44 protein-coding genes (2 of these 44 running past the window's edge) are annotated in these 57,671 nt (G+C 65.5%); 15 read left to right on the forward strand and 29 right to left on the reverse strand.

Annotated features, from left to right (window positions below):
- The 10 genes from ACL58G_RS18330 to ACL58G_RS18375 form a co-directional block, all read right to left on the reverse strand.
- Window positions 1-13, reverse strand: the 5' portion of a protein-coding gene (locus ACL58G_RS18330; RefSeq protein WP_413385909.1) for a hypothetical protein. The gene continues 134 nt to the left of window position 1, outside the view; the window shows 13 of its 147 coding nt (coding positions 1-13); the start codon lies at window positions 11-13; its stop codon lies off the left edge, out of view.
- Window positions 14-426: 413 nt separating this feature from the next.
- Window positions 427-1,773: an MFS transporter gene (locus ACL58G_RS18335; RefSeq protein WP_440962714.1), complete on the reverse strand. Its 1,347-nt coding sequence runs from the start codon at window positions 1,771-1,773 to the stop codon at window positions 427-429.
- A 58-nt stretch (window positions 1,774-1,831) separates the two neighbouring features.
- Window positions 1,832-3,559, reverse strand: coding sequence for a hypothetical protein (locus ACL58G_RS18340; protein ID WP_440962715.1), 1,728 nt, complete (start codon window positions 3,557-3,559; stop codon window positions 1,832-1,834).
- Window positions 3,560-3,606: 47 nt separating this feature from the next.
- Complete coding sequence (locus tag ACL58G_RS18345; protein ID WP_440962716.1) at window positions 3,607-4,098, reverse strand: toxin-activating lysine-acyltransferase; 492 nt, start codon at window positions 4,096-4,098, stop codon at window positions 3,607-3,609.
- 23 nt (window positions 4,099-4,121) lie between these two features.
- Entirely contained in the window at window positions 4,122-4,706 is a 585-nt protein-coding gene (locus ACL58G_RS18350) for a DUF6624 domain-containing protein (protein ID WP_413341249.1), read from the reverse strand.
- 24 nt (window positions 4,707-4,730) lie between these two features.
- Window positions 4,731-6,890, reverse strand: a complete 2,160-nt coding sequence (locus ACL58G_RS18355) for a peptidase domain-containing ABC transporter (RefSeq protein WP_413341247.1) — start codon at window positions 6,888-6,890, stop codon at window positions 4,731-4,733.
- A 9-nt stretch (window positions 6,891-6,899) separates the two neighbouring features.
- Complete coding sequence (locus tag ACL58G_RS18360; protein ID WP_440962717.1) at window positions 6,900-8,159, reverse strand: HlyD family secretion protein; 1,260 nt, start codon at window positions 8,157-8,159, stop codon at window positions 6,900-6,902.
- Between the two features lie 64 nt (window positions 8,160-8,223).
- Window positions 8,224-9,357: a hypothetical protein gene (locus ACL58G_RS18365; RefSeq protein WP_440962718.1), complete on the reverse strand. Its 1,134-nt coding sequence runs from the start codon at window positions 9,355-9,357 to the stop codon at window positions 8,224-8,226.
- Window positions 9,358-9,497: 140 nt separating this feature from the next.
- Window positions 9,498-9,671: a hypothetical protein gene (locus ACL58G_RS18370; RefSeq protein ID WP_413341242.1), complete on the reverse strand. Its 174-nt coding sequence runs from the start codon at window positions 9,669-9,671 to the stop codon at window positions 9,498-9,500.
- 601 nt (window positions 9,672-10,272) lie between these two features.
- Window positions 10,273-11,316, reverse strand: coding sequence for a LacI family DNA-binding transcriptional regulator (locus ACL58G_RS18375; protein WP_413385916.1), 1,044 nt, complete (start codon window positions 11,314-11,316; stop codon window positions 10,273-10,275).
- 944 nt (window positions 11,317-12,260) lie between these two features.
- On the opposite strand from ACL58G_RS18375, the gene ACL58G_RS18380 reads away from it, so the two are divergent.
- Window positions 12,261-15,221, forward strand: coding sequence for a TonB-dependent receptor (locus ACL58G_RS18380; RefSeq protein ID WP_413385917.1), 2,961 nt, complete (start codon window positions 12,261-12,263; stop codon window positions 15,219-15,221).
- Between the two features lie 98 nt (window positions 15,222-15,319).
- Here the strand turns inward: ACL58G_RS18380 and ACL58G_RS18385 are convergent, their stop codons facing one another.
- From ACL58G_RS18385 to kdgD, 8 genes are all read right to left on the reverse strand, one after another.
- Window positions 15,320-16,360 (reverse strand): DUF4380 domain-containing protein, encoded by a 1,041-nt coding sequence (locus ACL58G_RS18385; protein WP_413385918.1) that lies wholly within the window; start codon window positions 16,358-16,360, stop codon window positions 15,320-15,322.
- Between the two features lie 53 nt (window positions 16,361-16,413).
- Window positions 16,414-17,121: an ABC transporter substrate-binding protein gene (locus tag ACL58G_RS18390; RefSeq protein WP_440962719.1), complete on the reverse strand. Its 708-nt coding sequence runs from the start codon at window positions 17,119-17,121 to the stop codon at window positions 16,414-16,416.
- Between the two features lie 4 nt (window positions 17,122-17,125).
- On the reverse strand, window positions 17,126-19,324 hold the full coding sequence (locus tag ACL58G_RS18395; protein ID WP_440962720.1) for an NADP-dependent malic enzyme: 2,199 nt from the start codon (window positions 19,322-19,324) through the stop codon (window positions 17,126-17,128).
- 272 nt (window positions 19,325-19,596) lie between these two features.
- On the reverse strand, window positions 19,597-20,214 hold the full coding sequence (locus tag ACL58G_RS18400; protein ID WP_413385921.1) for a flavin reductase family protein: 618 nt from the start codon (window positions 20,212-20,214) through the stop codon (window positions 19,597-19,599).
- Window positions 20,215-20,439: 225 nt separating this feature from the next.
- Complete coding sequence (locus ACL58G_RS18405) at window positions 20,440-21,324, reverse strand: SMP-30/gluconolactonase/LRE family protein (protein ID WP_413385922.1); 885 nt, start codon at window positions 21,322-21,324, stop codon at window positions 20,440-20,442.
- A complete protein-coding gene (locus ACL58G_RS18410; RefSeq protein WP_413385923.1) occupies window positions 21,317-22,726 on the reverse strand; it encodes an MFS transporter in 1,410 nt (469 codons plus the stop codon). The genes ACL58G_RS18405 and ACL58G_RS18410 overlap by 8 nt, the downstream gene beginning before the upstream one ends.
- A gap of 127 nt (window positions 22,727-22,853) precedes the next feature.
- On the reverse strand, window positions 22,854-24,434 hold the full coding sequence (locus ACL58G_RS18415; protein WP_440962721.1) for an aldehyde dehydrogenase (NADP(+)): 1,581 nt from the start codon (window positions 24,432-24,434) through the stop codon (window positions 22,854-22,856).
- Between the two features lie 162 nt (window positions 24,435-24,596).
- Entirely contained in the window at window positions 24,597-25,508 is a 912-nt protein-coding gene (kdgD, locus tag ACL58G_RS18420; protein ID WP_413343899.1) for a 5-dehydro-4-deoxyglucarate dehydratase, read from the reverse strand.
- 325 nt (window positions 25,509-25,833) lie between these two features.
- On the opposite strand from kdgD, the gene ACL58G_RS18425 reads away from it, so the two are divergent.
- Both ACL58G_RS18425 and ACL58G_RS18430 read left to right on the forward strand, forming a co-directional pair.
- Window positions 25,834-28,770 carry a TonB-dependent receptor plug domain-containing protein gene (locus ACL58G_RS18425; RefSeq protein WP_440962722.1) on the forward strand — a complete coding sequence of 979 codons (2,937 nt, stop codon included), beginning with the start codon at window positions 25,834-25,836 and terminating at the stop codon, window positions 28,768-28,770.
- Between the two features lie 148 nt (window positions 28,771-28,918).
- Window positions 28,919-30,664, forward strand: coding sequence for a methyl-accepting chemotaxis protein (locus ACL58G_RS18430; protein WP_440962723.1), 1,746 nt, complete (start codon window positions 28,919-28,921; stop codon window positions 30,662-30,664).
- Here ACL58G_RS18430 and ACL58G_RS18435 read toward each other — a convergent pair whose 3' ends face one another.
- Window positions 30,665-31,414: a FadR/GntR family transcriptional regulator gene (locus tag ACL58G_RS18435; protein WP_413343741.1), complete on the reverse strand. Its 750-nt coding sequence runs from the start codon at window positions 31,412-31,414 to the stop codon at window positions 30,665-30,667.
- A 132-nt stretch (window positions 31,415-31,546) separates the two neighbouring features.
- A complete protein-coding gene (locus ACL58G_RS18440; RefSeq protein ID WP_413343743.1) occupies window positions 31,547-32,356 on the reverse strand; it encodes an NAD-dependent epimerase/dehydratase family protein in 810 nt (269 codons plus the stop codon).
- 188 nt (window positions 32,357-32,544) lie between these two features.
- Here ACL58G_RS18440 and ACL58G_RS18445 point away from each other — a divergent pair, with 188 nt between their 5' ends.
- A complete protein-coding gene (locus ACL58G_RS18445; RefSeq protein WP_440962724.1) occupies window positions 32,545-35,469 on the forward strand; it encodes a glycoside hydrolase family 2 protein in 2,925 nt (974 codons plus the stop codon).
- An 82-nt stretch (window positions 35,470-35,551) separates the two neighbouring features.
- On the opposite strand, the gene ACL58G_RS18450 is transcribed toward ACL58G_RS18445, so the two are convergent.
- The gene (locus ACL58G_RS18450) at window positions 35,552-36,823 is read right to left on the reverse strand and encodes a tetratricopeptide repeat protein (RefSeq protein WP_440962725.1); all 1,272 of its coding nucleotides are present in this window, start codon (window positions 36,821-36,823) and stop codon (window positions 35,552-35,554) included.
- Window positions 36,824-37,140: 317 nt separating this feature from the next.
- Here ACL58G_RS18450 and ACL58G_RS18455 point away from each other — a divergent pair, with 317 nt between their 5' ends.
- The 4 genes from ACL58G_RS18455 to ACL58G_RS18470 all read left to right on the forward strand — a co-directional run bounded on the left by ACL58G_RS18455 (window position 37,141) and on the right by ACL58G_RS18470 (window position 45,849).
- Window positions 37,141-40,851 (forward strand): TonB-dependent receptor, encoded by a 3,711-nt coding sequence (locus tag ACL58G_RS18455; RefSeq protein WP_440962726.1) that lies wholly within the window; start codon window positions 37,141-37,143, stop codon window positions 40,849-40,851.
- A gap of 3 nt (window positions 40,852-40,854) precedes the next feature.
- On the forward strand, window positions 40,855-44,136 hold the full coding sequence (locus ACL58G_RS18460; protein ID WP_440962727.1) for a discoidin domain-containing protein: 3,282 nt from the start codon (window positions 40,855-40,857) through the stop codon (window positions 44,134-44,136).
- Window positions 44,137-44,296: 160 nt separating this feature from the next.
- Entirely contained in the window at window positions 44,297-45,319 is a 1,023-nt protein-coding gene (locus ACL58G_RS18465; RefSeq protein WP_413389044.1) for a glycoside hydrolase family 43 protein, read from the forward strand.
- Window positions 45,320-45,414: 95 nt separating this feature from the next.
- Window positions 45,415-45,849, forward strand: a complete 435-nt coding sequence (locus ACL58G_RS18470; RefSeq protein WP_413389043.1) for a hypothetical protein — start codon at window positions 45,415-45,417, stop codon at window positions 45,847-45,849.
- On the opposite strand, the gene ACL58G_RS18475 is transcribed toward ACL58G_RS18470, so the two are convergent.
- Window positions 45,850-46,341 (reverse strand): phage regulatory CII family protein, encoded by a 492-nt coding sequence (locus ACL58G_RS18475; protein ID WP_413338951.1) that lies wholly within the window; start codon window positions 46,339-46,341, stop codon window positions 45,850-45,852. It abuts the gene before it with no gap.
- Window positions 46,342-46,417: 76 nt separating this feature from the next.
- Between ACL58G_RS18475 and ACL58G_RS18480 the strand changes: the two genes are divergently transcribed.
- Genes ACL58G_RS18480 through ACL58G_RS18490 form a run of 3 tightly spaced genes read left to right on the forward strand, consistent with a single transcriptional unit; the run spans window position 46,418 to window position 48,753 of the window.
- Window positions 46,418-47,158 (forward strand): hypothetical protein, encoded by a 741-nt coding sequence (locus tag ACL58G_RS18480; protein WP_440962728.1) that lies wholly within the window; start codon window positions 46,418-46,420, stop codon window positions 47,156-47,158.
- A gap of 5 nt (window positions 47,159-47,163) precedes the next feature.
- Window positions 47,164-47,949, forward strand: coding sequence for a DUF2491 family protein (locus ACL58G_RS18485; protein ID WP_440962729.1), 786 nt, complete (start codon window positions 47,164-47,166; stop codon window positions 47,947-47,949).
- 39 nt (window positions 47,950-47,988) lie between these two features.
- Window positions 47,989-48,753: a hypothetical protein gene (locus ACL58G_RS18490; protein ID WP_413389040.1), complete on the forward strand. Its 765-nt coding sequence runs from the start codon at window positions 47,989-47,991 to the stop codon at window positions 48,751-48,753.
- 15 nt (window positions 48,754-48,768) lie between these two features.
- On the opposite strand, the gene ACL58G_RS18495 is transcribed toward ACL58G_RS18490, so the two are convergent.
- The 3 genes from ACL58G_RS18495 to ACL58G_RS18505 all read right to left on the reverse strand — a co-directional run bounded on the left by ACL58G_RS18495 (window position 48,769) and on the right by ACL58G_RS18505 (window position 51,495).
- A complete protein-coding gene (locus ACL58G_RS18495) occupies window positions 48,769-49,740 on the reverse strand; it encodes a family 43 glycosylhydrolase (RefSeq protein ID WP_440962730.1) in 972 nt (323 codons plus the stop codon).
- Between the two features lie 70 nt (window positions 49,741-49,810).
- Window positions 49,811-50,296, reverse strand: a complete 486-nt coding sequence (gene lspA, locus ACL58G_RS18500; RefSeq protein WP_413389038.1) for a signal peptidase II — start codon at window positions 50,294-50,296, stop codon at window positions 49,811-49,813.
- A 191-nt stretch (window positions 50,297-50,487) separates the two neighbouring features.
- Window positions 50,488-51,495, reverse strand: coding sequence for a S41 family peptidase (locus ACL58G_RS18505; protein ID WP_440962731.1), 1,008 nt, complete (start codon window positions 51,493-51,495; stop codon window positions 50,488-50,490).
- Between the two features lie 111 nt (window positions 51,496-51,606).
- On the opposite strand from ACL58G_RS18505, the gene ACL58G_RS18510 reads away from it, so the two are divergent.
- Window positions 51,607-53,217, forward strand: a complete 1,611-nt coding sequence (locus ACL58G_RS18510) for a hypothetical protein (RefSeq protein WP_413389036.1) — start codon at window positions 51,607-51,609, stop codon at window positions 53,215-53,217.
- Between the two features lie 21 nt (window positions 53,218-53,238).
- Here the strand turns inward: ACL58G_RS18510 and ACL58G_RS18515 are convergent, their stop codons facing one another.
- A complete protein-coding gene (locus ACL58G_RS18515; RefSeq protein ID WP_440962732.1) occupies window positions 53,239-54,009 on the reverse strand; it encodes a hypothetical protein in 771 nt (256 codons plus the stop codon).
- A gap of 178 nt (window positions 54,010-54,187) precedes the next feature.
- On the opposite strand from ACL58G_RS18515, the gene ACL58G_RS18520 reads away from it, so the two are divergent.
- Window positions 54,188-54,382, forward strand: a complete 195-nt coding sequence (locus tag ACL58G_RS18520; RefSeq protein WP_413389034.1) for a DUF3079 domain-containing protein — start codon at window positions 54,188-54,190, stop codon at window positions 54,380-54,382.
- 102 nt (window positions 54,383-54,484) lie between these two features.
- Complete coding sequence (locus tag ACL58G_RS18525; RefSeq protein ID WP_413389033.1) at window positions 54,485-54,769, forward strand: hypothetical protein; 285 nt, start codon at window positions 54,485-54,487, stop codon at window positions 54,767-54,769.
- Here the strand turns inward: ACL58G_RS18525 and ACL58G_RS18530 are convergent.
- The 3 genes from ACL58G_RS18530 to ACL58G_RS18540 form a co-directional block, all read right to left on the reverse strand.
- Window positions 54,766-55,326, reverse strand: a complete 561-nt coding sequence (locus ACL58G_RS18530) for a hypothetical protein (RefSeq protein ID WP_413389032.1) — start codon at window positions 55,324-55,326, stop codon at window positions 54,766-54,768. The genes ACL58G_RS18525 and ACL58G_RS18530 overlap by 4 nt on opposite strands.
- Before the next feature lie 116 nt (window positions 55,327-55,442).
- A complete protein-coding gene (locus tag ACL58G_RS18535; RefSeq protein ID WP_413389031.1) occupies window positions 55,443-55,793 on the reverse strand; it encodes a TfoX/Sxy family protein in 351 nt (116 codons plus the stop codon).
- A 64-nt stretch (window positions 55,794-55,857) separates the two neighbouring features.
- Window positions 55,858-56,736: a PhzF family phenazine biosynthesis protein gene (locus ACL58G_RS18540; RefSeq protein ID WP_440962733.1), complete on the reverse strand. Its 879-nt coding sequence runs from the start codon at window positions 56,734-56,736 to the stop codon at window positions 55,858-55,860.
- Between the two features lie 414 nt (window positions 56,737-57,150).
- On the opposite strand from ACL58G_RS18540, the gene ACL58G_RS18545 reads away from it, so the two are divergent.
- On the forward strand, window positions 57,151-57,671 hold the 5' portion of the coding sequence (locus ACL58G_RS18545; RefSeq protein WP_413389029.1) for a glycosyltransferase family 9 protein. It continues 679 nt past the right edge of the window; 521 of the gene's 1,200 nt are visible here — the first part of the coding sequence; it begins with the start codon at window positions 57,151-57,153; the stop codon falls past the right edge of the window.

The raw sequence follows: 57,671 nt of genomic DNA on the forward strand, positions 1-57,671 counted from the left end.
GGGATGGCGTCAACGGGGGCGCGCCAAAGGCCGTCCGCGCGCGTCGGGCGCTGCGGTCGCGGTCCGCGTGGCGGCGTAGTGGTGTCCCGGTGGTGGCCATGTCAGCTCATAGTCGATGCACGATCGGTATCCGGAACCCGGCAGTGGCGCGGATTGCGGCCATGCAGGTGTTCCTGGAACAAAGGATTGTACACCGGGCCGGCGCCGGTGCCGGCAACGGGTCACGACAGCCCCGCCGGGGCCGCGGCGCCTATATCAAAAACCGATAGCAAATGGCGAATAAATGATGGGCGCGGCATGCTGCGGCGCGTTACGATAATGACTCGTGCGGTGGCGTGGTGGCCATCAGCACGGCCTCGACTTACTTACTCTCGATATCACTTCAGGGCGCCCGCGTGGCGCCCATTTTTTTCGGCCCGCGTGCGGTCAATGCGGGACCGATACGTTCTCGCAATGCGCGGCCTCCTTCGGCACCGCTGCCGCCGCGTTATCGTTGCGCGGAAAGGGGGCAAAGTACGCTATCACCACCGGCAAGACGGAGACGACCTGCACGAACAGGAAAAACAACCGGTAACTATGGTCGCATGCCACGAAGAGGAAGCCGCTCGCCCATCCGGTGGCCCATTTACACAGTGCCATGACGCTCGTCGCGAAGGCGTAATGGGACATCTGGAAGCGCCCCGGAGAGACTTGCTGCACCATATAGAGCATGTGGCCGACGGATCCGAATCCGTATCCGAATTTTTCGACCAGGACCGCGCCGGAGATGATCAGGAGATTCGACGGCAAGTCGGCGCTGAGCCAGTAATAGGCGAGATGGGGCACGTTCAGCGCAAGTGCCAGGACGACGAAAGACCGGCGCAACGTCATCCTGGAGACGACGAAACCCGCCAGGATCGTGCCGGCGATGAATGCGATGGTACCCAGCGTGCCGTTGATCGCGCCAAGCGTCTGGTTGTCGAGGCCCAATCCTCCGGCATCCCTGCCGTCCAGCAGGAAGATCGGCCCGATCTTCTCCACGAAGCCCTCGGCGAGCCGATAGGCGAACACGACGACGAGCATCGTCCAGATCTTCGGCTTCGCGACAAACGTACGCCAGGATGCGAGGAATGACCCGAAGCCCGCCGGCAGGCCGTTGCGGGCCCCCGCGGCGTTGGGGACGTCCGGCAGATTCCTGAGATGCCAGAATGCCGACATCCCCATCAGGACGGCGCAGATCGCCAGAACGGCCACCCAGCACTGCGCCCAGCTCAAGTCATGACCCGTCTTCAAAACCCCGCTCAGCGAAACGACGATGCCGGACGCGGCGACCGCCCCGATATTCCAGCAAAGATTCTGGAGTCCGGCGTAGCGGGCCTGTTCCGCCGGCGTGGTCGATCCCATGAAAATGCCGTCGATGGCGATGTCCTGCGTTGCCGAGGCAAACCCGATCATCCAGAAGGTCGCAAGCGTGAGAGAAAGCGCGTAGGGCGTGCGCAACAAGAGGGCCGTGGCGGCGAATAACACCATCAATAGGAACTGCATGCTGACCACCCAGCCTTTCTTCGTGCCGAAGGCCTCGAGGAGGGGTGCCCAGAGCGGCTTCAAGACCCAGGGAAGGTATAACTGGCTCGTGCTTGTCACGACCTCGGCCGTGCTCATGCCCAGGTTGCGGTACATGATGGCCGCGGCCGATGCGACGAAGATATTCGGAAATCCCATCGTCGCGTACAGGGTCGGTACCCAGTGCAGTAGCCTGGGACGGGGAATGGAAGACAAGGTAAATGTCAACATGGCGCTCCATCTCGATCTGGCCGGGCGATGTGTCGATTGCAGCGGCGCCCGGAACGCTTCATTGCTGCGCGTGTCGCTCGACACATTGCTGGAACAAGGTGGCGGCGCGGCCGGCCATGGCCGACTGTTCGAGCCACCCGACTATCCGCTCGGCGGGCACTGCGCGTCCGTCTTCGGTGAAGCCGGTCGCGCGGGAGAGTACGACAGGGCGGTTGCACCAATAAGAGAGATCGAGTCCCGCGTCCGACTCATCGGACAGCACCGCCGACGCCTTCCGTACGATGGACCCGATATAGGCCGGAATGTCCCCGCGGGACTTCACCAGGGCGGAAATCGATTGCTCCAGGACGGTCCGGTACAATTCGTCGATGTCGATGTTCTTGCGCATGCAGTTCAGGGCCACGAAGGCCGTGTCCCAGGCGCTGCCCGGCGGGGACATCCGCACGAACCGGTCTCTCAGGTCGAAATACACGTCGACGAGGTCCTGCACATGTTGCGCCGGCGCGTTTTCCGTCACGACCGCTTCCAGCGCTTGCGCCTTGTCGGCGCAACAGGCGATCGTGCGCAGCAGGACACACAAATTATGCTCGCCCATGACTTCGGGCATGCGCCAGTCGGGCGGATCGAGCATGAACGGCTGGTTGTTCCCGGCCCTCATGATGCGTCGAAACACGTCGAACGCCCGGTCGACGAGCGGCCTGGGCATGTCGTTCAGCGCCGGTTCCGGGATGCCCGTGAGCTTCACCATTTCCATTCGCAGGCGTGTGTCGTAAGTCCGCGCCAGATGGTTTTCCAGCTCGCCGAGACCGACGAGTTTCGATGCGATGTGGCCCGGCGCATACTTTTTTACGTAGAATAAAAGGTCGCGGAGCGCCGAACCCAGGCTTCCGTATTGCGTGGTCACCTCGGAGTACGGGGCAGAGGCGAACCTGAGCCGGCCGTAGTCCGAGACCGTGGATATTGTCCCGAAATCGATCCAGCGCCCGTCGACACAGCAGTTCGACGCGTTCAGGGTGCCGTGCACGATGCGTTTTGCCGTCGCCGCCGCCACCTGCACGGCGAACCTGCGCACCATTTCCATGAGGTGTGCGTTGAGCGCATGATGGTCGGCCAGTCCGGCAATCGCCTGGTCGTCCGGGAACAGGCACTGCGCGAGCCCGGACGGCAGCGCGGCAATCGCCCGCTTCGTCCGCTCGACGTCGCTCAGGCGCGGACCCGGCGCGTGCGGATCCTGGTCGAAGAAAATCGCGCGCATGTAGTGCGCGGGACGAAGCGCCTGGTCGCGCACGATGAGCGCCCGGGAAGATGTCCCGTGGCGTGTGAACGAACGGTCCGGCGCCATCGTGCCGGTCGTGATGATCGCGTTCACCCGGGCTGCGCCGTACGGCAGGGCAAGTTGGCACACCTCACCCCAGATCGCTTCCTGTATCGCCTCCTCCAGCGATGCGGCGCCATGGCTGTGCCAAAAGTCGGTCGATTTTCCGGCAAGCTGATTCTTGCCGATGCCTTTGATCTGGAAATCGCCGACGATTCCGCAGCGAACGCCGCCCCCGTTCGCTTCCAGCGCTTCGCCGCCATACCGCTCTCCGGCCGCCAAGGTCGCCTCGTCCAGATAGCAGGACGGATCTTCCGACTCCAGCGGCTTGCACCAGGCATAATCCAGTGGATCGAAGCTTGCCGACACGTCCGGGCCGACCCATTCGATCCGCGGGCGGGCCAACCGGCGCACTTCGAAATTCACGAACGACGAATCGGGCAGGAGTTGTTTGAGCGGAACTGGCAGCATGACGGTTTGATGTCGGAGATTTGTCGAAAAGTCGTGCGGTAGGCTGGTCAGGAGGCGTTCCTGCGGTTCCTGAAAAAGTAGGAAAATGGGCTGGCCTGGATCTGCTTCGTCACGACCGCACCTTTCCTGCGCCGCGAGTAAATCACGCCGTCGTGGGCGGCGAATACCGTGTCGCGCAGATCGCGGAGGATATGCTTGAGATTTCCGTACGGCGCGACGAAGTCGATGATCCACGGGCTATCCCCTTCGTTCCACTCGCTCAAGTGGAGCTGCGGATCGTCGCCCGAGAGAAACCGGTCTTCCACGTCGGGCGCAAGGAAGGCCCACGTCACCATCCCGACGGGCATGCCGCGCGCGTCGAAATAGAATTTGAATTGCTTGTGCGCGAACGCGGCGCCAAGGTGCCACAACGATTTCGCGAGTGTCCTGTTCAACAGCGCCGGAGCCGTTCCCATCAGTAACGCCGCGTATCCGTAATACTCGGCCGTGGTCTTGTGCGGTTCCTTTGCTTCATCGAATACTTCGAGTACGTATCTCATTCGTCGTGGCCGGTGTGACTGAATCAATGACGGTTTGCCATGAACTCTGCGCATACCTTGTTCATGACGTCGTTATATTCCCGCATCGGGGGAAGGCCGATCGCAACCCGGCGCCGGTCGACGTCCGCACCGGATTCGATGGCACGCGGATGCCATACCGCACTGGCATCGCACTCGCCCTGCGTACCATAGCGTTGCGGTTTGTGCGTGCGGTCGTAGAGATACGCGTAATCCTTGGGTGAGATGTCGCCCGTGCGGACGAGCGGTTCCAGCGTCGTCAGCATCTGCAACTGGAACGCCGGATCGCTGTCCGCGTGCTGGACGAGCAGCCACGCGGCTTCGCTGCCATCGGCGCCCACCATCGATGTCGTCGGCCAGCCCACTGCGGCGACGATCTCCTTCAGCCTTTTCAGATTCTCCTGATCGATACGGAATAGATCCCGGGATCCGCCGTGGAGCCCTTCCTCCCTCGCGTCCTGATCCTTCTTTTTCATTTCCAGCAGTTCGCGTCTCAGGTCGGGACGGGCGATGGCGGCGGATTGCGCCGTGAAATGAAGCGCAAGCATGCCGATGGCAACGATCGTCAAGAGAGTGCTGCGGCGATTCATGTCATTCCTCCTGTCGTACTTGAATTAGTTTTGTAAATCCGGTTCGAGCGATTCGGCTTGCACGTGCGGCCGGGTATCGTGAAGAATGGCCCCATCGGCGAGCGTCACGATCCGGTCGGCGGACAAGATCGTTTCGTGCCGGTGCGCGACGATAATGCGCGTGATGTTCATGTCGCTGATCGCCTTGTTGACGCGCTTTTCGTTCTCCACGTCGAGGTGACTCGTCGCTTCGTCGAGAATCAGGATCCTCGGCTTCTTGTAGAGGGCACGTGCGATGATGACCCGCTGTTTCTGGCCGCCGGACAGCACGGAGCCCATGTCGCCAACCAGTGTGTTGTAGGCCATCGGCATGGCCTCGATATCGGTCGAGATCTGCGCCAGCCGCGCGCATTCCTTCGCCCACTCATAATCGGGGTTCTCGTCGAAGAAACAGATGTTGTCGATGATCGTTCCCGAAAACAACTGGTCATCCTGCATGACGACGCTGATGTTTTCGCGCAGGAACCCGTGGCCGAGCTTGCGTACGTCGATGCCATCGATGTTGACCGACCCATAAGTCGGCGGGTACACGCCGCAGATCAGTTGAAGAAGTGTGCTTTTCCCGCATCCGGACGCGCCGGTGATGGCGATCGATTCGCCCGGCGCGATCGTGAGGTTCAGGTTACGGAGCACGGCGAATGTATTTTTCGCATATTGAAACGTCACATTCCTGAGTTCGATCGTGGACGCGTGCTGGGGCGTCGGCAGCAAGGCTTCTTCCGTTGGGACGCTTTCCTTCTCCGTCAGCGCGATGTCCGCGAGCCGCTCGCATTGCAGGGAGAGGAGTTTTAGATCAAACATTTTTTCCGTCAAACCAAGCATGCGCCCGGAGAACTGTCCTCGGAAGCCCAGGAAAGCGATCAGGGCGCCGGCCGTGAACCGCAGATCCATGACCATCAGCGCGCCAACGACGGTCACCACCAGGACTTCGGTGCCGAACAGCAGGCCATTCACCAAACGAAATCCGAGCGTGATCTGCTGCACTTTCACGTCCGCGTTGACCTGGTCGGTAAAGTATTTGATCCATTGGGCACGCCGGTTCGCTTCGCGTTGAAAGAGCTTCAAGGCGCGGATCCCGCGCAGCGATTCGATCAGGTGGCCATCCTGTTTTGACGCCGCCACGATGAAGTCATGCGTCGATTGTTCCAGATAGGAAAACAGGAAGAGACGCATCACGACATACAGCAGGACGGCTGCGGCACTGATTGCCGCCAGCATGGGGCTGTATAACAGCATGATGACGAATGTGATGAGGCCGAACGTGCCGTCGATGAAGGCTTCGATGAAGGACGTACTCACCACACGCTGGATCTGATCGACCGAGCTGAATCTCGAGATGACGTCGCCCAGTGCCCGGCGTTCGAAATAGCTGATCGGGAGCCTGAGCAGGTGCGAGAAGATATTCGATCGCCATTGCAGGGAGACGTTGGCGTTGAAATAGACCAGCGCCCATCCCCGCAATGCGGTAACGACGTTTTGCAGGAGCATGAGGATGCCGGAACCGGCCGCCAATGCCACGAGCAATGTATAGTCCTGGCCGATCAGTACGGAATCCATGATCCATTGCATCAGCAGCGGCGATCCCAGATTCCCGACTTCGATCAGCAGCGCCAGAAACAGGATCTGGCCCGCGGCCGGAACGATCCCGCGCACGGTTCCGATCAGGCGCCGCAATGAAAGCTTCGGGCCGGGCTCGGCCAGGGTAAAGTCGTTGTTCGGCCAGAATTCCAGCGCCACCCCGGTAAATGACCGGTCGACTTCCGCCATCGTCACCTTGCGCCGACCGTAGGCCGGGTCGATCATTTCGATCCCTTTTTTGGTGATCCTGGTCAGCACGACGAAATGCTTGAAATTCCAGTGCAGGACGCACGGTAGTCTCAGGCTGTCGAAATCGCAGAGGTCCAGCGTCAGTGCGCGGGAGTTGAGGCCGAGGTCACCGGAGATTCTGATCAGGTCACCGACGGTTGCGCCCTGCAGCGACAGCGGAAATTTCTTGCGCAGTCCGAACATGTCGCAATGATTCCCATAGTGACCCAGAATCATCGCGAGACACGCGAGTCCGCACTCGGCCGATTCGGTCTGCCTGATGACGGGCGTCCGCTTCGCAAGTCCAAAATTAATCTCGGGATTTTCAGTCACGCTCATTATCGCCAATTACCTGTTCTTGTTCTGGATGCCGAATATCGGAGAGAGCAGCCATTTATAGATCTTTTGCGTGTCCATGGTCACGTCGGCCTCGAACTGCATGCCCGGCCGAATGTTCTCAAGCGGGATCCTGTCGGACTCCGCGGCGATGTCGGCGACGACGCGGTACACCGCCTTGCCATTCGATAGCTCAGCCGGCATGCCCAGTTCCGTCATCTCGTCGGGAAGAATGGTCGCCATGCTGACCGTCTCGACTCTGGACCTGAGTGTCCCGAATCTCTGGTAGGGGAATGCATCCAGCCGCAGGTAGGTCAAGGCATCCCGCCGGATGAATGCGGCCGACTTCGACGGCACAAACAGATGTGCCTGGTACTTCGATCCGACGGGCACGATGCTCAGTAAGACTTTCCCCATGCCGACCGACTGGCCCTCCGGGAAATTAATGCCAGTTACCTTGCCGGTTTCAGGCGCCCAGATCTTGATGACGCGTTTTCTTTCGCTTTCCAGCAGCGATTGTTTTTCCTGGAGCTCGGTTCGGATCGCATCGCTGAGCTCGGTCGCGTCGCGCATGGGAAGCGCCGCGAGATCATGGCGTGCCGCCGTGAGATCGCGCAGCAACCTGATGCGCTCGCGCGTCAGGGATTCCAGCCGCGCTGCCGCTTCCTGGTATTGCGTGCGCTTGTTGCTCGTTCCTTCGAAGGAGATGAAGCCTTTCTGATGTAACTCGTCAAAGCGGCGCAAGCCGCCTTTTGCCAGCTCGACATTCTCCTTCTGGATGGCGATTTCCTTGTCGAGGGTGGCGAGTTCCTGTTCGATGCCTGCGATCTTGTCCGACAGTCCGGCGCGCGCGGCGTCCTGCGTCAGCTTGCGCCTGCCGATCTCGTCCTTGGCGAGCGCCAGCCGTTCTTCGATAGCCCGGCTGATGCCTGCCTGCGCAACGTCCGTGCTTTTGCCCGAAGGGTCGATCAGTATCTCGCCCAGCAGTTCATCCTTCTGGACGAGCTGGCCCTCCTTCACGTAGAGGCGGGTTACGGTGCCGGGGGAGGGGGCGGTAATCCTTGCCACGCCCTTGCTGGGCAATATCAGCCCCTTTACGGTTTCCTTGGATGTGTAGGACGCCGTGTACACGAAGACCAGGAAGCCCACGAAGAATGCGAAGAGCACCCCGCACATGACGTCGAGCCGCAGCGGCCGTGCGATGAAGATCGTGCCCAGGGACGACGCCGACTGGTATTCGATGGCTTCGAGTCTGAATATGTCTCGCTTCATTGATGTCGTCCGCTTCGGCAGCGGTACTGCTTTCTTAAGGGAGAGTCCGATCCACGGAACGCCGTCACGCCGCCTCGGCGTGGGCAGGCGCTTTCACTTCGTTGGTGATCACGTTGTGGGTCACGTTTTGCGCGCGCAGGCGCTGCAATATGCCTTCCTGGTCCACGTTGAATTCAGGAGAAGCCAGGTAATCGCTGTAGCGCAATCCCCTTCCGTGTCCCGAATCGTTGAAATGCGGATCCCTCGAGATCAGGAAGTTCGCGAATGCTTCCAGCATGTCGAAACCGGCAATATCTCGCTCATAAGCGAGCCACTGGCCCATTTCGTTTACTTCCAGAAATATCGGTTCATTTCCGTCTTTGGGCTGGATCATGTCGAAACAGCCGAAACAAATTCCGAGCCGTTTCATGAGTTGACGGCATCGGTTCAATACGGATTCGGAAACCATGCCGGTGCCGTCATATGCCGTGCTGCTCGTGCGGCTGTCCACCAGCGACGGATCAAAACTGCGGTTGACTGCGATAAAGGCGCGGTTCCCCATGAACGTGATGCGGTATTCGTGGCGTTTTTCGATTTTCTCCTGATAAATACCGGGCGTGATCGAGATGGCTTCGGAATCGTTTATCTGGATTTCGTCCAGTGCCGTGGTCAGGCTCGAGACTTCGCCATTTTCGGTAACCCAGATATGGGGCGAAAACGATTTGAAAATAATGTTTCCGTTGTGTTTCTTGAAGAAACGGGCGACCTGGTTCGGAGAATTGCTTATCAGGGTGTCGGGAATGCGCAGGCCGACTTTTCCCGCCTCGACCAGTTGCACGGGTTTCAGCAGGGCGATTCTCCGGGCACGGCCGGGATTTACCTCGAAAATGGTGCTGTGTTCGAACGAATACATCGACTGCACGAAGTCCGCAGCCTCGCGTTCCGCGAATTTTCGATCGGCCTGGTGGACGTCCGGGGCAATGACCGGCTGCGAGATCCGGCGATTCCAGAGGGTGCCGAACTCTGCAATGCGGAGCGTGTCCTGGGCCCGCAGCACAACGTCGAGGTGGGTGGTTTGCCCGATATGGAACGACGCTTCCGTACGCGCGGGAAAATTGTCCGTGAACCAGATAGCGGTTTCGACCCCCTTTTGCTCCAGAGCCCACTTGACCGCGAAAGCATGCATGTCGTCGGCAATGGTCTTGATAAGAACTTTCACCAATTCTCCACAATGCAGATATTTTTGCGTAAAGACAGCGAGCAATATCGACCCGCCAAATCCCGGTCCGAAGGAGGTTCACGCGATGACTCGCGTGAACTTCTACGCTTAATTAACTGGCGTGTTCGATCGCGCGATAATCAGACGCGAGTGTCGTACGGAACAGCGTCGTAAACGATGGTCCAGGTGCGCATTTGTTCGTCGTATTGCTGGTAGCTCACGATCGTCGTATAGCTGGCATCGCCACCGGACACGTGTTCGATTTCGTTGCTGGTCAGTTCGCGTGCCGTGTTACGGGCCATTACTCGTGCCATTTTTTCTCCTTCTGAAAAATAAAGAAAGATATCAACAGGATTGAGCCGCAACGTAATGTGTTACTTCGAAGCGGCAAATATTTATACATCAGCCAGAATATGCGAGTCAACAGGCTGGATTGTTATCCGACGGCATTGGAAAGCGAATGCCGACTTATCCAGAAAGCGATACGCCGCATTATGTGAAAATCTGTGATGTTATTCTATGTTATCGATTTCACAGTGTCGCATCCGGCTTATCGGAGCACGCCCGCTCGATAACCGACGGATTGAATCTGCAAGGAATCGAAAACCAGTCGTTATCGCATCCCTGTTACCCGGTGCGGATCGAGCGGCCGGCAGCCTTTCGATCATATTTTTGATTAATTGCGACACTTTTTTTTACCAGGCCGCGGCTCGGCAGGTCGTCCGGCCGGGCGCGCGCCGGACCGGGTGCTGGCTCGGCAATAAGAAAATTGTGCAGTGGAAAGATCACAATGCCGGGGAAGCCCGGACTTTGCGGGTTGACCGGGGACCGGCGCGTCAGGCGCGGTCGACGCGGGCGCGGGGGGGGGGGCGGTGCGCCAGTCGACGCGCCGCCCGGGCGGCTACGCGCCGCGCCTCAAGCGCTCTCGCGCTCGACGATGGTGAAGCCGATGTCGCGCACGACTTCGGGAATGGGCGTGCCCGCGATGCGGTCGATGATGAATTGCGCGGCGAGCTGGCCCATCTTGCGGCCGTCCAGGTGGACCGTCGTGAGGGCCGGGTACGTCTCGGCCGCGAACGGTTGGTCGCCGAGGCCGACGACGGCCAGCTGGCCGGGGATGTCGATGCCGAGCTTGTGCGCTTCCGTGAGCACGCCCAGCGCGACCATGTCCGAGCTGCAGAACACGGCGTCGATGTCGGGATGATCCGCCAGCAGCGCGCGCAGGCCCGCGCGGCCGCCCGCCGCCGTGCCCGGCGCGGAGATCGTGTGGAAGGGGACCGAACCGTCCGGTCCCTGCATGTCCAGCCGCACGGCCGCCTGCACGTACGCGCGGTTGCGGCGCTGGGCCCGCTCGTCGGACGCACTGATCACGGCGACGCGGCGCCGTCCGCGCTGGTACAGGAATTCGGCCACCGCCTGGCCGATGTCCTCGTGCGAAAAACCGACCAGCATGTCGGCCGGCGTGGGCGTCAGGTCCCATGTTTCGACGAGCGGAATGGCGCTCGCCTGCAGCCGGCGCCGGCCCTGCGCGGAGCGCATGATGCCGGCGAGGACGATGCCGTCCGGCCGGCGCCCGATGATCGCTTCCAGCAGCTCGTCCTCGCGCGAATTCTCGTAGCCCGACTGGCCCAGGATGAGCTGGTAGCCGGCCGCGGCGAGGTTTTCCGTCAGCGCCTGGACCGTATCGATGAACACGGAGCCCGCGATGGTCGGCAGGATCGCGGCGACCATGCGGCTCTTCGTCGACGCCAGGCTGCCCGCCAGCAGGTTCGGCACATAGCCCGTCCGCTCGATCGCGGCGCGCACTTTCTGCACGAGGTCGGGCGACACCTTCTCCGGGGAGTTCAGCACGCGCGAGACCGTGATCGGCGCCACGCCGGCCACGCGCGCCACGTCGACGAGCGTGAGACCGCCTTTCGTGCGCCGGGTCCGCTTGGGTGGTTCGACCGGCGCGTTCATGCGGTCTCCGGCCAGCCCGATCGGGCGCTAGGGCGAATACGGTTCGGGAACTTCTGAAAATCGATCATGTCTTTAATTGCGATCTTCTAGTGGAATTGGATCGCGTATCGAAATAAATAGCAGCGACTCTAAATGCTCGGCCGGATAGCGACAAGATACCACTGCATTCCCATACTGATGCGAAATGGGATGGATAATTGTTTTCATCAACGATTCAAAAATTTAATTGATTGCGCTACCAAATGGTATCGCTGGTTGGCGCCATTGCAATAAGCCGATGTACGGGAGGAACGCGGCATTTCATAGGCAAGCTCGACTTCGCTGATTGCGCTACCTTGGTTACCCGCGGATCATACGGCTGATTTCATGTGGTGAACGTCATGAAACTTGTTCCCATCTACGTGCATCAGCGTTACGTCGGCTGGGGGCGGTTGTGGCCTGGTGGCGGCATCGCGGGCGCTGCGCGCCTTTTGTCTGATGTGCAGTTCGATTGCGCCCCGGGTGCAATGCGATTTAATCGTGCGCGGCTGGGATGGCTGTTGCGGATTTAGAACGAATTGCTGAGCTATAAACTTTCAGCATACTTTGTTGTAAATAATGTATACCTTCGATGTTAGCGTGCAACAGTGATGTTATGGGGTTTGACAAAAATCACAGTAAATATCTACACTCATGAAAACGATTACAAGACCATAACGACTACATCGCCAACGCAATCAATAAAGCGTGGAGACAAGAATGCCGACCTCATCCAGCCGTCCTCATTCCTTCCGATCCGGGCGCCATTCCCGATCCGTTCCGACCGTCGTTCCGGCAGCGCCGCGTTACCGCGCAGCGTAATTCTCAGACCGTTTTTGCGGCCGCCGCAGGGCGGCCGCTTCATCCGCCGTCGTAACCAGCTCCGCCGTGAAGCGGAGCGTCAATTAGAGAGCACAGGAGACACCATGATTCGATTCAAGAGAACCGCGATCGCCGTCGCAGCCGGCCAGATCGCACTGCTTGCCAGCGGCTATGCGCTGGCGCAGACCGAAGCGACACAGAACGCTTCCGGTTCCAACGTCGTCGTCGTGACGGGCCAGCGCGCCGCGCTGCAGTCCGCACAGAAGCTCAAGCAGAATTCGGACGAGATCGTCGATTCGATCGTCGCCGACGACATCGGCAAGCTGCCGGATCGTTCGGTCACCGAGGTGCTGCAGCGCGTGGTCGGCGTGACCATCGACCGCACGATGTCCAAGGGCGACCCGGAACACTATTCGGTCGAAGGTTCGGGCGTGAACGTGCGCGGCCTGTCGTACGTGCGCTCGGAACTGAACGGCCGCGACTCGTTCTCCGCGAACGGCGGCCGCTCGCTGAACTTCGAGGACGTGCCGCCCGAGCTGATGGCCGGCGTCGACGTCTACAAGAACCCGTCGGCGGAACAGATCGAAGGCGCCGTCGGCGGTCTCGTCAACCTGCGCACCGCGATGCCGTTCGACTTCAAGGGCCGCAAGCTGGCCCTCACGCTGGAAGACACATATTCCGAACTGAAGCGCGGCAAGCGCCAGCCGTCCGCCTCGTTCATGTTCTCGGACCGCTGGAAGACGGGCTTCGGCGAGATCGGCGCCCTGGTCGACTTCGCGTACTCGGAAAGCGGCACCCGTACCGACGCCTTCCAGGTCGAGCCGTACTACCCGCGCGACGACGTCGTGGCCGGCAAGACCGTGTGGATCCCGAAGGGTTCGCAATGGCGCACGCTGGAATTCGACCGCAAGCGCAGGGGCACCTACGGCGCGCTGCAGTGGAAGAAGGACAGCACGCTGAGCTCCTCGCTGACGTTCTTCAAGTCGCGCTATAAAATGCACTGGGACGAGCAGGCGATCTTCGCCCAGTCGAGCCCCTATAACATCCAGGTCAGCAAGGATGCGACGTTCAATTCGAAAGGCGCGCTGCTGACCGGCACGCTGACCGACCCGGCCGACGGCGGCATCAACTTCGGCGGCGACACGCGCTCGGCCGACCGCACGTCGGAAACGACGGACGTGTCGTGGAACCTGCGCTGGCGCCCGAACGACCGTTGGACCATCACGACCGACCTGCAGCGCATCCGCGCCACGACCAGCAGCTTCGACTCGACCGTGGCCACGGGCGTGCAGATGCCGAGCGAGACGATCGACCTGCGCGGCGACGTGCCGACCTTGTCGTTCACGGACGCCGACCGCGCCTACCTCGCGAACCCCAACAATTACTACTGGGCGTTCACGATGGAACACCAGGACCGCAGCAAGGCCGGCGAATGGGCCTGGCGCACGGATGCGAAGTACGACTTCGATCACCCGGTGCTGCGCGACATCCGCTTCGGCGTGCGCCTGACGGACCGCGATTCGCGCAACGAGAATTCGAACCCGAGCTACAACTGGGCGGCCATCACCCAGACGTGGCAGGTCGGTCCGACCAGCACGCTGTCGAGCCTCGCGTACCTGGGCGATCCGCGCTTCAACAACCAGGTGCAGGTCCACTCGTTCAACAACTTCTTCAACAACAACACGTCGGTGCCGGCTCTGGTCTTCCCGGCCGTCGCGCTGGCCACCGGCTACCCGGCCTCGTATGCCCAGCTGCACACGTATCCGAATATGCTGTGCAACGACGGCACCAACAATTGCACGTCGTGGAACCCGGCCACGTTCGGCACCGATCCGGCCGGCGTCAACGAGCAGAAGGAGAAGACCGGCGCGCTGTACTCGCAGCTGCGCTTCGGTTTCGACGACCTGAAGTACCCGGTCGACGGCAACATCGGCCTGCGCTACGTGAAGACCGACATGACGGCGCACGGCTATACCGTGTTCACCCCGAGCACTTCGACGGGTGCCGGCATCCCGCAGTTCACGGCGTTCTCCCAGAAGCAGGACTTCAGCAACAGCTACAACAACGTGCTGCCCAGCCTGAACCTGCGCATGAAGGCGAGCGACGCGCTGCAATTCCGCCTCGGCCTGTCGACCGGCATCTCGCGTCCGGACTTCAGCGACCTGCAGGGCTACACGACGCTGTCGCAGAACGTGGACAATTCGAGCGGCCTGGTCACCTACACGGGCACCGGTACGGGCAACCCGAACCTGCGTCCGGTCCGCTCGCACCAGGTCGACCTGACGGCCGAATGGTATTTCGCGAAGACCGGTTCGCTGACCTTCGGTGTGTTCAACAAGCAGCTGAAGGACGTCATCATCAAGCAGTCGTACGGCTATGACCTGGCGGACAACACCGGCAAGTCGTACACCTTCACGACCACGGGTCCGGTGAACGGCGCGGATGGCCATGCACGCGGCGCGGAGATCGCGTTCCAGCAGTACTTCGACTTCCTGCCGGGCTGGCTGTCGGGCTTCGGCGTCCAGGCGAACTACACGTACGTGGACAGCAAGACGTCGCTGCACCAGCCGGTCCACTCCGTGTACTGCACAGGCAGCAACAGCGCGGCGAACTTCAACCTGAACCTGAACGGCTGCGATACCAACGGCACCACGTTCGACGATCTGCCGCTGATCGGCCTGTCGCGCCAGTCGTACAACCTGGCGCTGATGTATGACCAGGGCAAGATCTCGGCGCGCCTGGCCTGGAACTGGCGTTCGAAGAACCTGCAGAACGTGAACGTCAACGGCACCAACGGCGGCGACGGCACCGACAGCAACCCGGCCAGCCCGACCTTCGGCCAGCACAACGTGGCCTGGGCGCTGCCGACGTGGGCGGACGGCTACGGCCAGCTGGACGGCTCGATCTTCTACAACGTGTCGGACCGGCTGTCGATCGGCCTGGAAGCGCAGAACCTGACCGACTCCAAGGCGCGCCAGCTCATGCAGCAGAGCACGGGCTTCATGGGCCGTGCATGGTTCGTGTCGGGTCCGCGTTACACGGCCAAGATGCGTTACAGCTTCTAAACTGCGCGTGGGCTCGTACGTGAGGCCCCCGGCCTCGCGTACCCCACCCTACGATGTCGAATATTCGTAGGGTGGGCACCCCGTGCCCACGTCGTTCGTTACATCCCCTCCAGCCCCAACTCCTTCGCATGCGCCCGCAGGAACGCCACCTGCGCCGCACGCGTATCCGGCCCGCCATAGGGCAGCAGGGTCCACTGCTCGGACGCCTGCATGTGCCGGCCCGGTGCCAGCGTCACGTACGGCGCGTGCACCTCCATCTCCATCAATCCCTTCCCGGGCGCATCCGGCTGCCAGTCGTTGTACAACTCGATCTGGCCCTGGTCCGGATGGATGGCCGTGCGCGGCTGGTGCGTGAACTGGATCACCAACACCTGGCCCTGATGGAAACCTGCCATCCAGCCGGCGGACGGCTGCAGCAGCATCTTGCCGTTGCGGTGCGGCTGGCCCTTGCCCGCCGGGTAGGCGTCCAGCGAGAACAGGCCGTCGGCCAAGGTCCACGTCAGCGGCACCATGTCCGGCTTCGGTTCGATGGCCTGCTGGCGGACGTCCTCGCGCCGCGCGACGGGCACGTACACGCGCGTGTCCCCGTGGGCGCGCGTGTTGAACCAGATGTCCCACGCCACCTGCGTCTTGCGCGTGTTGGCCGCGTCGACGTCCAGGCGCAGGCTGTGCGGCTTGCCCGCCACGAGGCTGTAGCGTTTCACCAGTTGCAGGCCGTTCACGGGACTGGCCGGGCTCGCGAGCGTGATGGCGTCGGGCCGCTTCTCCTCGATCTTGTAGCGGGCGAGGCTCAGCCACGGATCGGGCGGCCACGGCAGGCCGGCGCGCGCCGGGTTCACGTCCTGGTGCGACCACCATTCTTTTTGCGGACCGACCCAGATCTCGTGGCCGAGCCAGCCGACGTTGTCCGTCGTTCCGCCGATGGCGGCGTGCGGATCGCCGGCGGCCAGGTCGCTCTTGATGAAGCTGGGTTGGCCCGCCAGCCCGAACGACAGCAGCCGGCCGCCGATGGCGTCGGTGACGGTCGCGCGCACGCTGCCGTTGTCGAGGGTGTGGACGGGGATATCGGCCGCTTGTGCTGCGGCCGTGAGGGCGCAGGACAGGACCAGCGCTGTTGCGGTTTTGGATGGTGTGGGCATAAGCTGTCGGGCTGGGTGTGAAATCGGTTTCAGCCCGACAGCTTAGCAAAGAATCACCCGGGCGGGGCGACCGATGCGCCTTCGATGCCGTGGCGCTTCAACGCGTCCGCCACGAAGCCGTTCGCCTTCATCTCTTCGACGAACGCGGCGAGCGCGGCGGCCGCGTGCCCGCCCCGCGATTTCGGCACGCCCATCGCCTGGCGGATGACCATGAAGCGGCCGTCCAGCAGGCGCAGGCCGGGGCGGTCGCGCGCGTCCGCTTCCAGCTGCTGGCGCACGCCGGCCGCCACGTCCGCGCCCTGTTCGAGGAACGTCGTCACGACGGCGGGCGAGGAGGGCGCGCGCACGATCTGCGCCTGCCGGAGTTGCCGGGTCAGGAACAGGTCGTACGCACTTCCTTTGCCGACGACGACGCGGTGCGCCGCCCGGTCGACGTCCTCGTTGGCGCGGATCGGCGACCCGGCCTTCACGAGGTAGCTGCCCTCGATCAGCACGTACGGCGCCGTGAACGCGATGTCGGCGCCGCGCGCGGGATCGATGGCGAAAAAGCCGATGTCCGCGCGCTCCGTTGCGACGGCGTCGACCGACTTGCCGGCCGTGTCGACGACGACGAGCTCGAGGTCCACGTCGAGCCGCCGCGCGAACTCGCGGGCGAGATCGACGGAGACGCCGCCCGCGCCGCCGTCGCCGGCCGCGTGCGCGAGGATCGGGTTGCCCAGATTGATCGCGGCACGCAGCTTGCCGCTCGGCGCGAAGTTCATCCCGTCATGCCTCGGCCACCGCGAGCGCCGTCATGTTGACGATGCGGCGCACGGTCGCGCTGGGGCTCAGGATGTGCACGGACTTCGCGGCGCCCAGCAGGATCGGACCCACCGTCACGCCCTTGCCCGACGTGACCTTCAGCACGTTGAACAGGATGTTGGCGGCATCCAGCGACGGCATCACGAGCAGGTTGGCGCTGCCGGCGAAATCGTCCTTCGACTGATAGATGCGTCGGATGTCTTCCGACAGCGCGGCGTCGCCGTGGACTTCGCCCAGCACCGGCAGTTCCGGCGCGCTCGAGGCGAGCAGGGCGCGCGCGTCGCGCATGCGCTGCGCGGACGGGCGCTGCGACGAGCCGAAGATCGAGTGCGACACGAGTGCCGCCTTCGGCTCGAGGCCGAAATGGCGCATCTCCTGCGCGGCCAGCTTCGTGATCGCCGCCAGTTCCTGGGCGGACGGGTTGTCGTTGACGTACGTGTCGGTGATGAACAGGGTCATCTTGTCCAGCACGAGCGCGTTCATCGCGGCCAGTACGTCGGCGCCCGGCGCGAGGCCGATCTCGTTCTTCACGTGCGCCAGGTGGGTGTCGTAGCTGCCCGTCATGCCGCAGATGAGGGAGTCGACCTGACCCGCGTTCAGCAGGCGGGCGCCTTGCAGGGTGGTGTCGCCCTCGGCTTCGACGAGCGTGTAGTCGACGCCCGCCTTCAGGCGCAGGCCGGACTGCTTGATCGCCTTTTCGACGTCGGCCGCGCGGCCGATCAGCACCGGCTTGGCGATGCCCTCGTCGACGACGGTCTGCACGGCGCGCAGCACGCGCGGCTCGGCGCCGTCGGCGTACGCGACGCGCTTCGGCGCGGCCTTGGCCTTCGCGAACACGGGCTTCATGAAGAAGCCGGTGTGGTAGATCATCTCGCCCAGCTTGTCGCGGTAGGCGTCCATGTCGGCGATCGGACGCGTGGCCACGCCGGATGCTTCCGCCGCCTTGGCGACGGCCGGCGCGATGGCGGCAATCAGGCGCGGGTCGAACGGTTTCGGGATGATGTAGTCGGGACCGAAGTTCAGGTCCTGGCCGGCGTAGGCGGCGGCGACGGCGTCATTCGCCTCCGCTTCGGCCAGGTCGGCGATCGCGCTCACGCAGGCGAGCTTCATCTCGTCCGTGATGCGGGTGGCGCCGCAATCGAGCGCGCCGCGGAAAATGTACGGGAAGCACAGCACGTTGTTGACCTGGTTCGGATAGTCCGAACGGCCGGTCGCGATGATGCAGTCCGGACGCGCGGCCTTCGCCACTTCCGGACGGATCTCCGGCTCCGGGTTCGCGAGCGCGAGGATGATCGGACTGGCGGCCATCGTCCTGACCATGTCGGCGGTGAGGACGCCCGCGGTCGAGCAGCCGAGGAACACGTCGGCGCCGTCGACGATGTCGGCCAGCGTGCGCGCGTCGGTGGCCTGCGCGTAGCGGGCCTTGTTCGCTTCCATGTTCGCTTCGCGGCCCTGCCAGATCACGCCCTTCGAGTCGGCGACGAAGACGTTCTGCCGTTTCACGCCCAGGCTCACCATCATGTCGAGGCAGGCGATGGCCGCCGCGCCGGCGCCGGACGCCACCAGTTTCACCTGGCCGATGTCCTTGCCGACGACCTTCAGCGCGTTGAGGAGCGCCGCGCTCGAGATGATGGCGGTGCCGTGCTGGTCGTCGTGGAAGACGGGGATGTTCATCCGCTCGCGCAGCTTCTTCTCGATGTAGAAGCACTCGGGTGCCTTGATGTCTTCCAGGTTGATGCCGCCGACGGTCGGCTCCAGCATCGCGATCGCATCGACCAGCTTGTCGGGATCGTTCTCGGCCAGTTCCAGGTCGAACACGTCGACGCCGGCGAATTTCTTGAACAAACAGCCTTTGCCTTCCATGACGGGCTTCGAGGCCAGCGGGCCGATGTTGCCCAGGCCGAGGACCGCGGTGCCGTTCGAGATGACGGCAACCAGGTTGCCGCGTGAGGTGTAATCGGCGGCGGTGGCGGGGTCCGCGGCGATTTCCTCGCAGGCGTAGGCGACGCCGGGCGAATAGGCGAGCGACAGGTCGCGCTGGTTCGACAGGGGTTTCGTGGCGACGACCTCGATCTTCCCGCGTACCGGACTGCGGTGGTACTCGAGCGCGTCGGCGCGCAACTGGGTGTCTTTAGCCTCGTTCAGGCTGCTTTCGGTACTCATGATTTCTCCTATGCCGCTTTGCGCGGACGATGTTATGGATTCGTTGCGGCCATCCGGCGCACGGCAGGGACCGTGCGGGGAGGCCGGCCGGGACATGCGCCGCGCCCGATTCGGCGGCGGGTGGTGGTGCGCCTCCATTGCCCGCACGGCGTGGTGGCCGGGGCTGTGTGCGCGCTCCTGGTGCGGGCGCGGACGGGGCGCCGTGTCCACGGCGATACGCGATCATACGTGATCGCGGGCGATGTTGCCTACTTCGCCAGATATTCGGTATATCACTGTGGCCTGAACATCCGGAACAGTTGCGCCGGACCGACCTCGAAATAGTCGGCCGGCCCGCCGCCGCGGAGGATGTGGCCGGCGTGCGCCGTGTCGTACACCCCGTCCTTCAGCTGGGCGCGGGCGATGTGCACGCCGACGACTTCGCCCAGCACGAGCCAGCTCGGCGCCGGCTGCCCGTCCGCGTCGTGCAGCCGGATGAGCTGGGTGAGCCTGCATTCGAACGAGACCGGGGCTTCAAGCACGCGCGGGACGTCCACGAGGCGCGACGGGGCGGGCGTGAGGCCGGCCAGCGCGAATTCGTCGACGTCGGGCGGCACCATCGCGCAGGTGGTATTCATGCGGTCGGCGAGGGCGCGCGTGGCCAGGTTCCAGCAGAACTGTCCCGTTTCCTCGACGTTGCGGACGGTGTCCTTGTAACCGATGCTGGCGAAGCCCACGAGCGGCGGCGTGTAGTTGAACGCGTTGAAGAAGCTGTACGGGGCGAGGTTCAGGATGCCGGCGCGGCTTTTGGTGGAGATCCAGCCGATGGGGCGGGGGCCGACGATGGCGTTGAAGGGATCGTGCGGCAGGCCGTGGCCGGCGCGTGGTTCGTAGAAATGGATGTCGTTCATACAAGCACGATACCGCATCGGCGCCATCCGTGCAGGCGCCGGGCGCATGCGGCACCCCGTGCCCACGCGACAGCAATCAGGACGCGAACGTCCGCGTGGGCGGAGGCCGCCCACCCTACCGCGACGGAAATGGATATCCGGCCACCTGCGGCGTAGGGTGGGCACCCCGTGCCCACGCGACAGCAGGCAGGATGCGAACGTCCGCGTGGGCGGAGGCCGCCCACCCTACGAGAATGGTACCTCTGGCACGCCGGTCACGCCGGGCCGCACGAGAAGCACCGCCCCCGCCAGCGAATCATCTTCATGCCCCGGCTGTACGATCGACGTGATCAGCAGGGTATCCAGATCCGGCCCGCCGAAGCAGGGCATCGACGGCTTCGCGACCGGCAGCTTCAGTTCCCGGTCCAGCTTCCCGGCCGGCGTGAACCGCAGCAGGCTAGCCCCATCATTGCCCGCGACCCAGTAACAGCCGTCGCTGTCCATCGCCGCCCCGTCCGGCCGGCCCGCGTACGCGGCCATGTCGACGAGCAGCCGCCGGTCGTGCGGCACGCCCGCGTCGACGTCGTAGTCGAATGTCCACACCCGCCGGCGCGTCGGGTGCGAATCGGACAAATACATCGTGCGCCCGTCCGGCGACCACGCGAGGCCGTTCTGGGTGACGAGGCCGGAAACGAGCGGTGCCGACAGGCCCGCGCCGTCGTAGCGGTACAGACGTCCGATCGGCAGCGCGGCCGCCATGTCCATCCACATCGTGCCGCTCCAGAAGCGGCCCTGGCGGTCCGTGCGGCCGTCGTTGAAGCGCATGCCGGGCGCCAGTTCGGGCGGCGCGCCGAGACGTTCCGCGCGGACACTCCCGTCGTCCCGCAGGTCGACGGCGAAGATGCCCGTCTCCATGCCGGCGATCAGGCCGCCCGCGGCGCGCGGCGCGATGCAGGCGACCATCTCGGCCGCCGTCCAGTGGCGGGTCGCACCCGAGGCATGGTCCAGGCGCCAGATGCGGCGGGCAGGGATGTCGACCCAGTACCATGCCTGTTCGCCGGCGTGCCAGACGGGGCTCTCGCCCACGGCGCAGCTCACGCCGTGCACGCTTTCCACGATCGCGTCAGGCATGCGCCAGCTCCTCCGGCAGGCGGACCATGTCCTGGGTCGGCACGAGCACCTTCATGATGACCCACGCGGCCAGGTAGGCCAGCGCGCAGAACGCGAACATGATCATGTAGCCCGTCTGGATCTGGCCTTGCGCGCCGTAGTAGTCGAACAGCATGCCGCCGATCTTCGTCACGAGCACGCCGCCGATGCCGCCCGCCAGGCCGCCGATGCCGACCACGGAGGCGACGCAATGGCGCGGGAACAGGTCCGACGTGATCGTCAGCACGTTGGCGGACCACGCCTGGTGGGCGGATGCGCCGATGCCGATCAGGATCACGGGCACCCAGTAGCCCAGGTGGCCCAGCGGCTGCGCCAGCAGCACGACGAGCGGGAAGAACGCGATCAGCAGCATGGCCTTCATGCGGCTGTCGTACGGCGCGCTGCCCTGGCGCATGAAGCGCGACGGCAGTGCGCCGCCGCCGATGCTGCCGACCATCGTCATGCTGTACAGGACGGCCAGCGGCAAGACGAGGTCCGAGGTGGCCATGCCGTATTTGTCGGTCAGGTATTTCGGGAGCCAGAACAGGAAGAACCACCAGACGCCGTCCGTCATGAATTTGCCAACGATGAAGGCCCACGTCTGGCGCAGGCCGAGCAGGGTGCGCCAGCTGGGGGCGGGGCCGGTCGCGGCCACCGGAGCCGACCCTGCGTCATCGCTGCGGATGTATTCGAGTTCCGCGCGCGACAGGCGGCGCTGGCGAGCGGGTTCGTCGAACAGGACCGCCCAGAACCCGACCCACAGGAACCCGACGGCGCCGATCCAGATGAACGCGGCCTGCCAGCCCCAGATCGCGGCGAGCACCGGCACCGTCAGCGGCGCCAGGATCGCACCGATGTTGGCGCCGGAATTGAAGATGCCCGTCGCGAACGAACGCTCGGACTTGGGAAAGTATTCCGCCGTGGCGCGGATCGCGGCCGGGAAGTTGCCCGCTTCGCCGATCGCCAGGATCGTGCGGGCGATGATGAAGCCGAGGACGGAGGCCGGCACGGCAAGGCCGAGCAGCGATTTCAGGCCGTTGCCCAGCTCGATCGAATACGCATGGGCGACCGCGCCGGCCGACCAGATGACGATAGCGAGGATGTACGCGGTCTTGGTGCCGAGGCGGTCCACGACCCGGCCCGCGAACAGCAGGGCGATCGCGTAGATGAACTGGAAGGCGGCGGCGATGTTGGCGTAGTCCGTGTTGGACCAGCCGAATTCCTTCGACAGCGACGGCGCGAGAAGGCTCAGCACCTGGCGGTCGAGGTAGTTGACGGTGGTGGCGAAGAACAGCAGCGCGCAGATGGTCCACCGGTAGTTGCCGCCGGCGGGCCGGGCGGCGGGGCTGGCGACTGCGGCGTCGCCGGTGCGATTGCGGGTCATGGTCAGGCCTTATGTTTGATTATGCTGACGTACGCGTGGCCGGCGTCTCCTCCGGCCGTGGCGGGCGGCCGGCACATCGTACCAGCCGCGCGCGCGCAGTTGAGTGCTACCGCGCTCTACTTGATGATCATTTTGCGAGCTGCAAAGTGCCGTCGACCATGCGCGCGAGGCCCAGCGGATTGTCGTCGCGCAGGGATTCCGGCAGCAGTTCCGCCGGCACGTCCTGGTAGCACACCGGACGCAGGAAGCGCTCGATGGCGGTGGCGCCGACGGACGTCGAGCGGCTGTCCGACGTGGCCGGGAACGGGCCGCCGTGCACCATCGCGTGCGACACTTCGACGCCGGTCGGGAAGCCGTTGAACAGCACGCGGCCGGCCTTGCGCTCCAGCGTCGGGAGCAGGCTGCCCGCGAGTTCGCGGTCGGCGGCCGTCGCATGGACGGTGGCCGTCAGCTGGCCTTCCAGGTGGCGTGCGACCGCCAGCATCTCCGCTTCGTCGCGGCAGGCGATGACCAGGGAGGCCGGGCCGAAGATCTCTTCGTCCAGCGCCGGGCTGGCGATGTACGTGGCGGCGTCGCAGGCGTACAACGCGGCCTGCGCGGCGCAGCCCGTGCCTTCGGCGCTGCCCTGGCCGACCAGTTGCACGCCCTCGATGCCGGAGCGGCGGCCGACCGCGTCGACATAGGCCTGGTGGATGCCCGCGGTGAGCATCGTGCCGGCGCCCTTGGCGGCCAGCGCTGCGGCGGCGGATGCGCGGAACGCGTCGAGGTCGGCGCCGGCGAGGGCGATGACGAGGCCCGGGTTCGTGCAGAACTGGCCCACGCCCAGCGTCAGCGAGTCGACGAACGCGCCGGCCAGTTTCGCGCCGCCCGCGGCGAGAGCGCCCGGCAGGATGAAGACCGGATTGATGCTGCTCATTTCGGCGTAGACGGGGATCGGTTCCTTGCGGGCGTTCGCCGTGCGCACGAGGGCGAGGCCGCCCTGGCGCGAACCGGTGAAGCCGACGGCCTTGATGGCCGGATGCGCGGCCAGCGCCTGGCCCGCCACGCGGCCTTCGCCGATCAGCATCGAGAACACGCCGTCCGGCATGCCGCAGTCTTCGGCCGCCTGGCGCACGGCCTTGCCAACCAGTTCCGACGTGCCGAGGTGGGCACTGTGCGCCTTCACGACGACGGGGCAGCCGGCCGCCAGCGCGGACGCGGTGTCGCCGCCGGCGACGGAGAAGGCGAGCGGGAAGTTCGACGCGCCAAAGACGGCGACGGGACCCAGCGGGATCTTGCGCATGCGCAGGTCGGAACGGGGCGGCGTGCGCTGGGGCAGGGCGGAATCGAGCGTCGCGTCGAGGAAGTTCCCGTCGCGCACGACCTTGGCGAACAGGCGCAGCTGGTTGCACGTGCGTCCGCGCTCGCCTTCCAGGCGCGCCGTCGGCAGGCCCGATTCGGCGGAGGCGCGTTCGATCAGCGCGGGGCCGGTGTCCATGATGCGGTCGGCGATGGTTTCCAGGAAGCGCGCGCGCAATTCCAGCGGCAGGTTCCGGTAGGTGTCGAAGGCCTGTTCCGCGAGCGTGCAGGCGGCGGCGACGTCGTCTTCCGTCGCGAGGCCGAAGTCCGGTTCCATCTGGGCGCGCGTGGCCGGGTTGAAGGCGCGCGTGGTGCCGGCGCTGCCGCGCACGACGCGGCGGCCGATGATCATTTCACCTTGAATCGTCATGGTTTCTCCTTGCTGGTTTCGGGAACGTCGACAAACCTGCTGCGCGTTGCACTGTCGTCGCGGACGGCGAGTCCTGCGATGCTCGCTGTACTTTCGTACAGCTGCGCTTCTCGAACGACATTGCCGCCGCTCGCGACGGTTTTTCGAGGTTCCCTGTTGTTGTTATTGGCCGCCCTGGGCGACGATCAGCTTGTGCAGCATGTCGGATTCTTCCGCCGTCAGGTCGGTCAGCGGTGCGCGCACCGGGCCGCCGTCGTGGCCGACGAGGCGGGCGCCCGCCTTCACGATCGACACGGCGTAGCCGGCCTTGCGGTTGCGGATCGCCAGGTAGGGCAGGAAGAATTCGTCCAGCAGGCGGTTCGTCGTCGCGTGGTCGTCCTTGGCGATCGCGTGGTAGAAATCCATCGCGAGCTTCGGCATGAAGTTGAACACGGCCGACGAGTACACCGGCACGCCCAGCGCCTTGTACGCCGCGGCGTAGACTTCCGCAGTCGGCAGGCCGCCCAGGTAGCTGAAACGGTCGCCCATGCGGCGCCAGATCGACACCATCAGTTCGATGTCGCCGATGCCGTCCTTGAAGCCGATCAGGTTCGGGCAGCGGTCGGCCAGCTTTTCCAGCGAGTCCGGCGTCAGCCGGCACTGCGCGCGGTTGTACACCACGACGCCGATCTTGACCGATTTGCAGACGGCTTCCACGTGTGCGACGAGGCCATCCTGGCTCGCTTCCGTCAGGTAGTGCGGCAGCAGCAGCACGCCTTTCGCGCCGAGGCGCTCGGCTTCCTGCGCGAACGCGATGGCGGCGCGGGTCGGGCCGCCGGCGCCGGCGAGGATGGGCACCTTGCCGGCGCACGTGTCGACCGCGGTCTTGATCACCTGCGAGTACTCGTCATGCGTCAGCGAAAAGAATTCGCCGGTGCCGCCGGCCGCGAACAGGGCGGTGGCGCCATACGGAGCGAGCCATTCCAGGCGTTCGATGTAGGTGCTGGGGCGGAAGTTGCCTTCTGCATCGAAGTCGGTGATGGGGAAGGACAGCAGGCCGGACGACATGACTTGCTTGAGTTCTTGCGGATTCATTGGGTCTCCAGGGAAGGACGCGCGGGCGCGATGATGTGTCAACAATTGTCAGTCATCGTACAAGTGAGGCGAAAAAAGGGCAAGCAGAAATTGTTGGGGCTGCATACAGAGTGATACCGATTTTGGCATCGAGCGATTAAAAAAAGTTATTGGACGCATATTTACGATGCGGTTCAAAATGCATTTTACGCAATGATAGCGGTAACAGATAGCGTTACCACCGCGTAAAGCAGAGGCAGCGGACCGGGATGAGGTGAAGAGAGCACCCTGCCGGGCATCGCGGTTCGCAACCGGACCACACCGATAAAACAAAAACGGAGACACCATGCCAAAGCAGTTCCGCAAGACCCTGATCCACCTCGCCGTCGCCAGCGCCTGCGGCGTCCTCGCCCTCCCGGGCCATGCCCAGGAGACCGCCGCCGCCCCCGCCGATCCCGCTTCGGCACCCGCGCCGGCGCCGGCCGCACCCCAGGAGGGCGTCAACACCGTCGTCGTCTCCGGCTCGCGCATCGCCGCGCGCGGCTTCAGCCAGCCGACGCCGACGACGACGCTGACGGCCGACGACCTGGCGAAATCCGCCAAGCCGAACCTGTTCAACACGCTGGCCGAACTGCCCGCCCTGCAGGGCAGCACGGGCCGCACGACGTTCACGTACAGCACGTCGAGCGGCGTGCAGGGCCTGTCGTCGCTGTCGCTGCGCGGCCTCGGCACGATCCGCACCCTGACCCTGCTGGACGGCCAGCGCGTCGTCGGTGCGAACGTCACCGGCGTCACGGACGTCAGCCAGTTCCCGCAACTGCTGGTAAAACGCGTGGACGTCGTGACGGGCGGCGCGTCGGCGTCGTACGGTTCCGATGCGGTGGGCGGCGTGGTGAACTTCATCACCGACAAAAAATTCAGCGGTTTCAAGTTCAATGCCGAAGGCGGCATGACGAAGTACCACGACGACAAGAACGGCACCCTGCAGGCCGCGTGGGGCAGGGGCTTCATGAACGACCGCCTGCACGTGACGGCGAGCGGCGAGTTCACGAAGGAGAACGGCATCGATTCGCCGGGCTTCGGCGAAGTGGGCGCGAACGGCCGCAGCTGGTACAAGAACCCGGCGCTGCAGGAATCGACGAAGGCGATGCAGGCCGCGGGCGCGCCGCGCTACAGAAGCATCCAGCACGCGCAGCACATCCAGTATGCGAAGTACGGCCTGATCACGGACGGCCCGCTGAAAGGCACGGCATTCGGTCCGGGCGGCGCGCCGTACCCGTTCCAGTACGGGTCGAATTGCGTCGGCAACTTCTGCGTGGGCGGCGATCTGGCGGGCAGCGTGGGCGCGGGCACGAACCTGGCGATGAACTTCAAGCGCCAGGTCGCGTACACGCGCGTGTCGTGGGACCTCGACGCCGATAACGAGATCTACGTGACGGGCAACTGGGCGCAGGTGAAATCCGTGTTCTCGCCGAACCCGGGCGCGGCCAAGCAGGCCAACCTCGGCATCAAGTGCGACAACGCCTACCTGCCGGCGTCGATCGCGGCAGGCTGCGCGTCCGGCTATCCGAACGGCGTGATGCAGGTCGGCACGGCGAACGCGGAATTCCCCGCCAATATTTCCGTGCTCCCGACGCGCACGCAGCGCCGCTTCGTCGTCGGTGCGGACGGCCGCTTCACGCTGTTCGGCAAGGACTGGTCGTATGACGCGTACGCGGAACATGGCGAGAACACGACCGTCATCCACGTGCAGGACATCACCTTGAACCGCCGCTACAACTACGCGATCGATGCCGTGCGCGACGCCAGCGGCAACATCGTCTGCCGTGACGCCAACGCGCGCGCCAACGGCTGCCAGCCGATCAACATCTTCGGCGACGTGCCGATCAACATGGCCGGCTGGTCGTACATCGCGCCGCAGAACGGGCCGATGCAGCATACGGATTCGAGCCAGAACGTCGTCAGCGCCAACGTGCACGGCGACGTGGCCGAAGGCTGGGCCGGGCCGATCTCGATGGCCACCGGTTTCGAATGGCGCCGCGAGGACTATTCGGTGGTCGGCGACCCGTACGGCGCCGGCGTGGATCTGCAGTCGCGCTACGGCCCGAGCTATCCGCTCGACACCACGCTGTCGACCGGCGGCGACAACTGGTTCGCCGGGAACTACCACAACGGCCGCGGCGCGTTCAACGTGAAGGAAGCCTACCTCGAGTTGAACATCCCGTTCCTGAAGTCGGCCACGTGGGGCGAGGCGAACCTGAACATCGCCGACCGCGAAGAAAAATACAGCACCGCCGGCCATGCGAGCGCGTGGAAGATCGGCGCGACGTGGAAGACGCCCGTCGACGGCCTGCGCCTGCGTGCCGTCAGCTCCAAGGATGTGCGCGCGCCTAACCTGTCCGAGCTGTATGCCGCGATGACGGTGACGAACCAGGCCGTCAACAACAACCAGGGTTCGTCCATCCAGATCCAGCAGCGCAACGTGGGCAACCCGGACCTGAAGCCGGAAGTGGCCCGCAACAATTCGTTCGGCATCGTGCTCTCGCAACCCGCCTGGGCGCGCGGCTTCAACCTGTCCGTCGACTACTACGACATCAAGGTCAAGAACGTGATCAACTCGCTGGGTCCCCAGCAGGAGGTCGACCTGTGCTACGCGGGCTACCAGAACGTGTGCAGCGCCGTGTCGATCAACGGTGCGGCCGGCACGAACTACGTGCTGGCGCAGAGCTTCAACTTCGCGTCGCTGCACACGCGCGGCGTCGACATCGAGACGGCGTACCGCACGAACCTGCGTGATTACGGCCTGCCGGGCATGTTCACGTTGCGCGGCATGGCGACGCGCACGATCCACTCGGTGTCCGACCCGGGCGTGCCGGGCACGACGCCGAGCGAGGGCGCGGGCAACATGGCGGGCAGCACGCCGAAGTGGAAGGCGCTCGTGACCCAGTCGTGGGACAACGGCAAGCTGGGTGTCAGCCTGACCGAGCGCTGGGTCAGCGCCGGTGTGTTCAGCAACGAGTTCATCGAGTGCCAGAGCAACTGCCCGGTGCCGACCGCGGCGCATCCGACGATCTACGACAATCACCTGCCGGGCGCGACTTACATCGACTTCGGTGCGACGTACACCTTCGCGAAGGACTCGATGTTGTACTTCAAGATCGACAACCTGGCCGACCGCGGGCCGGTGCTCGTGCCGCAGACGAACCTCAGTATCGGTATCAATCCGGCGCTGTATGACGTGATCGGCCGCACCTATCGCGCCGGTGTTCGGATGGCGTTTTAAGCAACCGTCGCTCCCGCGTTCGCGGGAGCGACGATGTCCCAGCGCAACAAATATTGCTTTCAGAGAATATATTTCCGATTTTCATGCTTTCCCACTATTTTACCCGGTGAGATTTGGATAGATTGTAGATGTCGAGGAGGAGACAACCATGCGGCATCTTACGATCAAACAAACTTTCATCACCCTGCTGGCCCTGACCCTGGTCATGGCCGGCCTCATGCTGGCCGCGCTGCAGCGCGTGTCCGTCGCGCAAAGCCGCGCGACGGAGGCGAGCGAGTCGCGCTACCGGTCGTATCTGCTGGCGGACGAACTGCGCCAGAGCTCCGACGACCTCACGCGCCTCGCCCGCACCTACGTGGTCACGGGCGACAGCAGCTACGAACAGCAATACCAGGACATCCTCGCCATCCGCAACGGCACCAGGCCGCGGCCCGAGCACTATGAGCGCATCTACTGGGATCTCGTCGCGGGCGGCGTCGCGGTGCCGCCAGCGAGCGGCCAGGCGGTCCCGCTGCAGGAATTGATGCGCAAGGCCGGCTTCAGCGAACAGGAATTCGCCAAGCTGCGAGAGGCGCAGGACGTGTCCGACGCCCTCGTCAAGACCGAAGTCGCCGCGATGAACGCCGTGAAGGGCCTGTTCGACGACGGCCGCGGCGGATTTACCCGCAAGGACGAGCCGAATGCGGAATTCGCGCGGGCGATCATGCACGACGCCGCGTACCATCGCAACAAGGCGCGCATCATGGTGCCGCTGAACGACTTCCTGCGCCTGCTCGACGAGCGCACCGGCGCCGCCGTCGCCGACGCCCACCAGGCCACCGGCAGCGCGATGACGGCCGCGATCGCGCTGATGGTCCTGTCGCTCGTGTCGACGACCGCCGCCCTGTACATGGTCTACCGCTACATCATGCGCAACCTGAACAAGGCCGTTGCCGCGGCCGACCGCATCGCCGGGGGCGACCTGTCGGGCGAAGTCGTCGTGGAGTTCGACGACGAGGTGGGCCGGCTGATGGGGGCCATCGCCACCATCAACGGCAACCTGCACGACATGCTGGCCAGGATCCGCACGAGCACGGAAAACATGGCGACGGCGACCGATGAAATCGCGACGGGCAATGCCGACCTGTCGGCACGCACGGAAGCGCAGGCTGGGGCGCTCGAGGAGAGCGCCAGCGCGATGGAGACGCTGACCGGGACCGTCCAGCGCAACGCGGCCAACGCGCACGACGCCAACGACCTGGCGGCGCGCGCCTCCACGGTCGCCGGCAAGGGCGGCGACGTGATGGCGCAGGTGGTGTCGACGATGGGGGACATCAAGGATGGCTCGGCACGCATCGCCGACATCATCGGCGTCATCGACAGCATCGCGTTCCAGACCAACATCCTCGCGCTGAACGCGGCCGTGGAAGCGGCGCGGGCCGGGGAACAGGGCCGCGGCTTCGCGGTGGTGGCGGCGGAAGTGCGCGCGCTGGCGCAGCGCAGCGCCGGCGCGGCCAAGGAGATCAAGGACCTGATCGGCGCCTCCGTGCACAGCGTGGAGACGGGCAGCCGCCTCGTCGACGAAGCGGGCAGCACGATGGACGAGATCATGGATGCGATCCGCCAGGTGTCCGGCATCCTGGGCGACATCGCCCGCGCCAGCGCGGAGCAGGGTCACGGCATCGCGGAAGTGAGCAGCGCCGTGCACCAGATGGACGGTATCACGCAGCAGAACGCGGCGCTCGTCGAAGAGGCCGCGGCGGCGGCGCAAAGCCTGAAGGAACAGGCGCAGGCGCTGTTGCAGGCCGTGGGCATCTTCACGCTGGAACGGGTGCCGGCGGCCGCGTCCGCCCGTCCGGCGCTGGCCGGCAAGCCGCGCCGCGGCGCGCAGGTGGTGGCGCTGCAGTACCGCTGATCAGGCGCGCGGCTGGTCCTGCAGCCGCTGCTGCGCTTCCCGCAGCCGTTCGCGGCTGTTCGAGAGGTGGGTGCGCATCGCGGCGCGGGCCGCTTCCGGGTCGCGCCGCAGGATCGCTTTATAGATGTCCTCGTGCTCGCGGTTCACGCGTTCGAGGTAGTCGGCCGGCTTGTCTTCGCCGAGACCGGGGGTGTTGAGGCGGGCGCGCGGGATGATCGCGCTGCCCAGCTGGCCCAGCAGCTCGACGAAATAGCGGTTGTCCGTCGCCTCCGCGATGAGCTGGTGGAAGCGGACGTCGGCCTCGACCGAGGTGCGGCCATTCTCGAGCGCGCGCTGCATCTCGCCCAGCGCCTGGCCCATCTGCGCCACCTGTTCCTCGGTGCGGCGCGACGCGGCCAGCCACGCGGCTTCCGTCTCCATGCTGATGCGCAGTTCGAGGATCGCGAGCACGTCGCGCACCGTCACCACGCTGTCCGTGCCGATGCCGAGCGTGGTCGCGGGCGGTTCCAGCACGAAGGTGCCGATGCCGTGGCGCGTCTGCACGAGCCCACCCGCCTGCAGCTGCGAGATCGCCTCGCGCACCACCGTGCGGCTCACGCCATACTCTTCCATGATCGCGGATTCCGGCGGCAACTTGTCGCCCGGGTTGAATTCGGAGCGGCGGATGCGCGCGCTCAATTCTTCCACCACACCCTGGGCGAGGTTGCGGTATTTTTTGCGGGCGGGCAGCAGGGCGGTCGGCGAGTTCATGCGGGCGTTGTACACAGTGGGTCCAGGCTAGGATTATAGCCGTGCGGACTCACTTGTCTGACAAGTTTGCAAAAAAAACCCGCACGGCAGTGTGGTCGGACGTCAGGCGACATTTGGTACGCCAAGCCGTGCTCAGGGCCGGTATTTCGGCCCGTTGTGCAGGAACACGCCGCCCTGGTAGAAGGTCGTGATGTCGTCCGCCGGCGGATACTGGACCTCGGCCGGGAGCTTGTCCGCGAACTGCTGCGAGCTGTCCTTCGGCTTGTAGCGCAGGAAGGAAGCGTGACGGTCGTCCCACCAGCGGCCCTCGTTGTTCGAGATGCCGAACGTGATCGTGTGGCCCACGCGCGGCGTCGTCAGCGAGCGGTGCAGCAGCTGCATCAGGTCGTCGAGCGACAGCCAGGTGACCATCTGGCGGTAATTCGTCGCCTCCGGCCAGCAGTAGCCGATGCGGACGCACACGGTCTCCACGCCGAAACGGTCCCAGTAATAGCGCGACAGCGTTTCGCCGAACACTTTCGATACGCCGTAATAGCCGTCCGCGCGCGGGGGCATGGTGGCGTCGACGAGGTCCGTCGTCCTGTACATACCCATCGTGTGGTTCGTGCTGGCGAAGACGACGCGGCGGATGCCCAGCTTGTGCACGGCTTCGTACAGGTTGACCATGCCGAGGATGTTGGCCTGCATGATCGGCGCCCACTCCTCTTCGGTGGAGATGCCGCCGAAGTGCAGGATGGCGTCGACGCCCTCGCACATGCGCATGACGGCGTCGCGGTCGCCCAGGTCGCACAGGACGATTTCCTCGTGCGGCGCGGCGGGGCCGAAGTCGGCCACGTCGGACAGGCGCACGATGTCGGCGAATTCGTGCAGGCGCTCGCGCAGGCGGCGGCCCAGGTTACCGGCGGCGCCGGTGAACAGGATGCGTTTGAATGGTTTCGTCATTTGTAGTCGTTGATACGGGAAGGGAAAAGCGGCACGGGGCGAGCCCGCGTGCCGCAATGCTAACAGCGTTCCCGGCCCGTTGGCCAGTCCGGACCAACGCTCATCGTGTTGAGTAATTGGCCAGGGCACGAAAAAGTCGGATACCGGACTGCTAGTATTTTAGCGACTTCCACCCCGATCCTACCTCCATGAACCTACGTCTTGCCTTGCTGCTGGCGCTCGCCGCGGCCGTCCCCGCGCATGCCGCGCGCGCCTTGTACGATTTCAATCCCGGCTGGAAGCTGACGGTCGGGGACCCGGCAAACGCCGCGCGTCCCGCCTTCGACGACAGCGGCTGGAAGGCCGTCAGCCTGCCGCACGCGTGGAACGAGGACGACGCCTTCCGCAAGGACATCGCCGACCTGTCGACGGGCATCGCCTGGTATCGCAAGCATTTCCGGGTGCCCGGCCTGAAGCCCGGCCAGAAGGTGTTCCTCGAATTCGAAGGCGCGCGCCAGGCGGCGGAAGTGTTCGTCAACGGCAGGCGCGTGACGCTGCACGAGAACGGCATCGGCGCGTTCGGCGTGGAGATCGCGGCGGCGCTCGTCGACGGCGACAACGTCGTGGCCGTCCGCACGGACAACCGCTGGGACTACCGCGAACAGGCGACGGGCCAGCGCTTCCAGTGGAACGACAAGAACTTCTTCGCGAACTACGGCGGCCTGCCGAAGAACGTGCGCCTGCACGTGACCGAACCCGTGTACCAGACCTTGCCCCTGTACGGAAGCCTCGGCACGACCGGCGTGTACGTGTATGCGCGCGACTTCGACATCCCGCACCGCAAGGCCACCATCACGGCCGAATCGCAGGTGCGCAACGATTCCGCGCGGGCGCACAGGGTCGCGTACGAGGTCGAGCTGCGCGATAAGGACGGCAAGCGCGTCGCGCGCTTCGGTGCGCCCGCGCAGACGATCGCGCCCGGCGCCACCGTCACGCTGAAAGCCGGCGCGCCCGTCGCGGGCCTGAATTTCTGGAGCTGGGGCTACGGCTACCTGTACGACGTGGTGACGACCCTGGAGGTCGACGGCAAGCCGCTCGACGCGGTCACGACCCGCACGGGCTTTCGCAAGACGGCGTTCCGCAACGGGATGATCGAACTGAATGACCGCGTGATCCAGGTCCACGGCTATGCGCAGCGCACGACGAACGAATGGCCGGCGGTGGGCAGCGCCGTGCCCGCGTGGCTGTCCGATTACAGCAATGGCCTGGCGCTGGCCGGCAATGCGAACCTGATCCGCTGGATGCACGTGACCCCGTGGAAGCAGGACGTGGAATCGCTCGACCGTCTCGGGATGATGGAGGCGATGCCGGCCGGCGACTCGGAAGCGGACGTGAAGGACCGCCGCTGGGAGCAGCGCATCGACGTCATGCGCGATGCCATCGTCTACCACCGCAACAACCCGAGCATCGTGTTCTACGAAAGCGGCAACAAGGGCGTCAGTGCGGACCACATGCGCGCGATGAAGGCGCTGCGCGACGAATTCGACCCGCACGGCGGCCGCGCGGCCGGCAGCCGCGAGATGCTGAGCCGGGAGTTGCAGCACGTCGCGGAATACGGCGGCGAGATGCTGTACATAAACAAGAGCGCGGGCATGCCGATGTGGGCGATGGAGTATGCGCGCGACGAGGCGCTGCGCAAGTACTGGGATGACCTCTCTCCGCCGTACCACAGGGACGGCGACGGGCCGCTGTACAAGGGCCAGGACGCGAGCGTCTACAACCGCAACCAGGACAGCTTCGCCATCGAGGACGTGCAGCGCTGGTACGACTATTGGCGCGCGCGTCCCGGCACCGGCACGCGCGTGTCGAGCGGCGGCGTGAACATCGTGTTCTCCGATTCGAACACGCACCACCGCGGGGCTGAGAACTACCGCCGCAGCGGCGAAGTGGACGCCATGCGCATCGAGAAGGATGCGTTCTACGCGCACCAGGTCATGTGGGACGGCTGGGTCGACGTCGAGCATCCGCGCGCCCACATCGTCGGGCACTGGAACTACCCGGCGGGCACCGTCAAGCCGGTCACGGTCGTCTCCAGTGCGGACCACGTAAAACTGTTCCTGAACGGGAAGGAGGTCGGACCGGCCGTACAGAGCGCGCGCTTCCTGTTCACGTTCGACCGGGTGGCGTGGGCGGCGGGCGAACTGAAAGCGATCGGCTACGACGCGCACGGCAAGCCCGTGTGCGAAACGACATTGGCCACCGCCGGCGCGCCCGTCGCGTTGAAACTGACGCCCATCGTGTCGCCGCAGGGCCTGCGTGCCGACGGCGCCGACATGGCCCTCGTCCAGGTGGAAGTCGTCGACGCCGCCGGGCGCCGCCATCCGCTCGCGCTGGACATGGTCGACTTCGACGTGCAGGGCCCGGCCGAATGGCGCGGCGGCATCGCGCAGGGGCCGGACAATTACGTCCTCGCGCGCTCGCTGCCGGTGGAGGGCGGCGTCAATCGGGTGCTGCTGCGCACGACGCCGCAGGCGGGGCGCATCGTCGTCCGCGCCCGCGCGCAAGGTCTTGCGCCGGCCGAAGTGGTGCTGGAGTCGAAGCCGGTGCCCCTGAAGGATGGCCTCGCAGCCTTGCCGCCCGCGCCGCCCCTTCATCTGGACCGCGGACCGACGCCCGCCACGCCATCGTTCACGGTGTCGCGCGTGGCCGTGCCGGTGACCGCCAGCGATGCGCCGGACGGGAGCAAGTCCTACGATGACGACGAGACGACGGCGTGGACGAGCCAGGCCGGCGCCACGCCCGCGATCACATATACGCTCGCGCGGCCCGCGCGGCTGGCGCAAGTCGTGCTGAAATTGACGGGCTGGCGCGAGCGCAGCTATCCGCTCAAGGTCTATGTCGATGGCCGGGAAGCATGGAGCGGCCTGACGCCGAAGAGCCTCGGCTACGTCACGCTGCCGTTGCAGCCCGTGCAGGGCCGCACCGTGCGCATCGAGCTGGCGGGCCGGGCGGAAGAGGGCGGGGGCATCAAGCTGACGGAGGTCGCCAACCAGGCGAATACGGCGACGGGAACGAAAGGCGTGTCGACGGCCGTGCTGTCCATCGTCGAGGCGGAATTCTACGAAAGGCCCTGAGCGATGCGCGCCGTCGGCATCCCGTTCCGCCCGGACCGCCCGCGCAGCACGACCGCTGTCCCGGCATGATGCTGCCGGCCGACTACGAGCCGGCCTGGCCGTGCGGCGGGTGCAGCACGGCGTCGGCGCGCTTGCGTTCGTCGGCCGTCAGCGTGGGCGCCAGTGCCCGTAGTGCGGCCGCCGCGCCATCGTGCCCCGCCTGGCGGGCCAGGTCGAACATGACGTATGCCGTGGCCGGATCCCTGGCGCCGCCTTCGCCGTGCGCGGCCATCGCGCCCAGGTTGAACATGGCGTCGGGCTGGCCCTGGCGCGCCGCCGCTGCGAACCAGCGGCGCGCGGTGGCGAGGTCCTTGCCGACGACCTCGCCGCTGTAGAAATAGGTGCCGAGCGCGAACCGGGCATCGGGGTCGCCCTTCAGGGCCGCCTCCTTGTAGTACACGATGGCTTTCGCGGGATCGGCCGGCACGCCTTCGCCCAGGTCGTGCATCCGCCCGGCCGCGAACAGGGCGGCGGGGATGCCCGCGCGGGCCGCCGCCTCGAAATACGCGCCCGCCAGTTTCAGGTCGCGCGGGACGCCGTCGGCCGTGTAGTACGCGAGCCCCAGCAGGTATTGCGCCGGCGCGTAGCCATAGCCGGCCGCCTTTTCGTACCACGCGCGGGCCTTGTCCGCATCGCGTGCGACGCCGATGCCGCGGTCGTACATGCGCGCCAGCATGAACGCGGCGTCGATGCGGGGCGCCAGCAGGTCGGCGCGGGCGGGGTCGTACGGCTTGTGGTCCACCTTTTCCAGCCACGCGACGGCCTGCGCGCCATTCTTTGCCGTGCCGAGTCCGTACAGGTGCATCCGCGCCAGCATCAGCGCCGCGTCGTCGTAGCCGATCTTCGTCCATGCGGTGCCGAACATGTCCAGTGCGCGCGCGTAGTCCTTGTTGTCGAAGGCTTCGTAGCCCAGCGCGAGCGTCCTGTCGTTGCGGACGATGCGGTTGCGGCCCGCCGCGAAGCGCCAGTCGACGCCGCGGCAGCCCGTGACCCGCGCGGTGGCGGAAGGCAGGTTCGACACGTCGCCGTTCGGCGCCAGGTCCGAGGCGCGCGGGACGTCGTTCGACATGCTGTCGTCCAGGCCGAAGTCGCGCATGTAGGCGGTCGTGACCGGATCGTAGGCGGGATTGTACGGGTTCATGAACGCGCACGACGATGCGGACCGGCCGTTCAGGATGCGGTCCTTCGCCGCGTTGATCGCATGGGGATCGCCGGTCCGCGCGCGCGGGCCGTTCACGACCACGGTGTCCGTCTGCGCCTGCACGGAAGACGCCAGCAGGACCGAGAGCAGGGCAGGGATGATGGTTGGCTTCATTGTGTCTCCTCGTTGTGCGGTCAAGGATAGCGCGGCGCGTGTGGCCAAATCGCTCACGGGATTGATCGATTCGGCCGGGGCGGCACGCGGGCGGAGAGTTGCGATAACCAGCGATGCGGCAAACGCGCGAATCGGCGACAAAAAGGAATCGCAATCGCCGCGTTGATCGGTTCGTGTGGTGTTTGCGCACGCACTTCGCTCACGCCGATGAGTATTTCCTGCTGATATATCACGGCGGCTGCACACGACCCTACACTGTTTTCAAGCCGACCCACACAAAAACAGACCGCACAGCGGTCCACCTAGGAGACAGAAAAATGCACGACATCCGACAGGTCATTCGCCCCACGCGCCTCGCCTACGCCGTCTCGCTGGCGGTCGCATCCCTGATGGCGGGCCAGGCTGCGTTCGCGCAGGACGCCACGCCGCCGCAGGACGCGACCAATGCGCAGGCGCCTGGCACAGGCACGGCCGCAGCCGCCGCGCCGCAGGGCAACCAGGAGATCGCGAGCGGCATCGCCACGGTGGTGGTCTCGACCCGCAAATCGCAGCAGTCGTCGATCGCCCGCAAGAAGAACGCGGCCACCGCGCTCGACTCCATCGTCGCGGAAGACGTGGGCTCGCTGCCGGACCGGAACATCGGCGAGGCGATTTCGCGCATGGCCGGCGTGGCGCTGGACCGCGGCGACTTTGGCGAGGGCGTGACCGTCGCCGTGCGCGGCAACGGCCCCGACCTCACGCGCGTGGAGATCGACGGCATGGCCGTGCAGTCCGCGAACACGGCCGGTCCCGGCTCGAGCGGCCGCGGCAACGAGTTCCGCCAGCTGTCCGCGGACCTGATCAAGAGCGTGGACGTCGTCAAGGGCTCGACGGCCGACATGGTCGAAGGTTCGCTCGGCGGCGGCATCATCATCAAGACGCGTACGGGCCTCGACTTCAAGGAGCCGTTCGCCTCCGTCCGCGTGGCCGGCACCACCAATAATCTGAACAAGAAGTGGGAACCGGACACCAACGTCATCCTGTCGCGCAAGTTCATGGACAACCGCCTCGGCGTGATCCTGAACGCGTCGAAGTCGACGACGGCCAACGAGCAGCACCAGATGCAGGTCGCGACGAGCGCGAACACGGGCTATGCGCGTGCGATCGACTTCGACAACTCGCCGGAAAAGACGTTCACCTATAACCCGTCCACGTTGAACATGGCCGATCCGGCGTCGACCACGCCGGCGGGGCCGGCGGCCGGCTCGGTGGGCATCTACCCGTACACAAGCGGCACCGGCAATTACATGACGGCCACGCCGTACGAGATCCTGACCAGGTCGGCCGCGGCCAAGACCAAGGCCGAATGCTACGCGGCGTTTCCGCGGCTGTCCGCGGCCGACGCGTCGCTGGCGAACCTGAGCTCCACCAATCGCAACAACGCGGTCAACGAGCGCCAGAACGAGTTGATCAGCTGCCTGAACCAGTGGAACGACTACACCCCTTCGCTCATTCGCAACAAGGTGCAGACCGAGGTCGATAAGCGCCAGAACCTCGACTTGCGCGGCGATTTCAAGGTCAACCGCGAACTGACGGTCTACCTGAAGGGCAGCTATTCGAAGCGCGACACGACGAACAACACCTCGTTCCTCAGCTTGGGCGGCATGAACGTCAACACGGCCAAGACGTTCGTCGACGCCAATGGCGTGCGCGCGGTCGCCCCGGACGCAGATGGCTACTACCTGTACCCGAACAACGTCAGCTACCTCGCCAACAACCCGGCCGTGCAGGGGGCCGTCACCAACATCGATCCGTCGACCGTGACCGTGGACGCGAGCCACCACGTCACGAGCTTCGGGATCAGCGACGGTAGCGCGGGCGTCGACCAGATCTACCAGAAGAGCAAGACGATCACCAAATACTTCCAGACCGGCGGCGAGTGGCGGCGTGGCGGCCTGGCGGCCGAGTGGCTGGTCGGCGACGCGAAGTCGAAGTACACGAGCGAGCAGTTCCGCACGACGTTCAGCACCAAATACGGCGCGGCGCAGTTGTCGGTGCAGCCGAACGGCCTGTGGGCGTACGACTTCCCGTCGGGCTCGAACTTCAATCTCTACAATCCCGCCAACTATGTGCAGATGGTACAACCGGCGGCGTCGGCGGCGGTCAAGCCCGGCGGCAACAACATCAACGCCATCCCGGCATATACGGCCAACCAGCAGCCTCTGCTGACCTATTCGCAGCCGCAATTGACCTACAACCCGGTGGTGAGCGAGACGGAAGAGCGCACGGCCAAGGCGGATCTGACTTGGGCGACGCCCGAGTCGGTGCCGTTCTTCACCCGCCTCAAGACCGGCTTCAATTTCCGCGACACCCGCTACAAGCTGCCCGGCAATTACGGCAATGGTTATCAGGCGAGCAGCGACCCGAACGTCTGGGTGCAGCCGTCCATCGTCCGCAGTTCGCTGGTCGGCTGCGAGGACACGGCCGGTTCGCTGGGCGCGGGCGGCAACAAGTGCCAGTACGGCTACGTTCCGGGCAACGGGTACAACCGCCTGGGCTCGGGCACGGTATACGTGACGCCGCAGCAGTTCCAGGACTTCGTCGCCAAGTCGATCACGGGTAACATCACCCAGACGGCGTTCTTCAACGGCGCCAACGGGCAGTTCGGCAGCGCCCTGACCAACTGGCCGAATATCGACGTGCCGAAGCTCTTCCAGCTCTCAGGCGTCCCGAACGCGAACCTGAACTGCATCTACACCTGCGTGGGTTCGGACGGCAAGACCTACGACCAGCCGATGGCGCGCATGAGCGAGCGGTCGGAGGCGCTCTATGTCATGGGCGACTTCCACGTCGACCACATCCCGTTTACGACCCGATCTCTGCCGTTTGGCTGGGATCTGGAAGGGAACCTGGGGTACCGCTACATCCGCACCAAGGTGCACGGCATAGGCCAGATGTCGTTCCAGTCGATCACGCGGAACGCGGACTTCGATCCGGCCAACCCGAACGCGCCGGGCGGCGTCAACGACGTGACGGTGACGACCAATACCGCGATCGACGCGACGACCCACGACTTCCTGCCGATCTATAACCTCGCGTTGTGGGTCGTGCCGGACCAGCTCGTGCTGCGCTACAACCGCGCCCGTACGGTCGCCCGCCCGCCGGTGACGTACCTGCTGCCCCAGGGGCTGTGCCGCTACGACGAACGCCTGAGCGAGGACGGTACCCAGACCTGCACGTCGAAAGTGGGCAATCCGGCGCTGCAGGCCCAGAAGAACCTGAACCAGAACTGGAGCGCGGAGTACTATCCAAGCAAGGACACGATGTTCTCGCTGTCGTACTTCAAACAGCAGGGCATCATCGGTCCGGCCATCGTGCAGAGTTCCACTGGTACGCTGGGCCTGGCGATCACCGACCCGACCACGGGCCAGCCGCTCGCCGAGCTGCCGTTCTCGTTCTCGACGTACCAGAATGGCGTGCCGACCACGCGCACCGGCTGGGAATTCAACACCAAGACCGCCTTCACGTTCCTGCCGGGGCCCTTGCGCTACCTGGGCTTCGACGGCAACTATACGAAGCTGGGTTCCGTCACATCCACGCAGAACATCGTCGACCTGCTGACCGGCACCGCCATGCCGCCGCTGCGCGAGTCGAAGTTCCAGTACAACTGGGCGCTCTGGTACGACGATGGCCGCCTGTCGGCGCGCGTGGCGGTGCAAGGGGTCGCCAGCTACTTCGCCAACATCGCAGGCTGGACCGGCAACGGCTTGAACAATTACCCGAACGCGAGCGGCAATACCCGTCCGCCCGCCTACAACCCGGGTTCGCCAAACTTCAGGGACGCCACGCGCTACGTCGATGCGAAGATCGGGTATCGCATCACGCCGGAGATCGACGTCTTCGTGGAAGGCCGCAACCTGAACAACGCCGCGACCAGCAACAGCCAGGGGTCCTACGTACCGTTCTCGAACGGCACGCCGAGCATCCTCGACTACAGCTACGCGGGCCGTCGCATCATGGTGGGTGCGAATTTCCGCTTCGGCGGCTGACGCATGAGGAACCTGCTGGGTATCGCCGCGCTGGCCTGGGCCGCTTCGGCCGGCGCGGCGGACACCATCGACCTCGCCGGCGACTGGCGCTTCGCGCTCGACCGCGACGACGCCGGCGTGGCCGGGCACTGGGAAAGCCGCACGCTGGCGGACCGCATCCGCATCCCCGGCATCCTGAACGCACAGGGCTACGGCGACGAGATCACGGTGCGGACGCCGTGGGTGCTGTCGCTGTACGACAAGAACTGGAACCTGCGCGCGGACTACGCGGCATTCACGCAGCCGGGCCAGGTGAAGGTGCCGTTCCTGAGCCAGCCGCCGCGGCACTACCTGGGCGCGGCATGGTACCAGCGCGACGTCGAGGTGCCGGCCGCCTGGCGCGGCAAGCGCGTCGTGCTGCACCTGGAACGGCCCCGCTGGGGTTCCGGCGCGTGGATCGACGACCGCGCGCTGGGTACCGACGTCTCCCTCGTCGCGCCGCACGACTACGACATCGGCCCCCTCGCGCCGGGCCGGCACCGCATCACGGTGCGCGTGGATTCGCGCGTGCTGATGGCCTACCGGCCGGACTCGCACAGCATCTCCGATTCGCTTGGCATGAGCTGGAACGGCATCGTCGGCAAGGCCGAGCTGCGTGCGACGTCGCCCGTCTACATCGCGGATGCGCAGGTGTTTCCGGACGTGGCCAGCCGCAGCGTGCTCGTGAAGCTCAAGGTCGGCAATGGCGGCGGCCAGGCCGGGGCGGGAACCGTCACGGCCAATGGCCAGCGCATTCCCGTGGGCTGGACGGCGGACGGCGGCCACGCCGAATTCCGCGTGCAATATCCGAAGGACGCACCGGCGTGGGACGAGTTCCACCCGGTGCTGCAGTCGCTGAAGCTGCGCCTCGCTGGACCAGGCGCCGACGACGCGCGCGACGTGTCGTTCGGCTTCGTGCAGGTGGCGGCGCGCGGCACGGACATCCTCGTCAACGGCCGCCCGGTGTTCCTGCGCGGGACGCACCACGGCGGCGACTTCCCGCTCACCGGCTATCCGCCGACGGACGTCGCCTACTGGAAGAAGATCTTCGCGATCAACAAGGCGTGGGGCATCAACCACGTCCGCTTCCACTCGTTCACGCCGCCGGAAGCGGCCTTCCAGGCGGCGGACGAGGTGGGCATCTACCTGCAGCCGGAGCCGGGCATGTGGAACCGGTTCGAGCCCGGTTCGCCCATCGAACAGGCGCTGTACGACGAGACCGAGCGCCTGATCCGCGCGTACGGGAACCACCCGTCGTTCCTGCTCCTCAGTCCCAGCAACGAACCGTCGGGGCACTGGAAAGACGTGTTCGCGAAGTGGGTTGCACGCTTCCGCGCCGAAGACCCGCGCCGCCTGTACACGAACGGCACGGGCCACACGGAGCCGGTCGTGCCGGGTCTCGACGAGGGTGTCGACTACCTCGCGGTGCAGCGCATCGGCCCGAAGCCGCTGCGCAACAAGACGGGCTGGTTCGGGCGCGACTACGCGGCGTCGCTGGATGGCATTCGCGTGCCCGTCGTGTCGCACGAGGTGGGCCAATGGGTCGCCTATCCGGATTTCTCCATCATCGACAAGTTCACGGGCTATCTGCGGCCGGGGAACTACGAGATCTTCCGCGCATCCGCCCGCAGTCACGGCGTATTGGACCGCAACCGCGAGTTCGCGCTGGCCTCCGGCCGCTGGCAGCTGGCGTGCTACAAGGAAGAGATCGAGGCGGCGCTGCGCACGCGCGGCCTCAGTGGCTACCAGCTGCTGGACCTGCACGATTATCTGGGCCAGGGCACGGCGCTCGTCGGCATCCTCGATACGTTCTGGGAGTCGAAAGGCTATGCGACGCCCGACGCGTTCCGCCGCTTCAACGGCGCGACGGTGCCGCTGGCCCGCCTGACGCGCACCGTGTACACGACGCGCGACGCGTTCGACGTCCCGGTGGAGATCGCGCACTACGGCGCGCAGCCGCTGGCCGGTGCGCGGCCGTGGTGGCGCATCGAGGACGATGCCGGGCGTGCGGTCGCCGCAGGGCGGTTCGCCGCGCTCGACATCCCGATCGGCAAGAACATCCCGCTGGGCCGCGTCGCGGCGGACCTCGCACGGCTGCCGGCGCCCGCGCACTACCGGCTGGTCGCGGGCCTGGACGGAACCGACATCGCCAACGACTGGAACTTCTGGCTGTATCCCGGGCAGGTCGCCGCGGCCGTCCCGGCCGGTGTGCTCGTGACGCATGCGTGGCCGGAAGCCGAGGCGCGGCTGGCGCAGGGCGGCAGGGTGCTGTACCTGCCGCGCAAGGCGGACCTGGACTGGACGTCGCCGCCGCTCGCGGACGTCCCCGTGTTCTGGAACCGGTTGATGAATCCCGGATGGTCGCGCATGCTCGGCCTATGGATCGATCGCGCGCATCCCGCGTTGGCGGGCTTTCCTTCGGCCGACCACATGGATTGGCAGTGGAGCGACCTGGTGGCCGGCGCCCGCGCGTTCAATCTCGAACGCCTGCCGGCCGGGTTGCGGCCCATCGTCCAGCCCATCGACGACTGGAACCGCAACTACCGCCTCGGCGCCGTGTTCGAGGCGAAGGTGGGCAGCGGCCGCCTGATGGTGGCCACGTTCGACCTCGAGACCCGCCTGGACGAGCGCCCGGCCGCGCGCCAGTTGCGCCGCTCGCTGCTGGACTACATGGCCGGCCCACGCTTCGCGCCCGCGACGGCCGTCGATCCCGCCGCGCTGCGCGCCAGCCTGTTCGACACGCGCGTGATGAAAAAGCTCGGCGCGACAGCAAGCGGGTGGCCCGATGCGGCGAACGCCGTCGACGGCGACCCCAATACGGTCAGTCTCGTCGCGGTGAAGGGCGATGCGCCGCGGCCGCAGCCGGTGCTGACGATCGCGTTCGCGCAGGCCGTGCCGTTCGACGGGCTCGTGCTGATGCCGCGCCAGAACCATCGCGACCACGAGGGCGACGTGCGCGAGTGGTCCATTCAGGCCAGCGACGACGGCACGACGTGGCGCGACGTGGCCCGGCCGACGCTCCCGTCGACGTTCGATCCGCAGACCGTGCGCTTCGGGCGGACCGTCACGGCGCGCTGGCTGCGGCTGACGTCCCTGTCCGGGTTCGGTGCGGACCGGGCGAGCGCGCTGGCCGATGTCGCGGTGCTGTATTCCGGCCCGGCGCTGCCGGACGAAGCGGGCGAACTGGAATACAAGCGCTCGCGGTCGACGTCGGCCGACGTCGACGAGGCGGGGATGGACGACAGGCCCCGCAAGCGTACGCGCTGAAAACGTATCGGTCGCGCGAAAAATTCTATTGGTCGGGTGAGGGGTACCCGATTATCATGCGATTATCGCCGCCAGCCGTAGGGCGGGCACCCGTGCCCGCGCGAAAGCAAACGTCCGCGTGGGCGCGGGGCGCCCACCCTACGTTTTATCTGGAGGTCCGATGTATCGCTTTGCCCTTCGCGCCCTGCCGGCGCTGGTTCTTTGTGCCGCGGCCGCATTCGCGCCGGCCCACGCCGCCGACCCCGTATTCCACAATCCGCTCGTGCAGCAGCGCGCCGACCCGCAGGTGAGCCTGCAGCCGGACGGCTGGTATTACTACACGGCGACCGTGCCGGAATACGACCGCATCGAGATCCGCCGCGCCCGTTCCCTCGACGACCTGGGTGCCGCCCCGGCGAAGACGGTGTGGCGCAAGCACGCGACCGGCGCGATGGGTGCGCACATCTGGGCGCCGGAGATGCACCGCATCGGCGGCAAGTGGTATATCTATTTCACGGCCGGCAGCGCGGAGCATCCGTGGGAAATCCGCCTGTACGCTCTGGAAAACGCGTCCGCCGATCCGTTTGCGGGCGAGTGGGTCGAACGCGGCCAGGTCAAGACGGGCTGGGAATCGTTCTCGCTGGACGCCACCACGTTCGAACACCGCGGCCAGCGCTACCTCGTGTGGACGCAGACGGCGCCCGACGGCAGCAAGGGCACCAACATCTATCTGGCGAAGATGGACACGCCGCTGTCGATCAAGGGCCCGGCCGTGCTGCTGACGAAGCCGGAGTACGCGTGGGAGAAGGTCAAGTTCGCCGTCGACGAAGGCCCGGCCGTGCTGGTGAGCCACGGCCGCGTGTTCGTCACGTTCTCGGCCAGCGCGACGGATGCGAATTACTGCCTCGGCATGGTCAGCGCGCCGGCGGACGCCGACCTGCTCGATCCGAAGTCGTGGACCAAGCTGCCGGAGCCCGTCTTCAGGAGCAGCGAGAAGAACGGCCAGTGGGGGCCGGGACACAACGCGTTCACGACGACGCCGGACGGTAAGACCGACGTGCTGGTCTACCACGCGCGCAACTACCGCGAGATCCAGGGCGATTCGCTGCACGACCCGAACCGCCACACGCGCGCGCAGGTCATCCGCTGGCGCGCGGACGGGATGCCGGATTTTGGCGAACCGGTGCCCGACGCCCCCCGGTAATTTAACCGTTGCTTTACCGCCCGGCACACTGGCAATGTGACCGGAAAGTCTGGTATTGTTGTCGCCATCGCAACAAAAACAAGACGGAGGACACAATGAACGGTGCGGGCGGTACGAGCGGAGGAACGGGCCAGTTCTTCCTGGGGCTGGTCCTGATGTGCGGGGGCTTCTACCTGCTGCTCAACAGCGTGGTGGTGAGTTCCAGCTTCGGCCTCGGCACGCGCCTGTTCGGCGTGGGCGGCTACGGCATCACGGGCGGGATCGTCCTCATTCCCCTCGTGATCGGCATCGCCACGATCTTCTACAACGCCCGCAACGTGCTGGGCTGGCTACTGGCGATCTGCGCCTTCGCGGCCCTCGTGTTCGGCGTGATCGCGTCCGTGAACATGTCGCTGCGCACGATGTCGGCGTTTGAACTCATCTGCATCCTCGCGCTGGCCTTCGGAGGGCTTGGACTGTTTTTACGCTCGCTGCGCAGTGCGGCCCGCGCAGAACAGGCGGCGGCGCCCGAACGCCGGCTGCGTTCCTGATCAGCGGATGCCGGCCTCGGTCTCCTGGCGCAGACGTGCGCGCCAGGCGCCCAGGGCGGACAGCGCGGCATGGAACTTACGTTCGATCAGGTCGGCCTCGGCCGGGGTGACGGTGCCGTCGAGCAGGGCGGTCGACACCGCCTCGGCCACGGCGCCCACGTCGCTCATCACGCGGCAGACCGTCTGCGACAAGTCGTCCTGGCGCGCCTGCTCCGGCTGTGGCACGACGAACGCCGCCATTCCGTGGCGCACCAGCAGCGCGTGCAGCGGCAGGTGCGCTTCCTGCACGCCGGCCTTGTGGCAGCATTCGACGATCTGCGACACCTCCTCGAACGACGGATAGTGCGATGCGATCGTGGGCGACAGCTTGTTGCGCAAGACATTGGCGGACATGTCGAGCTCGCGCGCCAGCGCATCGATGCCGCCGGGGTACTTGCGCGCCACCGTGTACAGGGCATCGTGCTGGTTCATGTCGAGGTAACGGCGGGTCATGGTATTCCTTTGCTAATTTTACCGGTGCGTGCGACCATCGCGGTCGTTATGCTGATTCTAACTTTCGATCGCTTCCATGACCATGTTGAAGTCTTATAACGTCGCGCTCGTGCTGGCCTTGGTGCTCCCGCTGGCGCATGTCGGGACCGTCGACGCCAGGCCGTCCTCGTCGAGCTCTTTCAAGAGCGGCTTTTCGTCGCAGCGCCCGTCGTCGCCTTCGAAGCCGTCGTATTCGTCGGCGAAGTCGAGCGGCACCAGCTTCGGCTCGTTCAGCCGGCGTTCGGCGCCGCCCGACGCCGCGCCGCAGCAGAATAAATCGCCGGGCGGCTTCGGTTCGTTCGGCCGCGGCGCCGCCACGCCGCAGAAATCGGATTCGGCGCTGTCGCGGAAGCTGGACAGGAACACGGCGGAAGCGAACGCGCTGCGCACGCTGGACGCGCGCCGGCAGGCGCAGGCCGATGCGGCGCGGGACACCCGGCCTGTGCCCGGGTACGAGCAGGGACGGAGCGCGCCGACGTATGCGCCGCCGCCCGTGCAGCAACAGCAGCCGCCGGTGATCGTGCGCCAGGACAGCGGCCTCGGTCACGTGATCGCGGGTGCCATGATCGCGAACGCGGCGCGCGGCGCACATGCGAACAACAACGGCTATGCGGGTGGAACCGCACCCGCGCCTTCCGGCGGCGGCACGTCGTTCCTCGGCGTGTTCCTGACCCTGTGCGTGCTGGCGCTGATCGGCTGGGGGTTGTACTTCGCGTGGCGCCGCCTGCGCCGCGGCCGGGAAGCCAAGAAACCGAATTATTCGTTCGAAAGGAATTGACGAGAATGGCCTGGAAGGATGTCTTCAGCTACGTGCGTGCGGTGGCCGCCAACAAGGGCGTGACGAAGGGCGAGACGCGCGCCGACGACGACGTGCCGCTGGGCGCGCGCATCGGCAGCGTCGTGCAGGTCCAGATGTCGCCGATCATCCGGGCGCAGGCGAACGGCTCGCTGATCGCGATGCCGGCCGCCGCGGACACGCGCATTCTCGCCGTGTCGCAGATCCGCCTGCAACCCGACACCGAGTTGTACCGCCTGTACCTCGACAAGGGCGACGACGCCGCGGACGAGAAATTCCTGCAGGTGTTCTGCGGCGACGACGGCAAGGTGGCCGAAGTGCTGTATTGCACCCAGCTGGCGCGCGTGATCCCGGAGACGGCCGACGACCAGGATGCGTACACGGGCGTGGCCGGCTACGGCCTGGGCGACGCCGGCTACACGCTGTGGCGCGAACAGCTGGCCGACATGCTGGGGGCGCAAGAACTGGCGACCGTGTTCGGCGAGTCGGACCGTCTCGACTACACCCGCGATGCGGGTACGCGGGATGCGCAATTCGTCAACCCGTTCAAGGGCCGCGAGACGCGCATCGACGATGCGCAAGGACAGCACGGCCTGCGCCAGGAAATGTATTTCATGCCGTACGTGCGCCAGCTGGCGGACGGCGGCCGCGAATATTTATTGATCACGACGGAGATCGTGGAAAGCGTCGATGGCGACGCGGGCAAGCGCGGGATCCACGTGGACTTCGTCATCGGCATCCCGATGGAGCAGGAACGCATCGTCATCCAATAACTGTAGTAACCGTTTTCTTCACCGCAGAAAGGAACAACAATGAGCAACGCTAGTGGATGGGGCCTGACCGCACGACTGGTCACGAAGCATTTCGGCGCACTGGGCAACCGCATCGCCGAGGCTATCGCCAACTTCGACCCCGAAACCGCGACCGAGGCCGACCGCGACCGCCTGGTCGCCACCTTGCGCGAAACGGCGCAACTGCTGGCGACGTCGCGCGCGTCGTTCGACAAGGAGCATGGCGACGTGGTGAACCTGCAGAACCTGATCGCGAACGACGAACGCGCCGCCGAGAAGCTGGCCGAGCGCCTGGCCGCCGGCACGATCTCGGAAGCGACCGTGACCATGTTCTGCGACGAGCTGGAAGCGAACAAGGCCCGCCTGCCTCAGGAAATCCAGGAAGAGGCGGATGCGAAGGCGTACATGGACGAGCTGCAGAAGATCGTCGATGCGCTGTCGAAGCAGCTGGCCGAGTTCGACGCCCAGGCCAGGAAGGCGATGCAGGCGCTGGCGGCCGCCAACGCGCAGAAGGAGCTGCAGCAACTGCGCCTCGAGCGCCAGGAACAGCTGAATGGCCTCACGAGCATGCGTGGCAACTCGACGGCGCTGTCCGCGCTGACCCGCCGCGCCCAGGCCGTGACGAACGAAGCGTCCGGTCTGCGCATCGTTGCCGACATCGGCCAGAAGCCGCTGGACCAGCAGGCGGAACTGGATGCGATCCGCAAGTCGGTCAGCCAGCCGGAAACGGCCGGCGAGAGCGCGCTGGAACGCCTCAAGCGCCTGTCGGGCAAGACGGCGGCTTGAGGACGAGATCCCGGGTCAGTCGTTCGGCTGGCCCGGCTTCACCGCGACCTGTTTGATCGTGCCATCCGCGTTATATTCGAGCGGCGCGATGGCGATCGAGCGGCGGTAGCCGCCGCCGCCCGGCAGCAGGGCGTCGTGGTAGAACACCCAGCTCTTGCCGTCGTGTTCGAGGACGGCCTGGTGGTTCGTCGAGATCTTCAGGTAGTCGATCATCACGCCGCGGTACGTGAAGGGGCCCATCGGCGAGTTCGCGGTCGCGTACAGGATTTGGCCGGGCCAGCCGGACGAGAACGAGAAGTAGTACACGCCGTTATGCTCGTGCATGAACGGCGCCTCGCCATATTTCTTCTTCGGGTCGGACGCGGGAAGGCCGTCGATCTTCACGATCCGGATCGGGCCGTCCAGCGAGATCATGTCCGGCTTCAGCTTGACGACCTTCGGCACGCGCGTGCCGAAGTACATGTACGCCTGGCCGTCCTTGTCGATGAAGACGGCCGGATCGATCGGCTCGTCGCCCGCGTTCACGTCGCGCTCGCGGTCGACGAGCGGATCCTTGCGCGCATCGACGAAGCCGCCGTCCGGGCGGTCCGACACGGCCACGCCGATCTTGTCGCCGCCGACGGGCGCATAGAAATAGTACTTGCCGTTGCGGTAGGCCGCTTCCGGCGCCCACGCCTTCGCGTCCGGCCGCGCCCATTTGAACACGGTGACGGCCAGCGGCACGCCGGCGTCGCGCCACGTCTTCATGTCGGGCGACGTGTACAGGCGCCACGTGACGGAATCCCAGTACTTGCCGGTGTTCGACGCGTCGTCCGTCGCGTACAGGTAGAACTTGTCGCCCTTCGCGGCGGGGAAGAAGTGCGGCGACGGGTCGGCATTGAAGCGGGAAGCGATGGGCCGGCCCGCCTCCGGTGCGGCCGCCTGGGCGGCCAGCGCGAGCGATAGGGTGGGTACGAGAACGGCGAAGAAACGGCGAGTCAGGTGCATGGCGGCTCGTGGTCGAATAGTAAAAGAATGTGCATGCTAGCACAGCTTTTGGGACAAATGATATCGATAACTAAACTTTCCCGTGCCTGCTGGAGCCGGTCGCCAGGACGAGGAATAGCGCGCCGCCGAAAATCCACACGTCGGCCACGTTGAAGGAGTACGGATTGTCGATCCCGCAGCAGCTCACGTTGATGTAGTCGGCCACCGCACCGTACACGATCCGGTCGTAGGCATTGCCGAGGGCGCCGCCGATGATGGCGCCGGACGCCAGCAGCAACGGCCAGCCCGACTTGTTGCGTACCCAGAATGCCAGCGCAATGGAGGCGACGATACTGATCGCTACCAGCAGCCAGCGGGCGTCGAACCCGTTCAGCAGGCCGAAGTTCACGCCCTTGTTCCAGGCCATCACGAAATTCAAGTATGGGGGCCAGGCGGGGATCTGGTGGACGGACGCCAGGTCGAGCCGCTCGACGATGACGATCTTGGAGAGGCGGTCGAGGCCGAAGAACACGAGCGATGCGACAGCGGTGCGGAGCAGGGGGCTAAAGGAAGTCATGCGTCAGCTAGTCTTGAATGGTGAGGTCGACATCGACCGTCTCTTCGTACACGTAACCCTCGGCTTCATTGCGCAGCAACACCTTGACGCGCTTGATCGTACAAGGCTCGCCGGATCGATTCGATGACGCTACCGGTGGCAGTCGATGTCATCCGTACAGTGTACGGTCAAAGTTGAACTGATGCGTCATTTCATCGGGACGGGGCCGCGTCGAGCTGCTTCTGCAGCATGTCGTTCGCCACCGCGAGCGCATCGGCGGGCTTCGCAGCGACATCCGGCATGACCCCTGAGCCTTCCCAGTTCGTGTGGGTAATCGGGCTGATGGTCCGGCTATGCGGGATGGCGGCAAAGAAATGGTCGCCGAGGCGATACAACGCGATCGGGTGGGCACCGCCCCACGTCCGTGCCCCGACCACGGTGGCGCGTTTCAACGCCTGCATCGTATAGGTGAAATCTTCGCCGGCGGACGCCGTCCCCGGCCCGGCCAGGATCGCGACAGGCTTCCTGCCGCCATAGCGTCTGCCGTCGAGTGCGCCTTCGGTCCAGGTCTGTGTCGTCCTGCCGGAATCGCGCGACCAGATGTCGTTCAGGCGCGTGGGGCCGTCGACGAAATAGCTGATCAGCAGCGCCACCGATGCCGGGTCGCCGCCCCCGTTGTCGCGCACATCGACGATGAGCGCGTCGGTATCGGACAGCTTGTCCAGTGCGGACGCATACGCTCCCGCCACCGCGGCACGGGGTGGAAATGACGATATCCGCAGATAGCCGATGGCGGGACTCAGATGGCCGGCGTCCTCGACACCGTCATATCGGGCCCGGGCGGCGCCGGATGCCGCCCTCGGCATGACATCCGGCTCGACGCCGGGACGCAACCGCTTCGGGCTGAACTTTACCTTCATGTGCAGGTCGTGGGCCACGGACGCCATATCGGCCGTGAGCTGCGCGGCGAATCGCTCGCCGCTTGTGATGGCGCCGTACGCGCCATCATGCTGCCGCTGTCGCAGCAACATTTCGATCTGCCTTGCCCTGTCGTGGAACACGTAGTGCTGGTCGAGCCGGGCGACGAGCGTATCGATCGTTTGTGCGCGCGTCGTGCCGTCGACTGACAGGTCGGGCCGGAAGAGGTCCGGCAGGGCAACGACGGTGCCGGCCAGCCCCAACGACAGCAAGATCAACAGGATGAACAGGTTTCTTTTCAATTCTTTCCCCCTCGCTGAGCAGGTTATCGGAAAGGCTGCCCGGGAAAATGCGTGGATTGTCACATCGGTTCGGTAATCATATTCGACACCATGCCGTGTTAAGCTCGCCTCATGCATAACGTTCCCAGCCCGATCTTCACCATGTTGCTGGCCGCGGCCGTCAGCGCCAGCGCTTCCGCCGCCACATTGTCCGTCGGCCCGGGCAAGGCGTTTTCCGCACCGTGCGCCGCCGTCGCCGCCGCCCGGGACGGCGACACCATCGAGATCGAAGGCGGCACCACGTACCAGGGCGACGCCTGCAGGATCGCCCGCAACGGCCTGACCATCCGCGGCGTGAACGGCCGCCCCCGGATCGACGCGGCCGGCAAGGAAAACGGCGGCAAGGGTACGTGGGTCGTGACGGGCAACGACATCGTCGTCGACAACGTCGAGATGACGGGCGCGAAGGTCGCCGACCAGAACGGTGCGGCGCTGCGCCTGGAGGGCACCAATTTCACGTTGCGTCACAGCTTCCTGCACGATAACGAAAACGGCATTCTCAGCGGTCACAACGAGAACAGCGACATCCTCGTCGAATACACCGAGTTCGGTCACAACGGCTTCGGCGATGGCCAGACCCACAACCTGTACATCGGCAAGGCCAGGAGCCTGACTTTCCGCTACAACTATTCGCACGATGCGAACGTCGGCCACAACCTGAAGTCGCGCGCGATGACGAACACGATCGTCTACAACCGCTTCTCGAGCACGAATCCGGGCGAGAAGGGCAGCACGGCCTCGGGCCAGCCGAGCTACGAGATCGACCTCCCGAACGCGGGCACATCCTACGTCATCGGCAACGTCATCCAGCAACCGGCCGCCAACCAGAATCCGGCCATCGTGGCGTACGGGGAGGAAGGTGCGACCAATCCGGGCCAGGACCTGTACTTCGTCAATAACACCGTGGTGAACGACTTCGCCGGCGGGACGTTCCTGTTCGTCAGCGGCAAGGTTTCGACGCCGGCGCTCATCCAGAACAATATCTTCGTCGGCAACGGCATACTCAGTACCCAGTCCAGCGCAGTACTGAAGAACAATTACCGCGCTCTCGCGGCCGACATCGCCGATCGTTCGACCGGCAGCTTGCGGCGCTTCGCCAGCGCGCTCGTGATCGGCGCGGGCACCGACCCGGGCAAGTCGGCCGCCGGCGTGCCGTTGGTGCCGACGGGGCAGTACAAGGACGTCGCGGCGGGCGAGGCGCGCCCCGTTTCCGGCGCGCTGGACCTCGGCGCCTTCGACGTGCGGGGCGCCACGGCGCGTGCGAAAGCGGTCTCCTGGACCGAATGCGCCGCGGAGGGCAAGGTCTGCCGGTTCGGCGGCACGCGCGAAGTGAGATTCGGCAGCGAAGGCGCGTACACGTCGAAGATCGTGACCGCATCGACGCCCTGCACGACGGCCGTGTTCGGCGACCCGGCGCGCGGCCTGGCCAAGGCCTGCAGCTATGCCGACGTGACCACGGCGGCGCCGGCCGCGCAGGCGAAAACCGCCGCGGCGAGCGCCTGGACGCCGTGCGCGGGCGAGGGCGCCATCTGCCAGCTCAGCGGAACCAATCGGGTGCGTTACGGTACCGAAACCAAAAACGTGACCAAGGTGTTGACCGGTCCCGTGACCTGCTCGAACGCCACGTTCGGGGATCCTGCCCACGGTTCCTTGAAGACCTGCAGCTATCGGGCGGGACGGTGACGGCGCCGGATCGGTGCATGGTCAAGCGTCACGTTGCATGCGGTCGTGGCGTCGTCGCACTATCGTGAAGACGGCCCGGCCCACGACATAAGCCGCAAGTGCTTGCGGCAGGAGGACCAGCAACGCGAACGGGACCACCAGGAAGGTATTTGCGTCGACGTCGGGCGAACGCAAGACTCCGATGGTGGTCCAGCCGACGACGGCCACGACAATCCCACCGAGGAAAGCGGCCAGGATCGCCCGACGGTGCCACCCCGCGTACACGCAGATCGTCGCGGCCGCCAACCAGGTAAGGTTGTTATGGAAGAGCGGCGCCGACGCAAACGCGGAATATGCCGCGACCCCGTGCATGAAGGCGTTGTTCAGGCTACGCGTGGGGGCATCGTCGTGGACGACGCGGCGCTCACCTTTTATGAGCGACAGACACAACTCCAACAATGCCCACAGGACGCCGGTGATCCCAAGCTTCATGAAGAGCCAGTTCGTCTCGATACGCCCCTGGACCTGCTTCTTTCTTTGCTCAAAGTCGATCGTGACGGGACTGAACGGGTAGCCGATCCGAAGGCGATGCCAACGCTCGTTGAAGTGAGCGTCGAAGCTGTCGAGGTTGACGGCGAACACGACGTCCTCCTTCAGCCGCACGAAGGTGCCGGTTCTATCTTCCAGATCATCTCTGCCGAGGGCAGTCCAGGAAGGGCGGTAGCTGTCGAACATCGTATCGTATGTGGGGATGGCATTCAGCATCAGGAGCAGCACCATGCCACGGGAAAGCGGTCTGGAGAAGAATCGCATGATGTTTCGCAAGTTGGCTCCAAGGTTTTAACGATCATCGCGAGTTCAGCATAGCAACTTACTGAAACGAAAAAGTCACGAACGGTCACAGCCGGCATCGAGCGCTCACCCTGATTGGTTCCAGAATGAGTTGACATAGATTAAGGAAAACCACTGCACAACTCACCATACTCGATACATGGCAAAGAAATTTCCGATTTATCCCGTACACCCGGAGCGTGTTTGCTGGGGATGCGACAAATATTGCCCTGCAGATTCACTTGCATGCGGAAACGGCTCGGTGCGCACGCAGCATCCCGTCGAATTATTCGGCGATGACTGGCAGGCGTGGGGACTCGATTCGAACGATGACGCCGACGCTTCAGCGAGCTGAGGAGCGGCCGGTTCGCAGCGATTTTTTCGGTGGCCTATTGCGTTCGGGCCCAGTACGACCCATGTACAGGCTACCGACACGTCCCAAGCCATGGAGGCCGCCTTGAAACGTCTCATTGCATTGTGGCGCACCGTCGCCGGCCAGGACCTGCGCCTGCTGTGGTACGCCGTCCGGCACGAACATCGCCCCGGGTGGCTGGTGCCGGCACTGGCCGTCCTCGCCTTGTTCGCGGTGGAGCCGTTGAATGTCGCGGTGCCCGTGCTCGGCACGATCGACGAGTTCGTGCTGCTGCCCCTCATCCTGCACGGCATCGCGACCATGTTGCCGGCGCACGTCGTCGACGGTTATGCGCGCGCTTACGATAAACGCTTGCGGCGCCGGGCCTAGGTCCGGCATGCGGGGAACTTTTCCCGCTGCCGGTTGACGTTCTTGACGAACTCCTCCGCCTGATCCTGCGGATAGGTCTGTACCTGCTCGTTGACCTTCACCTTGTTGAAGACTTCCTTGCCCTGGCACGTGACGAGGACGACTTCGCCGCGTCGAACCAGCGCGGCGCGCATGTCGGCCAGCGACAGCGCCAGGCTGTGGTCGAGTAACTGCCTGACGCCGCTGAGCGCCATCGTCTTCAGCATGTTGCCCAGGAAGCCTTCGTCTTTGTCGCGCGCGTCCTGCGGCTCGCCGATCTGCTTCATGCCGTAATCGGTGAGCTGCATGACCACCGCATCGTCCTTCAACATCAATTCGGTCCACCGGCTCGTCGACTGCACGTAAGGCTGCCCCGACGCGGGCTTCTGGCGCGGACCGAAACGCTCGGGGCCATCGCCCTCATGGGCGTCGATCGAGATGGTCGAGCTGTGGCGGGTTTCGCCGGATGGACCGGCATGGGCAAAGGTCGTGGTCGCGAGGACGGCGGTGGCGCAGAGGATGACGCGGATCGTGTTCATGGTTGTTCCGAAAGCCGGTTGAGGACTACGGAGGACGATAGCGCAAGCGGCACACGGTCGGCCCGCCGTTTGCGACGAACGGCGTTATTCGGGCGCCAGACGGTGTTATCGCGCGCTCAGCCAGCACCTCGTTTCGCCCGCGGTGCGGCCGGCTTCTTCGGCTTCGGCGGCGGCATGATCGCCGCCGTCTCGAGCAGCAGGCGGCGCAGCGCTTCCGGCTCGTCCAGCAATTCGTCCGCGATCGGATAGTCCTTGGCGCCGGGGTAGGGTGGCCCTTGCGGCAGGTCGGGCGCGAGCCGTGCGGCGGCGTCGGACGGCTTGACGAACAGGCTGCCGTCGCAGGCGAAGGCGACCACCTTGTCGTCGACGTACAGCGCGTATTCGCCGAACATCTTCCGGTGCGTCAGCCGCGCCCCCAAACCCACCACTTCCGCGACGTAGTCGATGAAGCTCCTGTCCGTTGCCATGCGCGTTCTCCGTGCCGTGATCGAAACCGCCAGCGTAGCCCGGCGCGGCGGTTCGATCAAGACCTCAGAACGTCAGGCGACCGTCGACGCAGGTGACGGCGTTGCCGCCCACCCGGATCGCATCGTCCGCGATCTGCAGGCGCAGGATGCCGGCCCGGCCCAGCGCGGCGCCCTGGCTGGACAGGAAGTCCCGGCCGAACGCGTCGGCCTGGCCCGTGTGCCGCAAATACGCCGCGATGGACCCGTTGCCGCTGCCGCAGACGGGATCTTCGTCCACGCCGTGCGCCGGAGCGAATGCGCGGACCTCGATGCGCGCGGCGGCGCCGTCGGGATGCGGGCCGAAGACGATCACGCCCGTGTTGCCGCTTGCGGCATCGCGCGCCTTCATGCGGGCCAGGTCGGGCGCGGCGGCCAGCACCGCGCGGGCGTCCGGCAGCTGCGCGACGACCCAGCGCGTCCCGGCATCCACGAGGCAGGGCGGGGCGCTGCCGGCCAGCGGCGTGCCGAGGATGCGCGCCACCTCGTCCGCCTGCGCCGCATCCAGCGGCGTGATCGTCGTCGTTGGGAGTTCGAACGCGATCCAGCGGGCGCCATCGCCTGCCTGCGTCACGTCCAGCCGGACCAGGCCGCGCGCGCATTCCTGCACCAGCACGCCGTCGCGCGGCGCGACCTTGCCCGTTTCAAGCAGCGCGTGCGCGGTGCCGATGGTCGGGTGACCGGCGAACGGCAGCTCCGCGCCGGGCGTGAAGATGCGCACGCGGTAGTCGGCGCCAGGCTGCGTCGGGCGCAGTGCGAACGTCGTTTCGGACAGGTTGGTCCAGTTGGCGATGCGCTGCATCTGCGCGGCGGACAGGTCGTCGGCGTCGAACACGACGGCGAGCGGATTGCCCAGGAACGGGGCGGCGGTGAAGACGTCGACGGTCTTGAACGGGTGGCGTGCCATGCGGGTCTCGCATTGTTGGGATGAGCCCAGTCTACGCAAGGGGCGGCGGCATCGACAGGTACAGTCGCCCGATTGCGGCCGGCACTGTACCGGCGATCGGCCCTGCACGGTTTCGATGGGGGCGCAGGTGCGCAACACGGCGCGGGGCCGCTTGCCGATCGGGGTCAGTTCGTACGACGCGCAGCGGCACTTTACGACACGGGCCTTGCCCACGCGCGTGGACGGCAGGTACTCATCGTCACGCACCGCGACAAGGAGGTGGACGCGCTGCGCGCAGCGGGGCATCGTCGGCATCGACGGCGTGGTGCCGGGGTGACTGTAAAGGGAGGTAAAGAAGGGTAAAAGAGTTTTATCCGCACACATCGCGTGCGCCGTCCTGCGCATAATGCCTGCAACCCACGCAAGGAAAGGACGATGGTGAATACAGCGCGCGCACATGCCGGAGCGGTTCCGGTCCGCGCCGCCCGCGAGGCGGCACGGTACACGACGGCGGCCTTGCCGCTCGTCCCGGCCGGTGTGCTGGCGCGCGCCGACCGCATCCTGTTCGTCACCCACCTCGCCATCGGCGATTTCACTTACCTGCAGGCGTGCCTGCGCGCATTCGCCCGCGCGTGGCCGCATGTGCGCATCCACGTGTGGGTCGACGAACGGCGCCGCACGGCCGATCCGGCCGCGTGGCCGCACCTGCGCAGGTACGCGCTATATGACTGGCTCGCGGCCTGCCCGTGGATCGACCGGGTCTACGACAGCACGTACAGCCCGGCCGCGTTCGAGCAGTCGGTCGACGACGCCCGCGCCGAACGCTATCCGGTCGTCGCGTCGCTGGCCGTCGTCGACTGCCACCGCTATGCGCGGCTGGCCCGGCGCATCAGCCCGCGCGGCTTCGTCGTGGGCCTGACGAAGCCGGCCGAGCGCCTGCTGCACGCGCCGTCGCG

This window comes from Massilia sp. GER05, from assembly GCF_052056005.1.
Lineage (GTDB): Bacteria > Pseudomonadota > Gammaproteobacteria > Burkholderiales > Burkholderiaceae_D > Telluria > Telluria orientalis.

Coding starts and splice junctions, on each gene's coding strand:
- ACL58G_RS18425 (WP_440962722.1), top strand. CDS start 25,834: ATGCCAAAGCAGTTCCGCAAGACCCTGATCCACCTCGCCGTCGCCAGC.
- ACL58G_RS18350 (WP_413341249.1), bottom strand. CDS start 4,706: ATGAATCGCCGCAGCACTCTCTTGACGATCGTTGCCATCGGCATGCTT.
- ACL58G_RS18395 (WP_440962720.1), bottom strand. CDS start 19,324: ATGAGTACCGAAAGCAGCCTGAACGAGGCTAAAGACACCCAGTTGCGC.
- ACL58G_RS18385 (WP_413385918.1), bottom strand. CDS start 16,360: ATGCCCACACCATCCAAAACCGCAACAGCGCTGGTCCTGTCCTGCGCC.
- ACL58G_RS18345 (WP_440962716.1), bottom strand. CDS start 4,098: ATGAGATACGTACTCGAAGTATTCGATGAAGCAAAGGAACCGCACAAG.
- ACL58G_RS18430 (WP_440962723.1), top strand. CDS start 28,919: ATGCGGCATCTTACGATCAAACAAACTTTCATCACCCTGCTGGCCCTG.
- ACL58G_RS18480 (WP_440962728.1), top strand. CDS start 46,418: ATGACCATGTTGAAGTCTTATAACGTCGCGCTCGTGCTGGCCTTGGTG.
- ACL58G_RS18475 (WP_413338951.1), bottom strand. CDS start 46,341: ATGACCCGCCGTTACCTCGACATGAACCAGCACGATGCCCTGTACACG.
- ACL58G_RS18360 (WP_440962717.1), bottom strand. CDS start 8,159: ATGAAGCGAGACATATTCAGACTCGAAGCCATCGAATACCAGTCGGCG.
- ACL58G_RS18375 (WP_413385916.1), bottom strand. CDS start 11,316: ATGAACGCGCCGGTCGAACCACCCAAGCGGACCCGGCGCACGAAAGGC.
- ACL58G_RS18335 (WP_440962714.1), bottom strand. CDS start 1,773: ATGTTGACATTTACCTTGTCTTCCATTCCCCGTCCCAGGCTACTGCAC.
- ACL58G_RS18355 (WP_413341247.1), bottom strand. CDS start 6,890: ATGAGCGTGACTGAAAATCCCGAGATTAATTTTGGACTTGCGAAGCGG.
- ACL58G_RS18435 (WP_413343741.1), bottom strand. CDS start 31,414: ATGAACTCGCCGACCGCCCTGCTGCCCGCCCGCAAAAAATACCGCAAC.
- ACL58G_RS18530 (WP_413389032.1), bottom strand. CDS start 55,326: ATGAACACGATCCGCGTCATCCTCTGCGCCACCGCCGTCCTCGCGACC.
- ACL58G_RS18540 (WP_440962733.1), bottom strand. CDS start 56,736: ATGGCACGCCACCCGTTCAAGACCGTCGACGTCTTCACCGCCGCCCCG.
- lspA (WP_413389038.1), bottom strand. CDS start 50,296: ATGACTTCCTTTAGCCCCCTGCTCCGCACCGCTGTCGCATCGCTCGTG.
- ACL58G_RS18400 (WP_413385921.1), bottom strand. CDS start 20,214: ATGAACGACATCCATTTCTACGAACCACGCGCCGGCCACGGCCTGCCG.
- ACL58G_RS18460 (WP_440962727.1), top strand. CDS start 40,855: ATGAGGAACCTGCTGGGTATCGCCGCGCTGGCCTGGGCCGCTTCGGCC.
- ACL58G_RS18380 (WP_413385917.1), top strand. CDS start 12,261: ATGATTCGATTCAAGAGAACCGCGATCGCCGTCGCAGCCGGCCAGATC.
- ACL58G_RS18490 (WP_413389040.1), top strand. CDS start 47,989: ATGAGCAACGCTAGTGGATGGGGCCTGACCGCACGACTGGTCACGAAG.
- ACL58G_RS18520 (WP_413389034.1), top strand. CDS start 54,188: ATGGCAAAGAAATTTCCGATTTATCCCGTACACCCGGAGCGTGTTTGC.
- ACL58G_RS18535 (WP_413389031.1), bottom strand. CDS start 55,793: ATGGCAACGGACAGGAGCTTCATCGACTACGTCGCGGAAGTGGTGGGT.
- ACL58G_RS18515 (WP_440962732.1), bottom strand. CDS start 54,009: ATGCGATTCTTCTCCAGACCGCTTTCCCGTGGCATGGTGCTGCTCCTG.
- ACL58G_RS18455 (WP_440962726.1), top strand. CDS start 37,141: ATGCACGACATCCGACAGGTCATTCGCCCCACGCGCCTCGCCTACGCC.
- ACL58G_RS18465 (WP_413389044.1), top strand. CDS start 44,297: ATGTATCGCTTTGCCCTTCGCGCCCTGCCGGCGCTGGTTCTTTGTGCC.
- ACL58G_RS18450 (WP_440962725.1), bottom strand. CDS start 36,823: ATGAAGCCAACCATCATCCCTGCCCTGCTCTCGGTCCTGCTGGCGTCT.
- ACL58G_RS18405 (WP_413385922.1), bottom strand. CDS start 21,324: ATGCCTGACGCGATCGTGGAAAGCGTGCACGGCGTGAGCTGCGCCGTG.
- ACL58G_RS18485 (WP_440962729.1), top strand. CDS start 47,164: ATGGCCTGGAAGGATGTCTTCAGCTACGTGCGTGCGGTGGCCGCCAAC.
- ACL58G_RS18440 (WP_413343743.1), bottom strand. CDS start 32,356: ATGACGAAACCATTCAAACGCATCCTGTTCACCGGCGCCGCCGGTAAC.
- ACL58G_RS18410 (WP_413385923.1), bottom strand. CDS start 22,726: ATGACCCGCAATCGCACCGGCGACGCCGCAGTCGCCAGCCCCGCCGCC.
- ACL58G_RS18445 (WP_440962724.1), top strand. CDS start 32,545: ATGAACCTACGTCTTGCCTTGCTGCTGGCGCTCGCCGCGGCCGTCCCC.
- ACL58G_RS18495 (WP_440962730.1), bottom strand. CDS start 49,740: ATGCACCTGACTCGCCGTTTCTTCGCCGTTCTCGTACCCACCCTATCG.
- ACL58G_RS18470 (WP_413389043.1), top strand. CDS start 45,415: ATGAACGGTGCGGGCGGTACGAGCGGAGGAACGGGCCAGTTCTTCCTG.
- ACL58G_RS18415 (WP_440962721.1), bottom strand. CDS start 24,434: ATGACGATTCAAGGTGAAATGATCATCGGCCGCCGCGTCGTGCGCGGC.
- ACL58G_RS18340 (WP_440962715.1), bottom strand. CDS start 3,559: ATGCTGCCAGTTCCGCTCAAACAACTCCTGCCCGATTCGTCGTTCGTG.
- kdgD (WP_413343899.1), bottom strand. CDS start 25,508: ATGAATCCGCAAGAACTCAAGCAAGTCATGTCGTCCGGCCTGCTGTCC.
- ACL58G_RS18510 (WP_413389036.1), top strand. CDS start 51,607: ATGCATAACGTTCCCAGCCCGATCTTCACCATGTTGCTGGCCGCGGCC.
- ACL58G_RS18390 (WP_440962719.1), bottom strand. CDS start 17,121: ATGAACTTCGCGCCGAGCGGCAAGCTGCGTGCCGCGATCAATCTGGGC.
- ACL58G_RS18370 (WP_413341242.1), bottom strand. CDS start 9,671: ATGGCACGAGTAATGGCCCGTAACACGGCACGCGAACTGACCAGCAAC.